The sequence below is a fragment of the Nocardia sp. NPDC004568 genome (genome assembly GCF_040609955.1).
Taxonomy (GTDB): Bacteria; Actinomycetota; Actinomycetes; order Mycobacteriales; family Mycobacteriaceae; genus Nocardia.
The window spans coordinates 1-57671 of the sequence record NZ_JBEXLL010000011.1; the positions used below are offsets into that span (position 1 = coordinate 1).

The following is a 57671-nucleotide window of genomic DNA, read 5'->3' on the forward strand; positions in this document are numbered from 1 at the left end:
CCCCACCGGGTGGGGTCGGCACTACGTGCGCAGCGGCTATCGAACCAGCAACGTGGCGCTGGCGGCCACGATCCAGCCGATCCAGCCCAGCCATCCCACCAGACCGACCAGCGCGAGGCGGCTCGTCCCCTCGGCATTGTGGGAGCTCGCCGAGGAGGCGAAGAACAGCAGCGCGGCGGCGGCGAAGCCGAGCCACTGCTGCCACGGTGGCAGGAAGCCGGTCTCGGCGGCGGCGATACCGAAACCCAGGAGGGCGATCGCCAGGAACACCTGGTTGAAGCCGAACAGCACATTGTGCAGCGCCCACAGGCCCGATGCCGGACCGTGGTCACGGGCCGCCGCGGCCAACCCGAATCGCAATGCCTCCACACAGCCGAAGGCGACGTTCTGCATCAGGACGCCACCGAAGCCCAGCAACAACCACATGGTGGGCGCCGACGGCGCTTCCCACATCGCCGCCGCCGGCCCCGCGGCGAACACCGTGGTGCACAGCCACGTCAGCGGCGCGAGCACCGAGGGACGTTTCAACGCCTCCCCGACCCCGGCCAGGGAGTCCACCACCTCGTCCATGCCCTGTCCGGACATCGGCAGCGGCAGCCGCGCGCGCAGATAGAGGAGGTTGACCACCACGGCGGTGAGCACGAATCCGATTCCACTCAGACCCGCTGCACCCGACTCGACCCCCCGCCGTGGTTACGACTCCCTGCGCCGGCAAGCGCAAGCCCATCGCACGCGGGCAGAGATCGCGGAGGCGGCCCGTCGCCTGTTCGTCGCCCGGGGCTGGGGGCCGACGACCGTGCGGGAAGTAGCCCAGGAGGCAGGGGTGTCGGTGCCGACCGTCTACGCCGCGTACGGGAACAAGACCGGCCTGGTGTGGGCGCTGGTGGAGGCGGCCGACCTACCGGCCGACCCGGGCCGGCTGCTCGGCGAGCTGGAGTCGGCGGGACCCGCACAGCAACTCGCCGCGATGGCCGGCTACGACCGCAGGCTCTTCGAAAGCTCCGGCGACCTCATCGGACTGATCCGGGAGGCCGGGCGGACCGAGGCCGACCTGGCCACCCTCTACACCCGGGTCCGCCGGGCCGCCGACCGCATCCGTGAGGAGGTGTTCGCGGCCTGGCCCGCGGGCACCCTCCGCGCCGAGGTGGACCTGGCCACCGCTGTCGACACCTACGCCGGCCTCTGCAATATCGACGTCTACACCGTGCTCACCCGCGAACGCGGCTGGCTCCCGGAACGGGTCGAGCAGTGGTGGAGTCACGCGCTCGCCCGCCAACTCCTCGACCGGTGACCGCGGCGCCTCGTTGTCCCGCCCGCCCACCCAAGGCTCACAGCATGTCCGATGACGGTATCCGAGACCCGGTTCCAGCTCGTCGACGTCGCGCACCGGGACAGTGCCGAGGCCTGTACCGCGGCCGGCCTGGCGTCCGCGATCACCACCTCGGTCGACACCGCGCGGATGAATGCGGACGCGAACCCCGGCCTGTATCGGGTTGTCGCCGAGTACATCCGGTAGCGATGGCCGCTACGCCGTGAAGAAGTCGCCCAGGACGCGGGCGATCCGGCCCGGGCACTTTCGGTGGGAATGTGGCCGGCCCCGGGAATGCGGACGAGCTCGGTACACGGCATCTCCGCGGCGAACTTCTCGGCATAGCCGATATTTTCGAACCGGTCGTCCACACCCCAGACCAGCAGCTTGGGCGTCCGGCAGCGCCGTAACAGGGGAACGAGATCGAGGGTGTAGCGGTGGTCCGCCGCGCCCGCCAGCGCCCGCCAGGAGCGGCGGACCCGTGGGTCGGTCCACGGATCCACGTACGCGGTGACCAGCTCGTCGGTGGCGGCCTCGGTGAGCGCCGCCGCCACCGCCTGCCGTCGGGCGTCCAGCAACTCGGCGGCGGTGGCGGCCACCGCCGGGTCCCCGAACCGCGCGACATGCGGTGCGGGCCAGGAGTCGTAGAGCACCGAGTTGACCAGCGCGAGCCCGGACACGTCCAGGCCGTCGTGCACGAGGAGGTGCTGGGCGACCGCGCCACCGATATCGTGGCCGCCCAGGGCGAGCGGCCCGGTGAGCCCCATCGCGGAGACGAATCGCCGGACCCATGCCGCCAGAGCGGGAACGGTGGCGGTGTCCGTGGTCAGCTCACCTCCCGATCGCCCCAGCCCGGGGAGGTCGACCGCGATGGGTCGCAGGCCCGCTTCCGCGAGGCCACCCAGCACCGGCAGCCATACCCGGCTCCAGTACGTGCCGTGCAGCAGCAGCACGGTGGGCCCGTCCCGGTCCACGGTCAGGTAGCCGGCCGCGTCACCGTCGACCGGTATCGCGGCCCGCCGTACACACGGTGGCATGGTTGCGCTCATGGCTCCAGCGTGGCCCGGCCGGCGCCCGCCGACCAGAGGCCGGAAAGACATCATGAGGTACTTTCCTGCCGGCCTTCGGACGCCCGGAAAGATCACCGATTGAACCGGCGACCTCCGGGTACGTCGCGTATATCCACCGGAACCGAGCATTCGGAGGGAGATATCGTGGCCGAGAAGCAGACCGGACCCCGCGAAGGACTGGAAGGCGTCGTCGAGGGCGTGAAGGGCAAAGCCAAGGAAGTGGGCGGCACCCTCCTCGACAACAAGGACCTGCGCGACGAGGGCATCGCCCAGCAGGACAAGGCCGAAGCCCAGCGTGAGGTCGCGGAGAAGGAAGCCGAAGCCGAGAAGGCGCGCTCCGACGCCGATGTGCAGGAAGCACGGCAGCGGTCACATCAGGGGCGGTAGCGGCGATTTCGCTACCGGCAACGGGTGTTTCGCCCCGCACACCGACCATCGAGCACTCGGCGGCGGCCGCCCGCACTTCCGGGCGGCCGCCGCCGAGTTTCGTCGGCGCGCCGTTCCGCGGTCACCGGAATCGACCGGTGACGGCCGCCCGGCCCGAGGCACCACGGCCGGCGCTGCGAGGTATCACGGCTCTGGATATGGGTGATGCAGTAGGCGCCCGCCGGCATCCCACCCCCACCCCGGGCTCTCCCGGTTTGCTGCCGCGCGAATAGACCACGACGGCGGCCTTCTGCTGATCGGCGATCGCGTTCCATCCCGACGCCGAGGCGATGTTCGCCGGAGTGCTGTATCCACCGTGGACGACGACCACGAGCGGTGCGCCACCGGCGGATATGCCGGCGGAGCCGTGCACGAGGTAGTACCGGCCGGCGCAGCCGTCGACCTTCAGATCGCCGGCGGTCGGCGCGGTCGAACACAAGACGGCCGCGCCGCCCGGGTCTTCGGGGGACTGTTCGTCGGCAGCGGCGGGACCTGTTGCGGATACTACGAGCGACAGTGCCGCGCAGGACGCGGCGAAGAGCGCGCCCAGGCGTCCCGAAAGGGAGGACGCCACGGAAACTCCTTGTGTGCGAACACACTTCCGGTCGCACACTGCGCAGGAAATCGTGGAGTCCGGGACGGAATCGCGGGCCCGGCCGGCTCAGCGGCGCACGCGCCGCCAGTTCCAGGAGCGACCTCCGGCTCCGGCGCGCGCACCGGTACCGAATCCCGCGAGATGCAGGGCGACCAACAACAGTCCGACGGTGACGAGAGTGCCGCCGGTGATGGAGTCGCCGAGGCGGGCATCGGTCAGATCGAAGAGAAGCGCGAGACCGAACGCGACGGCGGCGGCAGTGGCGAGCATGAGAACCTCCTGATATTCCCTCGGAACCGGCGACACCCGAGCGGCTCCGCCGAGTTGCTATGTGGCGCATACCCGCAAAACACCCGGGCTCACCGTCGCGGCGCGATTCGCGTACCGCTACGCGGTGGGCCCGGCCACTCCGAAGCGGATGGCCAGTTCGTCCCGCTGCGCGCGGAGGAATCCCGCGTCCACCACCGCGCCGTGCCCGGGTACGTACACCGCGTCCTCGCCACCCAGCTCGAGCAACCGGTCGAGTGCGGCGGGCCACCGCGCGCCGACGGCGTCGGGCCCGGCCTGCGGCTCACCCGACTCCTCGACGAGGTCACCACAGAACACCACCGTGGGGTCGCCGGGCACCACGACCGCCAGATCGTGCCCGGTATGTCCGGGGCCGATGCGGACCAGCAGTACATCGCGACCGGCACCCCGCGCCAGCGCGGTCACGTCCCGGACGTACTCACCGGGCCGGACCAGGGCGTCGGTGGCCGCCCGGGCCGCGGGCGCGTCGAGCCCGTTGTGCACGGCGTCGGCATACAACTCCTCGCCTCCTTCCCGGTACAGCGCCTGCGCGCCGTCCGCGGCGAAGACCGGTGCGGTCCCGAACGCCGCGGCACCGAAGACGTGGTCGAAGTGATGATGGGTCAGCGCCACGCCGGTGACAGGCCGGCCCGCCAGGCGCTGCGCCAGATCACGCACCCGGGCCCCCTCGGCGAGGCTCGACCCGGTATCGACCACGAGTGCGCAGTCCTCCCCCACGATCAACCCCGCCGTGCAATCCCATACCGGCAACCGGCACCGCCCCACCCCGTTCGCGAGCCGCTCCCACCCCAACTCTTCCCACACCACCGTCATACCGAAACGCTAGCGGCCGGTCGGCGCCGTGGAGAGCACACCGAGCGGATACCCGCGGCGGAACCGCCGGGGGGTGTGACCGAACGCGCACCGAGCATTCCGTTCAGTCTCTACAACATTCCATTTGGACTGTTAATGTGGGAGGAATGAGCGAAGCCGTGGAAGCCGCGACCACCCGGGCGGGCCGCCGTGAATGGGCGGCCCTCGCCGCGCTGGTCAGTGTGGTGCTGTTGCTCGCCATCGACGGAACCGTGCTGTACCTCGCGGTACCGGCACTGACCGCCGATATCCGGCCCACTGCGACCCAACTCCTGTGGATCGGCGATATCTACGGGTTCGTCCTGGCCGGGCTGCTCATCACCATGGGTAATCTCGCCGACCGGATCGGGCGCAAACGCCTCCTGCTGATCGGCGCCGCCGCGTTCGGCGCCGCCTCCGTTCTCGCCGCGCTGGCGCCGAACGCCGAAATCCTCATCGCCGCGCGAGCGCTGCTGGGGGTGGCCGGGGCGACGCTGATGCCGTCGACCCTGTCCATCGTGCGGGCCGTATTCACCGATCCGCGCCAGCGGACGACGGCCATCGCCGTATGGTCGGCCGGCGCCACCGCGGGCGCGGCCGCCGGGCCGCTGATCGGCGGCGCGCTCCTCGAGCATTTCTGGTGGGGTTCGGTGTTCCTCATCAATGTGCCGGTCATGGCCGTCGTCCTGGTGGCGGGCGCGCTCCTGTTGCCCGAATCCCGCGGTACCGGCGCACACGCGGTGGACTGGCTGTCCTCGGCGCTGTCCATCGTCGCCATCGTGCCGATGGTCTACGCGGTGAAGCACTGGGCCGGAACAGGACTCGACGCGACGGTGGTGGTGACGGCGCTGATCGGCGCGGCCGGCGGTCTGCTCTTCCTGCGCAGGCAGGCCCGGCTGGCCCTTCCGCTGGTGGATATCTCACTGTTCCGGATGCCCGCGTTCACCGGTGCCGTGCTCTCCACCGCCCTGTCGATCTTCGCGTTTCTCGGGCTGCTGTTCTTCTTCTCCCAATACCTGCAACTCGTCCGCGGGTACGGCCCACTGCAGGCCGGGCTGGCCGAACTACCGACGACGCTGGCCTCCATGGCCGTCATCGCCGTGGTCGGCGTACTGGTGGCCCGGTTCGGGGCCGGGCGCACGATCGGCGGTGCGCTACTGGTGGCCGCCGCCGGGATCGCCGGGATCGGCTGGGCCGCCACTTCGTCCGGCTTCTTGGGTCTGGGTATCGCGCTGGCGGTCCTGGGCCTCGGCGTCGGCGTGGCCATGACACTGTCGACGGACGCGGTGGTCACCGCGGTCCCCCCGGAGCGGGCCGGCGCCGCCTCCTCCATTGCCGAGACCGCGTACGAGATGGGTGGCGCGCTGGGGATCGCGGTGCTGGGTTCGATCCAGCTGGCGCGGTACCGCGCGCATCTGGAGCTCGGGCCCGGCACCGATCCGGCCGCGGCCGCCGCGGCCCGGGACTCGCTCGCGGGCGCGGCGGGCGTCGCGGGTGAGTCCGATATCTTCACCCGTGCGGCGTACGCCTTCACCACCGCTCTGCAGTCCACGTCGTATCTCGCGGCGGTACTGCTCGTGATCGCGGGCGTGCTGGCCTGGCGCGTCATCCCGTCGCGGCGGCCGACCGCGGACAAGGAGCAGGGGCAGCATGAGCCGGTCTGATCAGGGCCTCACCCGAGACAAGGAACGCACCCGGCTGGCCGTACTCGAGGCCGCGGAACGGATGTTCGCCGAACGTGGCACCCGAGTGAGCCTGAGCGATATCGCCACGGCCGCCGGCGTGACGAAAGGTGGTCTCATGCACCACTTCCCGAACCGGGGCGCGCTGCTGGCCGGGGTCACCGAACACCTGATCGGGAAAGTGTGGGCCGAGGTACACGAGCGGATCGACCTGTCCGAGAACCGGCCCGGGAAATTCACCCGCGGGTACGTCCGCGCCCTGACCAGCGGAAGCGAGTCGGTCTCCCGGGCATTCAGCCCGACCGGCCTGGTCGTCGCCCTGGGTTCGGCCCGCGGTCTCGACGAGCTCTTCGCCGCGGACGCGCGGCGGCTGGACGAGGCGTTCGACGCCGACGGTCTCGCGCCCGCGATCACCTCGGTGATCCGCTTCGCGGCCGAGGGGCTGGCCACCGCGGCCGACAGCCCCTACCTCACCGCCGGCCGGCTCGAGGCCGCACGCGCGGAACTGCTCGCCATGACCGAATCCGCAGCCGACGACGACTGAACCCGCTTGCAGCAGCTTCCCACGCGGCCGTCCGGGGCCGGGGCCGGGGCCGGGGCCGGGGCCGGGGATCGTAACGTACCCGGTATGACTGATCTGCGGGCCGCTCGGCGCGGTGTTGCTGACGCGGCGGCCGCAGTTGAGCCTGCGTTCGACCTTCCTGGCGTGGTCGGTGGTGCTGGTCGCGAGTGAGGCAGGCATGGCCCTCGCGTTCACCGTGGCGGCGGTGGTTATCGCGATCTCGGCGGGTCTGGCGTTCGCCGCGTCGCGGGCCGGACGGCATCCGCTCGCACCCCGGTAGCAGAACGCCGATCGGCCGGAAGCACCGCGGGCCGGACCCGTCGGCCGGCGCTCAGATCCCGCGGCCGGTGCGCTGCTGGAGTTCGTCGATCAGCTGTGACGCCTGCGCTTTGGTCAGCCCCTCCGGTACCTGCTGCCCGGCCTCCTGGGCCAAGGTGTGCAGATAGGACTCCTGCGGCCCGGTCATGGGCTCGTCACCGGTGGTCCACTGGTCCCGGTCCTTCTCCGGTTGCTGCTGCACCATCATCGCTCCTCTCCACGGCAGAACGAGTGTTCGAATGCCGCGTACCCGGATCACACAGCTTCAACCACCCGCCCCACGTCCGCGCGGTCGGCGCGGTTCCGGCCGGAGCCGTCGGTGGCCCGCACGGCCCGCCCGCGGACACCGGCGGTCCACCGCGTCGTCACGGACCGCGACCCGGGTCACCGGCAGGCCGCCGGACAGGCTCCGCGGCGCTCCCCAGGCCCGTCCGGAGCTGGACCGCGCCGCGCCGGCGCGGTGTCGGCCGACGGCCACCCGGCACCGGACGTACACAGCCGGGTACCGGCACTGGAATATCGCCGACGGGTGTTCCGGTAGTGTCCGCGCTTCCTGCCGATGCCCGACCGCGAACTGTGAGGTTGCTCTTTCCGATGACGAATATCGACGACGATCGGGCCCGGCGGGAGTTCGCCTTGCAGGTATTCGGGCATATGCGGTCGGCGGGCGTCGGCGATGTCTCCTACGACGCCGAGGAATTCGCGGTCCGATACGACGGCGGCGATGGCGTTCTCTATCTCGCGAACCTCTTCACCGAGACGCGCGACCGATCGCCGGAAGAAGCCCGGGAGTGGCTGACACGGATCGTGCCCGCGCCGGTGACGCCCGCGACGCCACCCGAGAGCTGGGAAGAGGTACGCCCGCTCCTGCGGCCGGTCCTGCGGCCGTCGACCTACGCGCTGGACGACGGCGGTTCACGGATACGGCGCCCGCTCTTCCCCTTCGTGGACGAATTGCTGGCCATCGACTACCCGGACGTGATCGGTTTCCCCGAAGAATCCAAGCTCGCCGAATGGGGCGTGACGACCGACGAGGCGTTGACCGTGGCCCGGGAGGAGAACCTGGCCGCGACGGTGCCGGTGGCGGAACTGCCCGGCGACGGCATCGTCGAGATAGCGGTCGACGAGGCCGACTACCTGTCGTCGTGGATCCTGGTCCCGGACTGGCTGCTCGTCTCGACGACGAACTTCGAACATCCGCCGGTCGCGTTCGTTCCGGACCAGCAGAGCCTGCTGATCGTTCCCGGCGATCCCGAGCTGTTGTCCGAGGCCTTCGAAGCGGTGGAACAGGCGTACCGGGAGGCGACTCGACCGCTCTCGCCCCAGGGCTACACGCTCGACGAATCCGGTCTCGTGATCCCCCTGGACCGGGTGACCACCCCGAACGACGCCGAGGTCGCCCGCGCCCGAGCGGTTCTCGCCGGCGCGGAATACCACACCCAGCAGCAATGGCTCGAGGAGCGCTACCGGGACGAGCTCGAGGCGATCTACGTGAGCAGCCTGATGGTGGCCGAACGCGAGGACGGTATCCATACCGTCACCGTCTGGGGCGAGGGTGTCGACGCCGCCCTGCCGGTGGCCGATTTCCTCGCGTTCGCCACCGACGACGAGCAGACCGTCATGGTGCCGTTCGAGATCGCCGTCGATCTCACCGGGATCGTCCCGATGCCCGGCATCCACCCGCCGCGCTATCGCACCGCCGGATGGCCCGATCCCGTGGTGTTCGAACGTCTCACGCAGGCCGCGGTACCGTTCTGACGGCAAGGGATCGGCGGGCGGTCACCGGGAGGTCCGCCGGGCACCGGCGCGCTCATTCCCCGAGTTCGGACCGGATCACGTTCTTCAGGACCTTGCCGACCTTCGAGCGTGGCAGATCCGGCCAGATCTCCACCTGTTTGGGCGCTTTGACGCTGCCGATGCGCTGTTTGACGAACGAGATCAGCTCGTCGGCGGTCACCGCGTGGCCCGGCCGCAGACGCACCACCGCGGTGACCCGTTCACCCCATTTCTCGTCGGGCAGTCCCACCACCGCGCTCTCGGCCACCGCGGCGTGCGCGAGGACGGCCTGCTCGACTTCGGCGGAGTAGACGTTGAATCCACCGGTGATGATCATGTCCTTGGCGCGGTCGACGACGTAGAGGAAACCGTCGGCGTCCAGATAGCCGATATCACCGGTATGGTGCCAGCCGTAGGCGCTCACTTCCGCTGTCGCGGCGGGGTTCTCGTGGTAGCCGTCCATCACCAGCGGACCCCGCACCACGATCTCCCCGCGCTCGCCCGGCGGCAGCAGCGTCCCCTGCCCGTCCATGACGGCGACCGTCGTGAGCGGAGTGGGCCGCCCGGCCGAGGCGAGGCGCTCGGTGGCGACCGAGCCGTCGGGCCGGAAATGATCGGCCGGCGCGAGGGTGGCGATCATATTCGGCGCCTCGGTCTGGCCGAACAACTGTCCCAGCACCGGGCCGATCCGGGTGAGCGCCTCTTCGAGCCGGGTCGGCGACATCGGTGCGGCGCCGTACCAGAGACAGCGCAGCGCGGACAGGTCGGTGCGGTCGAGGTCGGGGTGATCGAGCAGGCCGTATATCACGGTCGGCGGGAGGAACGCGTGCGTGATCCGGTACCGCGCGGCGAGTGCGAGGAATTGCCCGATATCGGGCGCGGGCATGATGACGATCTCACCGCCGAGGGACAGGATCGGGAAGGTGAGCACCCCCGCCGAATGGGTGAGCGGAGCGAGCGCGAGGTAGCGCGGGCGGTCACCGAACGGATAGCTCATCAGGGCCAGCGCGGTCGAGGTCATCATATTGAGCTCGGTCAGCCGCACCCCCTTGGGCCGCCCGGTGGTGCCGCCGGTACCGGCGAGCATGCACAGCCCGTCCGGCGGGCGCCGGCGCATATCGGGTTCGGCTTGATGCGCGGCCAGCCAGGTATCGAACGAGATCGCGCCCTCGCTGTCGCCGTCCAGGCAGACCAGCCACTCCAGCCGTGGGAGTCGGTCACGGATACGGGCGATCAGGCCGGCGAAACGCTGCTGGAAGAACAGCAACCGGCAGCCGAACAGGTCGAAGAGCCGGCGGTTCTCCTCGGCCTCGTTGCGCGGGTTGACCGGGCACCACACCGCGCCGGCACGCGAGATTCCGAAGACGCAGGTCAGGGCGAGCGGGTCGTTGGCTGACAGGACCGCGACCCGGTCGCCGGACTCGATCCCGGTGTGCTGCAATGCGCCGGCGACGGCCACCGAATCGTCGTACACCTCGCCGTAGGTGCGTGTCGATCCGGCACAGGTGAGGCAGGGGGCGTCGCGGCCGAGCGAGGCCCCCTTGTCGAGATAGTCCGCGAGTCGCATCGACGGCCTCAGCGGTGCACCGTGACGATGGGGTCGAGGACGAGCCCGAACGCGCGCAACGTACCGAGCAGTTCCCGATGCCCGAATGCCTGGCAGCTCGAGGCGAAGCCGGTCACCCGCGGGGCCTGCTGGAGCAAGGCCGCCGCCGCATGGGCGTTGAGCAGCGCGGTCTGCTTGTAGTTGCAGTTGCCGTGGATCAGGCAGTGCGCCCGGCCCAGCGGACCGGAAGCGTACACCGAGTCGAGTGAGGTGTTGATCCGCGGATTCTCCCGCGGCGGCATCTCGCTGCGGATGGCGGCGGACTGCTCGTCGATGATGCGGTACTTCTCCGCCTCCGACTTACCGTCCATCTGCGCCAGGGCCGCCGCCACCAGCTGGGGCACCCCGAGCATCAGCGGGCGGTTCATCACGCCGCCGAGCGCCCGCACATTCGCGACCCGTGGATCGTTCTTGAACCACACCGGATGCGAGGTACCGCCCCACGGCAGTGCCAGCCCCAGCTCGTGCTGTCCGGGCACCACCACCTGGTAGAGCCCTTCGTCGACCGGCCATTCCACGTACTCGTTCTGCTCGAGGTAGTACGCCTCGGCGAACGCGGCATTGGTGAGAATCGTGTTGGTCGAGGCGACGGTCGGGTGCCCCTTCCAGAACACCTCGATATCGAGGGTGTCCAGGCCTGGGTTCTCCAGGCAGATATTGGCGGCGATCTCGCCGATGCTGTACATCTGCGCCAGGCCGGGCGTGAGCAGCAGGTCCCGCGCGGCGAATTCGGCGCCGTAGCGCTCCTGGGCGTCGATCATCCAGTTCTGCTCACCGTTGGTGTCGGTGTAGTGGGCGCCGATCTCGAGACACGCCTCGACCACCGGATGCCCGTACCGGGCGAACGGGCCGACGGTGTTGAGCACGACTCGCGCGCCCCGGAACGCGTCGGTCAGCGCCGCGGTCGTGTGTTCGACCTCGACGATCTCGTGGTCCACGGTGCCGATACCCGGTACCGCGTCCACTGCCGCTTTCAGCCGGGCGTGGTCGCGGCCCGCTGCCAGGAAGGGGATGCCGTACTCGCGCAGATATTCACAGATCAGCCGGCCGGTGTAGCCGGAGGCGCCGTAGACGACGACCCGTTTGTCGGTGGCCATGGTGGTGTTCTCTCCTCGTGGGGTGGAATTCGAGCGGTGGTCGGGATCGGGTTGCCGTTACATGCCCATCCCCCCGTCGACCGGTAGCCCGGCGCCGGTGATGAACTTCGCCGCGTCGGAGACGAGGAATACGACCGCGTCGGCCATATCGTCGACCTGGCCGAGCCTCCCCAGCGGCGTGAGTTCGGCGACCGCCTGCGCCGCGGCCTCCGGCGACGGGAACAATCCCAGCTCGGCGCAGTCGACAGCGAGCTTGTTCCCCATCGCGGTGGGGGTCAGGGCGGGATAGATCGAATTGACACGCACGCCGTAGCCGAGTTTGCCCGATTCCGCGGCGGCCACCCTGGTCAGCCGGTCGATCCCCGATTTTGTGGCCGAGTAGACGCTGATGCCGGGGAACGCGATCGTCGCGGCGACCGAGGCGATGTTCACCACGGCGCCGCCCTGCCCGGCGACCCCGCCCGGCCGCATGGCCCGGAACGCGTGTTTGATGCCGAGCGCGGTGCCGAGCAGATTGACATCGAGCATGGTGCGGGCCTGCTCGGGGTCGAGATCGGCCAGCAGGCTGGTGACTTCCACGCCCGCGTTGTTGACCACGATGTCGAGCCCGCCCAGCGCGCCGACAGTCGTGGTGACCGCGCGTTCCCAGGCACTGTCGTCGGTGACGTCCAGCGAGACGAATTCGGCCCGGCTGCCCTGGGCGCGCAATTTCTCGACCATCGCGGCGCCACCGTCGGCGTCGATATCGGCGATCGCCACCGCCGCGCCGGCCTCGGTCAGCGCTTGGGCCATCCCCGCACCCAGGCCGCGCGCACCCCCGGTGACCAGCGCAGCCCGTCCGCCCAGGTCGTAACTCGTCATTACCGTTCCTCTCTCGAAAGCAGCCCGGCACCGTGATCCATGCCACAACGGCGCCGTGGTGTGTCGCATGCCACAGTAGGTGGAAATCTTGACAGTCGTCAAGAAAAATCTTGACAGTTGTCCAAAGATTCGCGGTAGTCGTGCGCTTACACTCAGGAGAAGCCGGGCAGGTGAGATCCGAACCGAGAAGAATGCAGACAAGTGACACAGGCCGCTGACCCCAGATCCCGCATAGACGAGCGCGCGCGCGACAAGTTCGCGGCGAAGCGCACCGAACTGGCGCTGGCCACCCTGCACACGCTCGCCGAGCGTGGCTACGCGCATACCAGCCTGCGGGAGATCGCGCAGAACTCCGAGTACTCCCACGGCGTCCTGCATTACTACTTTCGCGACAAGATCGACCTGCTGGTGCACGCCGTCCGGCAGTACGAGATGGTCTGCGTGACCCGCTACGACGAGGTGATCGCGTCCGCGCGGGACGCCGACGAGTTGCGCACCGAGTTCATCGCCACCTTCTCGACCACGCTGGTGGCCGACGCCGCCATCCACCGGCTCTGGTACGACCTGCGCAATCAGAGCCTGTTCGACGATTCTTTCCGCGACGACGTCCTCGAGATCGAGGCCCGCCGCGAGGACATGATCTGGCGGGTCGTCTCCCGCTACTGCGCACACCGCGACAGCACCCCCGCCCTCACCCCCGCCGTCGCGTACACGACCATCGACGGGATCTTCCAGCGCGCGCTGCTGCACCAGCTCGCCGGACGCACCGACGGCGCGGAAACCGTTCGAGGGCAATTGGATTCGGTATTCTCCCTACTCGGCGCACCGTCGTAGCGAGCCCGGACCGGCGCCGATCTCGCGGCGGCATCAGCGCGAGCATGTCCTCGAATCGATCGAGCCCGCCGACGGCCCGGTCCACTATCCGGACGGCCGCCCGTCCGCTCGCCGCCGGCGGAAATGCGCGCGGGCGGACCCGGTAGCCACCGCAGCGTGAACACCACCGCGGAGACCTTCCACCCGAAGAGCAATGCCGCGTGGACACCGGCGGCCGGGAAAGCACCCACACCCACCAACCATCCGGCGACCCGACAGGCCGCCAGCACTGTCACAGTGACACGCGCCCAGTGACGGCCACAGGAGCGCGGCACAGAGCGGGGCGCCGATCAGGTGGTGACCATTCCATCCCACCGACGTCGTTGCGCCACGCAATCGGAGCGGCGATGCACCGGCGAAGCGCTGGGAGTCACGGATCAGGTGAGGCTGATCGAAAGATGCGGTCCCCCCGACGATCCGGCACAGATCCGAGCACCCGGCGCGCGATCCGGGTACGACGTGGCGGCCATCCACCCGGTACACACCGCGCAGGTCCAGTAGGCGTCGCACGTTGCCGATCCGGCTGTGGAGCCGTGCCGCCGGCTCGGGCCCTTACACTCGCACACATGAGTAGCTGGGTACTCCCCGCCTTCTTGGGGCTGGGACTGGCGGCCGCATGCGGATTCCGGGCCTTCCTGCCGTTGCTGGTGCTCAGCGCCGCCGCGCATTTCGGTGTGCTCGGCCTGCACCTCAACGAGTCCTTCGCCTGGATCGGCTCGACCGGGGCCCTGCTCGCGCTGACGGTCGCCACCGCGGCCGAGATACTCGGCGACCTCGTCCCCTTCATCGACAACGTCTTGTCCCTCATCGGCAATGTCAGTGGCCCGATCGCGGGAGCGATCGCCGCCGGGTCGGTGTTCGAGTCGGCCGATCCGGCCACCGCGGCGATCGCGGGAATCATCGTCGGTGCCCCCACCGCGCTCGCCTTCAGCGCCAACCGGACCGGTGTCCGCGCGGCCAGTACTGCCACGACGGGCGGTATCGCGAATCCCGTGGTCTCGGTCGTCGAGGATGTGCTGGCCTTCGTCCTGGTCGCCCTCGCGATAGTGCTGCCGCTGCTGGTGCCGATCGTGCTGGGCGCGTTGCTGTTCATCGCGTGGCGCGCGGTGCGGAGGTTCCGCCGCCGCAGACCCGCGGCCGCGCGGACGGTCATGACGCCCTGCTAGCAACCGTCCCTGGTCCAGGTTCAACCGGTCGCCCCGCCAGAGCCCTGGACTCGGTCGGGCGGCGGCTGCTGTACTGGGTGCCGGTATTGCGGGTACGGCCCCGGCGGGTGGTGCGGACGGCGGCGGCCAGGCACGCGGAGGAACTTTCGAGCTCGCGCGGCGGCGGGTCGATGCCGGTATGCCCGGGCGCACCGCCGTCGATGCCCCCGGCCACGGCGACCGGCACGAACGACGAGTTGGTCGCCCGCCGGAGATCAGGATTCCGGCGAGTCCTCGGTGGGGATGTAGCGGTTCAATCGATCGGGATCGAGGTCCGGCTCGGCCTCCGTGACCACGCCATCGGCGAGCATGTGTAGTACCCACTGCGCCTTGCCGTTGTTCTTGGCGCGATACAGGCCGATATCTGCGGCGTCGATAAGGGTTTCGGCCTGACCGCTCTGCACAGTGGTCAGCACTGCGCCGATGCTGGCCGAAACCTGCACCCTGTGGCTGTTGGTGGTCACCGGGTCGGTCAGCGCGCCCAACAGGCTGTCCGCCACCCGTCCCATCTTCCAGGCGTCGACCGGTGGCGGCACCAACGCGACGAACTCGTCGCCGCCGATCCGGGCCACGAGACAGTCCAGGTCCTGCACACTCGCGTGCAGACGGTCGGCGACCGCGGTGAGCACCCGGTCGCCGGTGCCGTGGCCGTACCGATCGTTGATGTGCTTGAAGCGGTCGAGGTCCACGAAGCACAAACCGATCTGTTCGTGACCGCCCGCCTCGTTCATCACGGTGTCGAGCCGCTCCAGCAATTGACGCCGGTTGGGTAGGCCGGTGAGCGGGTCGTGCCGAGCCTGACGGTGCAGTTCCTGGCGCATGCGGTGCTGTTCGGTGACATCCTCGCCCACCGCCAGCAGATAGTTGGGATGGCCCCCCGCACCCTCTACGAACGTGATGGAGAAGGAGGCCCACCCGTAGCTGCCGTCGACGCGGCCGATCTGCTGTTCCAGCTTCACCGTGCCCCCACGCTTCGGCACCAGCTTTTCATAGACGAGTCTACGAATTCTCTCCCGATCCTCGGGGTGGGCGAATTCGTAGACCGAGATACCGCGCAGCTCGTCGACCGGGACGCCGATTATATCGGCGAGTTTCTGGTTGGCGTCGAGCAGGACACCGTTGGTGTCGCCCACGGCGATGGCCACCGCTGCGTTCTCGAACACCACCCGGTAGCGCGCGTCCGACTGCCGGGTCGGCTCGACCTGGTCCGCATGGTGGGCGGCGAACCGCTGCTGCCTATGGGTTCCGTACCCCTCGCCCAGTTTGGTGAGGAGTATCGACATACGCGTCACGAGGGCCGGACCGGCATCCGGTTCCACGAGGCCCCACAGGATAGGCGCCGAGATGGCCGGCACATCGTCGACGCCCACCTCCACGGTGGCCAGCGCCGCGCCGACTCTGGCCCCCGCGGTGGGGTCGAACTGGGTCGAGGTGAGGGCTTCGGCCAGGTCGTCGACCAGCCAGTGCAGGAACTTGTCGGTATCGGGGGCGGATGGGGTGGTTTCGCCGGGCGCCCTCAGTGCCCGAGACCACGAGCGGACCAGTTCATCGTGCCCCGACCCGTCCATCACACCCCTTCGTCCATCCACTGCCCGACCTTGATGCGGCTTATCACGTCACCCCTGCCGGGCATCACCCCGACTGAGGCCATCCTTCCCTATCAAGCCGCGCCGCTGCTACTCGGCCGGGTGTTGTTCTCGGCGAAGATGCCTACACCCTTGTACCGGGTGGTCATGACCTGCCACACCCAGGTGGCCTGGACGCAGCCCTCCAGGTCGGCGAGATGGGTCCGGATCGGCCCCGCCAGGCCGCTGTCGGCTATAGCGGGTTCGGCACAGCGCGCCGTGAGCGCGGCGTGCAATCCGCGGAACTCGGTGAGCCGGTCGCGGACCACGCCGGCGGCGGCGTACACAGCGTCGGCAAGCGTGGCCTGCGGGTCGTTCAGGAAGCACACCGGTATCAGATTGAAGTCGGAGCGGTCGACGATGCACTCCTTCTCGAAGGAGAACATATCGTTCATCAGGGCACCGATCTCGGCCGTCACCACCTGTAATCGGCGCACATCGTCCGCGAGGCCCGCAGCGGACAATCGCGTCCGGTCGAGATAACTGTCCCGCCCGAATTCGCACAGGGCGATAGCCGGGAACATACCCGACACCTGGGCCCGGAGGTCGATGTATTCGTCCGTGGTAAGCAGGTCCCGCCGGGACCGGGCGTTCTGGTCCCGGATCGCGGTGCGCAGATGCTCGACGGTGGACTCCAGGAACCGCTCGAGCCACTGCTCATCCGCCTCCTGGGCATGCAACCGGGAGAGGAACTCGACTGTCGCCGTTTCGATCGGCGAAGCGTCCTCCGGCACGGTCCGCGATTCGAGCAAGCGGCACAGCCGGGCGAGTTCGGTTCGCGCCCGACGCTGTTCGTTTCCGGACAGATGGCCGAACTTCTCACGGCCCACAGTGTCGTTGAGCCAGAAGAGGATCGCGTTGAACAGGCCGATGGTGGTCAACCTGTCCGCGCTGATGGGACCCGGATGCAGATACGGCGTCATACTGTTGTAATGTGCGCCGCCCGCCTCCAGCCAGATGCCCTGGGCGCGACAGAATTCCTCCACCTCCGCGCAGGACCGCGCACCGAATCGACTCGGCCTGAACTCCTTGCTGTATTCTGCGATATCGCAGTCCGGCGTGCTGAACAAATCCTGTAGCGACCAGGGCTTATTCAAGCGAACCCGAGCGTCCCTTTGCTCACGCATATCCGCGATTCTCCGCTCCAGCGCCGATGTGTATCGAGAAGCCACGACGACTCTCCTCCCGCATGATCCAAACCCCTCCAGCTTGATACACAGATACGGTTGTGTCACCCCATCGGCCTTCCCGCACAGAGGATTCGATATTGCGCGGGTCCCGCCGGGCCGCGGGATGGGCACCTCAGCCGGCCGCGAGTGATCTCGGCACAGCCGTTGGTCACCACCACGACAACCGGGGCCCATCTCCGACGGCCCGTGGTGACACGCGGACTCGTTGGCGTGAAGGAGTGATCGCCGCGTAAAGGCCGACGGCGTACCGCGGGAAAACGCCACTGGCACAGAGGGCGGCGCAACGACATGCGGTACGTGATCACTGCCTCCTTCATGGCCGCAGGTCATCGACGCGCCGAACAGATCTCGCTGGACGAAGCAATCCTGCGCCGCCGCCGTGCCGGAACCAACGACCGCGACGAAGGCCGGGCCCGGAACACCCGCAACCGATACGGGTGCGGCGTGTGGATCATCTCGCTCACGGGGCCTTCGCCCGGAAGAGCCTCGCCGTTTTACGTTACCGCAGCGGGGATCCGGCCCACTGTCTCGCGAGGACGGACGGCCTGTCGGGCTGCGACTCTCAACTCGGAGCGGTGGGTGTGGCCGACTGTTGACTTCCCCGCGCGCCCCCAGCCCGGGCACTGTCCGAATGACACCACCGGCCCCGGACGGCTGTCGTCGTCGGTGGGGAGCCCCAGGTTTCCCGTCATTGTTCGGCGACCGTGCGCGTTCGGTTCGGGAGAGGCGGCGTGACGGTCGAGAGATCGGGCGCGGCAGGCCCCGATTACGGGAACACGGCGGTCGACCAGAGCGACCCGCTCGCCGGCGTGGAGGTCAGCCCGCGGACTGTACGCCGGATATCGACCGTCTGCGCGAGCGGGGCGCCACCCTATCGTCACCACCGAGAGACCGGATGGCGGGTACCGGCTCGGCACCGGCAGCCGGCCCTGCCGCGGCTGTGCGATGTCGGACAGGCCGTCGCCCGCACCACCACCCTTCGGCATGCACGCGCTCCCGGAAAGGAATCCCCGGGTAACCCGGTCAGCTCCTCGGAGATCCCCCACAACCGTCGCACCGTCGCGGCGTCTCGCGCCGATGCCGAGCAGCCGACGAGTTCCGGCGCGCCGCAGCGTTCCAGGAATTCCCGCGCTCTGCGCCAAGAGTCGGGCCGCGGCACTCTTCACACGGTGGCACAGTACGCGGCGGGACGCTGGCCCCCAGCAGATTCATGGCCGCCGTCTCGGGATGTGCGGCGATCGCGATCACCGCCGAACCGCCCTCGGTGAGCCGCCGCTCGAGTTCGCCGTCGAACAGCAGGCCCGCCGACTCGGACCGCCGAACAGTTGCCGCGTGGCCCCGGCCCGACCGGCCGTTCCGGCGGACCCGCTGCCGCAGTCCCTCAGAAGTCGAAACCACCGCCGTCGAAACCGCCCCGGTCGCCCCCGTCGCCGCCCCAGTAGTCGTGGCCGCCGTCATCGGCGCCCGCTCCGCCGTAATCCTGATCTCCGGCGACGAGTCCGTCCGCATAGCCTTCACCGAAGCCCTGCTCGAAACCTTGCGCGCCGTAGCCCACTCCGGACATACCGGAGAACAGCGAGGTGAACAGCAGAGCCGAGCCGACTCCCCAGGCACCGGCGATCATGGCCGGTTTCCACCAGGGCTCGGAATACCAGCCGGCCGGAACGGGCCGGCCCGCGACACGCCCGCCGGGATAGTAGTTCGGCGTCCCGGCCGAAGGACGCGGTGACGCGGCGATCCGGCGGTTGCCGAAGTCGATCACCCGGTCTTCGCTGACCTCACCCGCGATGGCCTGCCCCGCCAACTCGGGTACGGCGGGGCCGGGATCCATCTCCATGGCGACCCGGGCGGCCCGGATGTAGTAGAGCCCCTCGACCGCGGTCTGTTTCGCCAGCCGGGCCTGAACCGGGGTCCTGGCCTGGTCGACCTGGGAACCCGCCGCCGTGTGACGTTCCGCGGCATCGGCCAGCGCTTGCTGCGCGGCCGGGTTGGTGCCGGACAGGTGGTAGATCTGGCCGCCGAGACGCTCGTTCACCTGGCGGGCCTCGGCGAGCGCGTCGGCCAATTCGGTCGCCGCGCGCAGACTGTTCTGCCGGGACCGCCACACCAGGATCGACGCCACCAGCACGACCGCGACCGCGATCAGTAGCCACTCCATGGGCACGCACTCCTTCGGTCGGCGGAGTACCGCGCCCCAGCGTACCCGCCGGAGGGCGGCCCCCGGCCCCGCCGGACGGGGGCACCGCGACGTCCACCAGGCCGGGATCGGGCCGTCACCGGGCCGCCGGGCGGCGCCGCCGTCGAGCGCGATCCGGTGAGTCCGGCGCATGCGGCCGGACTCGCCGGGCCTACCCCGTGACGCGGGCCGGCCACAGTACAGGAATCACCGCGCGCGGTCGGACAGTTGCCCGGGCCGGGCCGGGCCGATGCCCCGGTGAACCGGCGGACAGAAGCTATGCAGTAAGGGTAGGCTAACCTTTACCGGGACGATCTTGGTCTGCCGGCCACCGCGACAGGCCAACCACTGGAAACGAGGAGATTCCCGATGACTGCCGGCCGGATACTCGACCGCACCGCCGCCGGTCGGCGATCACCTGGGTGCGGTTCTCGCCCTCGGTGTACGGCGCCCGGACGGCGACCGGGCAGAATATGCCCGGTGAGCGCAACCTTGCAGGCCGGCGGCCTGTCGGCCGGACACGCCGAACGCACCCTGTTCGCCGATCTCGATTTCACTCTCGCGCCCGGCGACGTGGTCGGCCTGGTAGGTGTCAACGGCGCCGGTAAATCGACGCTGTTGCGCATGCTCGCCGACGGCGACCCGGACGAGGGCACCATCACCCTGAGCCCGCCGGATGCCACCGTCGGCTATCTGGCCCAGGAACCCGACCGTGTCGACGGCGAGACGGTGCTCGGATTCCTCGCCCGGCGCACCGGCGTCGCACAGGCCCAGAAGGTCATGGACGCGGCCGCCGAACGCCTCGGTGCGGGAGGCACCGACGACTACTCCCCCGCGCTCGAACGCTGGCTCGCGCTCGGCGGGGCCGACCTCGAGCAGCGCGCCGCGGAGGTCGCCGCCGACCTCGGCCTCACCGGCAACCTCGCGGGCGGGCTGGCTACGCCGATGACCGGTCTGTCCGGAGGACAGGCCGCCCGGGCGGGTCTCGCCGCGGTGCTGCTGTCGCGCTTCGACATCCTGCTGCTCGACGAACCCACCAACGACCTCGACCTCGACGGTCTCGAACGCCTCGAGCGGTTCGTCACCGGTGTCCGGACCCCGCTCATGATCATCAGCCACGACCGGGAGTTCCTGACCCGCACCGTGAACAGCGTTCTCGAACTCGATCTCGCCCAGCAGCAGGTCGGCTACTACGACGGTGGCTACGACGCGTACCTGGCCGAGCGCGAGATCGCGCGCCGGCACGCCCGCGAGGCCTACGACGAGTACGCCGCCACCCGGGCCGGTCTGGAGGCCCGGGCGCTCATGCAACGCAACTGGCTGGAACACGGCGTGCGCAACGCACGGCGCAAGAGCAAGAACGACTCCGACAAGGCCGGCCGCAAGATGCGCGCCGAATCCACCGAGAAACAAGCCGCCAAGGCCCGCCAGACGCAACGCCGTATCGAGCGGCTCGATGTGGTGGACGAACCCCGCAAGGAGTGGGAGCTGCGGATGACGATCGCGACCGCGCCCCGCAGCGGTACGGTCGTCGCGACAGCCGGCGCGGCCACCGTCACCCGCGGTGCGTTCACGCTCGGTCCGGTGACCACCCGGATCGATTGGGCCGACCGCATCGTCGTCTCCGGCGCGAACGGCTCCGGCAAATCCACCCTGCTCGCCTTGCTGCTCGGCAAGCTGGCTCCTGATACGGGCACGACAGCGCTGGGCTCCGGCGTGCGGGTCGGCGAGGTGGACCAGGCACGTGGCCTGTTCCGCGGGGACACCGATCTCGCGGCCGCCTTCGGCGCGGCCCTGCCCGATCGGCCGGATGCCGAGGTGCGCACCCTGCTCGCCAAATTCGGTCTCCGCGGGCCGCACGTCAACCGCGCCTGCGTCACCCTGTCCCCGGGCGAACGCACCCGGGCCGCGCTGGCCTTGCTCCAGGCCCGCGGCGTCAACCTGCTCGTGCTGGACGAGCCGACCAACCACCTCGATCTGCCCGCCATCGAACAGCTCGAGCAGGCTGTCGACTCGTTCACCGGCACACTCCTGCTGGTGACGCACGACCGGCGGATGCTGGATTCGGTGCGCGCGACCCGGCGCTGGCATCTGGCGGGCGGGCGACTCCACGAGGAATAGCCGGAGGCCGCGCCCGGCCGCGGCGCCGCCCTCAGCGTCGGACGGGTTCGTCGATCAGTTCGGACGGGGCCTCGCCGGACGCGAACGCGGCCACCGCGGCCAATTCGTCGCCGACCGACTCGTGTGCCTTCTCCTCGGCCGCCCCCGTGCGGCGACGGTCGGTGAAGAACGAGAAGATCGCGCCGAGGACGCAGCAGACGAGCGCGAAGGTGAAGGCGGCGCTCAGACCGTCGGCGAACGGGTCGCTGATCAGGTGCGGGAAGAACTCCAGTCCGGTCAGCTGATCGACGGCGGCCTGCGGCAGCCCGTGCAGCGCCTCGCCGCCCACCTGCTGGATGGGGTTGTAGCCGAGGAAGGCCGCGAACAGGATGCCGACCGTCGGCAGCGCGGCGATTCCCTGAGCAGGGGCGTCCGCCATTCCGCCCGCGGTCAGCCCGTCGAACATCGCGGCCGGCAGATGCGCGCTCAGCCCGGCGATCATCAGCGAGAAGAACAGCCCGATCGACAGCACCATCGCCGCGTTCTGGAAGGTCGTCATCATGCCGGCGCCCGAGCCGCGGGATGTATCCGGTAGCGAGTTCATCACCAGGGCGCGATTCGGCGAGGAGAACAGACCCATGCCGATGCCGTTGATCAGCAGGATCAGCGCGAACACCCAGTAGGAGAAGTCCACCGGCAGGGCGATCAGGCCGGCGAAGGTCCCCGCGGTGACGATCATGCCGGTGGTGGTGAACGCCCTGGTGCCGAAGCGGTCCGACAGGGCGCCGGAGAGCGGGGCGCTGAGCAGGAAGCCGATCGTCATCGGCACCATGTAGATACCCGCCCACAGCGGGGTACGGGAATAGTCGTAGCCGTGCTGCGGCAACCAGATGCCCTGCAACCAGATGATCAGGATGAACTGCAGACCGCCGCGGCCGATCGAGGCCATGAGATTGGCGGCGTTACCGAAGGCGAACGAGCGGTTCCGGAACAACGACAGTTCGAACAGCGGGCTGTCGACCTTCGTTTCGATGTACACGAAGACACCCAGTACGACGAAACCACCGATGATCGCCGCCAGCACCCAGGGATTCGCCCAGCCCATGTCCGAGTCACCATAGGGCTGGATGCCGTAGGTGATGCCGACCAGGATCGCGACGAGACCGACCGCGAATGTCGCATTGCCCCACCAGTCCATCTTCGCCCGCTTCCGCACCCCGGTGTCGCGGAGCTTCAGATAGGCCCACACGGTACCGACGACCCCGAACGGCACGGAGACGAGGAAGATGTAATGCCACTGGATGGGCGCCAGCACACCGCCCACGAGCAGGCCCAGGAACGAGCCGGCGATGGCGGCGACACCGTTGATACCCATGGCGAGTCCGCGCTGGTCGGCGGGGAACGCGTCGGTGAGGATGGCGGAGCTGTTGGCCATGAGGAAGGCGCCGCCGATGCCCTGCACGACCCGCCAGGCGATCAACCAGATCGCCGCGGCGGGGCCGTCGAACCAGGTGATCGCCAGGAAGATCGACGACACGGTGAAGATGGCGAAACCCATGTTGTACATGCGGGCGCGGCCGAACATGTCACCCAGACGGCCGAAGCTGACCACGAGTACGGCGGTGACGACGAGAAACCCCATCATCATCCACAGCAGGTAGCTGGTGTTGCCGGACTCCAATGGGTTGAGATCGATGCCCTTGAAGATATCGGGCAGCGCGATCAGCACGATGGACGAGTTGATCGTGGCGATCAGCATGCCGAGGGTGGTGTTGGAGAGCGCGATCCACTTGTAGTGCGGTCCGAGATCCGCCGGATCCGCGGCGGCCGCTCGGGTGACGGGCGTGGTCATGGAGGGGTTCCTTCGAGCGATGGTGCAAGGAATGGCTGCGCCGCGCTGCGCATCGTCGGTGAGGTCGTGGCGGGTCAGGTCATTCCGAGCGCGCCGGCCAGCATCGCGACTCCCCGGCCGACCGTCAGGCGGTCGTCCGGGTCGAGGCTGTCGATGGCCTCGGCGAGTACCTGCGCTCGCCGGGTCCGGGCATCGGCGATCAGTGCGATCCCGGCCGGTGTCGGATTCAGCAGGCGGGCGCGCCCGTCGTCGGGGTCGGGAGTGCGCTCGACGTATCCGTGCCCCTCGAGAACTGACACGATCCGGGAGATGGTCGGCGCCGAGACCGACTCCCGTTCGGCCAGGGTCGACAGCCGGATCGGGGCGTGGTTGATGATCGTCCACAGCGCCGAGGCGACACCCGCGCTGAGATTCCGGCTCTGCCCACGGGTCCGCAGCGTCCGATTGATGCGGGTGAGCAGGTGGTACAGGGTCGCGACTTCGGCGGGCGTGCCGAGCGCGCCGGTCGCGGACATGCCCTCCATCGCGCCCATCTTTCGTTCGTCCGTTCGCACGAAGTACTCGTTCGTCACAATTAGTTGCTTCTGCTAAGTAAGAACACTGTACCCTCCGGACGCCCTCAGGCGCGGAGGGTGTCGTCGGACGCGACGGGACGCACCGGCGTAACCGGTGGCACGAGGCCCCGGGAACAGCGGTTTCGCCCCGGCGGACGGCGGTGGATACCGCGGATCCGGGCCGATGCCGCAGACTGTCCGGTGATGGAACCGCCCGCACTTCCCGACCTACCGATCCGAGGCGTTCTCGATCATCTCGTCGAGACGCTGACCGAACACGGGACCGCCGTGCTGGTGGCGCCACCCGGGACCGGAAAGACGACCCTGGTGCCCTTGGCGCTGGCGCAGCACGCTACCGGGCGGGTGGTCGTCGCCGAGCCGCGACGGCTGGCGGCCCGGGCCGCGGCCGGGCGGATGGCCGCGCTGCTGGGCGAACAGGTGGGCGAGACCGTCGGCTACTCGGTCCGGGGGGACCGGTGCGTGGGGCGGCGGACCCGGATCGAGGTCGTGACGTCCGGACTCCTGGTCCGCCGGTTACAGGACGATCCCGAGTCGACCGGAGTCGAGGTGATCGTGCTCGACGAATGCCACGAACGGCATCTCGACGCCGATCTGCTGCTGGCGTTGCTGCTGGACGCCCGCGCCGGGCTCCGACCGGATCTGCGCGTGCTCGCGACCTCGGCGACTGTCGCCGCCGAACGCTTGTCGACGCTGCTGGACGGGCAGCATGCGGCGCCGGTCGTGCAGGTCCGGGGACGCACTCATCCGGTGGACACGACATATCTGCCGTCGCTGCCACGGGAGCGGATCGAAGCACACGTCACGCGCGCCATACGTACCGCCCTCGGCGCGACCGAGGGCGACGTCCTGGTCTTCCTGCCCGGCGCGGCCGAAATCCGCCGGGTGACAGCCCTTCTGGGCGGCCTGGACGACGTGGATGTGGTCCCGTTGCACGGCAGACTCCCGGCAGGGGCGCAGGACACGGCTTTACGTCCCGGACCGCGGCGGCGAGTGGTGTTGTCGACGGCGGTGGCGGAGTCGAGCCTGACGGTACCGGGGGTACGGGCGGTGGTGGATTCGGGACTCGCCCGGGTTCCCCGCATCGATCGGGCCCGGGGCCTGTCCGGTCTCGCCACCGTGCGGGTTTCGGCGGCGGTTGCCGAGCAACGAGCCGGGCGGGCCGGGCGTGAGGCTCCGGGACGCGTCTGGCGCTGCTGGCCCGAATACGAACACGGCACGCTGCCCGCCTACCCGGAGCCGGAGATCCGGACCGCGGATCTGACGCGCCTGGCGCTGGAGCTGGCGTGCTGGGGCACCTCCGACGGCCAGGGCCTGACCTGGTGGGATGCCCCGCCACCCGGTGGATTGGCAGCCGGCCGGGAGGTACTACGCGCCCTGGGGGCCGTGCGCGGAGACGGTGCGGTGACCGACCGCGGGCGGCGGATGGCCCGGATCGGACTGCATCCACGACTGGCGCGGGCACTGCTCGACGGCGCGGCCGTGGTCGGTCCGCGGGCCGCCGCCGAGGTCGTCACCGTCCTCGACGATGACAGTTATCTGTCCGGCGTCGACCTCACGGCCGGTCTGCGGCTACTGCGGCGCGAGCGGCCGGCGCGCTGGCGGCGGGAGGTCGAGCGGCTGGCACGATCGGTCGACGGACCGGAGGGGGACGAGGACCCGGCCCTCATCGTCGCGCTGGCCCATCCGGAACGGCTGGCGCGACGGCGCGGAGCGGGTTCGACCAGCTACCTCATGGTCGGCGGCACCGCGGTGACGCTGCCGCCCGGCGCCGGAACAGGCGCTGCCGAGTGGCTGGCGATCGGCGTCGCGACGCGCGATCCCGGCCGCGCCGAGGGGCTCGTGCGCTTGGCCGCGGTCGCCGATGAACAGCTGGCCCGCCGGGCCGCGTCGAACCTGCTGACCACCGTCGACGAAATCGACTGGATCGACGGCGAGGTGGTCGCGCGGCGCACCGAACGGCTGGGTGCGATCACCTTGTCCACCACACCGCTCCCAGATCCCGATCCCCGGTTGCTCGGCGTGGCGATCCGGCGCGGGCTGCAGTCGACCGGGCTCGGTCTCCTGTCCTGGACCGCCGAGGCGATCGGTCTCCGTCGGCGCCTCGACTTCCTGCACCGCACGCTCGGCGCCCCCTGGCCGCCGGTCGACGACGAATCACTGCTCGCCGCCGCCGAGACCTGGCTCGGCCCCGAACTCGCCGCCGCCCGCCGCCGCGCCGACCTCGAACGCATCGACGCCGGCCAAGCACTGCGCCGATTACTGCCCTGGCCGGAAGGGGCCCGTTTGGACGAACTGGCTCCCGAGCGGGCCGAGGTCCCGTCCGGAAGCCGCCCCCGACTCGACTATTCGGCCGACCGGCCGGTCCTCGCGGTCAAGGTGCAGGAGATCTTCGGTTGGACCGACACGCCACGCCTGGCCGGCGGCCGCGTGCCGGTGGTGCTGCATCTGCTCTCCCCCGCGCAGCGCCCGATCGCGGTGACCGCGGATCTCACCTCGTTCTGGCGGACCGGCTGGCCGCGGGTCCGCGCCGATCTCCGCGGCCGCTACCCCAAACATGCCTGGCCGGAAGACCCGGCCACCGTGCCCGCCCATCGGGGCACCGCCCGCAACGCGGGCCGTGACCGGCCGACGCCACCACGCTGAGCCACGCTCCGACGGGCCGCAGCGGTCGGCCGGGCCCGGCTTCCGGCCGCGCCGCACCGGCGACCGGCCGAAGACGCCGGGGTGATTGCGCTGTGATTGCCGGTTCACGCAGACTTGGGGCCGGGCAACGGTCCCGCCCAGCGCGCACCGGGAGGTCAGGGTGACGATATATCGCACGCTCGCGCTCGTCGCGGCCGTGTTGCTCGCCGTGGTGGGCTGCGGTGACGATACGAGTACCCGGACCGGCGACCCGGGCGCTCCGGCGGCTCCCGCCCGGCCGCCGGAGTTCTGGTCGCAATCCGCCGCGACTCCGGAAAAGCAGTCGGCCGTCGCCGCGGCGACCCGGCAGATCGACGTCTGCGCGCTGCTCCCCCGCGACACTCTCGACGATCTGGACCTCGGCGATATCCGGAGCGTCACCGTCGGCCTGTACTCGTGCCGGGCCACCCTCGGCGCCGCGGACGACGCCGCCACGCTCACCTGGCATTCGACCCTGCTGCCCACACTCACCCCGCACCGCGGCCGCAGCGAACAACTCGGCGATGTGAGCGCCCTGGTGGTCCCCGGCCGGGACGGCGATCCGCGCGCCTGCGGCGCCACCGCCCGCTTCCCGGCGGGCGCCGCCTTCTACCTCGATGTCTCGGTCCCGGACCGCGATTCGTGCGCCGTCGCCGACGGTCTGTTACCCGGCATGATCGAGCGCTGGCGGCAGTCGCCGACGCAGGGCAGCTCCCCCGACACCCCACCCACGGTGCTGCTCGGCGCCGACCCGTGCGCGGTGCGCGCGAAACTGACCGGCACCGCCGATACCGACGAGCGCCGGCTGACCCAATGCCTGTTCCGGTACCGGGACGAGACCGTCACGGTGGTGTACGACTACCGCGTTCCCGACCAGATGCGGGCCCGCAGCACCGAGGAGAAGACCGACGATCGCACCGTGCTGCGCTCGACCTCGCTCTACGACAGCAGCATCCCGATCTATTCCACCGCGGTCGGCCCCGAATTACCCTCCGGCAGCACCGCTTTCGTCTCGCGTGTGCCGGCCGTCGAGGTCACCTCGGCCACCGACGACGTCGCCCGCGATGTGATGTCACAGGTCCTGACACTGTTCCCGCGGTGAGCCCCGGCCGCTCGCCCGCCCCGCGCCGTGCGCGCGGACCGCGCGAGGTCTACCGCGCCCGCGGTAGGAACTGATCGTCCAGCAGACCGGCGTAATCGGGGAGCCGGGTTCCGGCCGCGATCGAGCCCTGGCTCTGGGCCCAGGTGCCGAGTTCGGTGAGCTTCGGAGCGAGACCGGGATCCAGTCGCAGCGTGAAGTCGAACTGCGACAGGACTTCACGCAGCAGGGCGGGGTCGAGCTGGGTCGCGCCGGCCACGGCGCCGACGGCGGTATCGGAGATCTTCTCGAGTTCGGCGCCGGCGTCGTCGAGCGCGGCGAAGAAGGAGGCGATGGCGGGGCTTTTCGCCGCGATCGCGGCCTGGGTGGCCAGGTAGAGACTGTGCTGGCTGTAGCTGCCACCGGCGAGTTCGACGGCGTCGGCGCCCAGGGCCTGGACGACCTGCGCCTGATAGGGCTGGAAGATCGATACGGCGTCGACGTCGCGCTGGGTGGCGGCGGTGACCGTCGCCGACGGGGAGACCTGCACCAGGTTCGCGGCCACGGCGTGCTGCGCCAGCGTATCGGCCGCGAAATAGGCGGCGCTCGTGCCGAGCGGGGTACCGATCGACTTGCCCGCCAGATCCTCGACGCCGTCGATTCCCGCGCTCCGGCGGGCGACTATCCGCGACCCCTCCCAGCGCGCGCCGTCACCGACCACGCGCAACGACGGCGAACGCGTCAGCACGGCCGAGGTCGGGACATCGGCGGCGGTGGCGATGTCGACCTGGCCGGCGGAAACGGCCTGTAGCGCCTCGATACCGGAGGGGAAATTCACGACCTGGACTTTCACGCCGTGCTCGGCGAAGTACCCGCCGTCCACTGCGACGGGAATCTGCGCCCACGACGGGTCGACGACGAAGCCGACGGTGAGGGTATCGGCATCGCCGCCGGAGTCGCCACAGGCGACGACGGACAACGACAGTGCGACGGCCGTGAGTGTGGCGGCCAGCAGGCGCCCGGGGCGGATCTTCACGATGATGCGGCTTTCTCTTTCAGTGACGGACCGACGGGGCATCGTGGTCGATGCCCAGTTCGTGGTGCAGTGCGCGGCGGATCCCGCTGTATCCGCGTTGTTCGGCGAGCGTGTCGGCGGGTCGCGGCCGGGTGAGCGGGTTGGTGAGCTGTTCGACGATGCGGCCGTCGCGCAACACGCTGACCGTGTCGGCCAGCCGGATCGCCTCATCGATGTCGTGGGTGACGAAGACGACGGTGCGGTGCAGGCGGGTCCACAGATCGGTGACGAGATCCTGAATTTTCAGGCGAGTGAGCGCGTCCAGCGCGGCGAACGGCTCGTCCATCAGCATCACGGCCGGCTCCCCCGCGAGCATCCGCGCGATGCTCACCCGCTGCCGCATCCCGCCGGAGAGTTCGTGGGGCCGGCGCCGGCCCACCTCGGGGGCGAGTTCGACGAGATCGAGAAGTTCGGGGATACGGGCGCGGCGGCGGCGGGCTTCCACCGCACCGGCCCGCAGCGCGAAGTCGATATTGTCGGCCACACTCATCCACGGGAAGAGGACATCGCGCTGGAACGCCATACCGCGGCGCGGCGCCGGCGAGACAACGGTCTCGCCGTTGTCGGTGACCGTGCCCGCCGTCGGGGTGATCAGCCCGGCGAGGCAGTGCAGCAGGGTGGATTTCCCGCTGCCCGAGGCGCCGACGAGGACGGTGAAGGAGCCGTCCGGGATCGTCAGGCCGACCCGGTCGAGCGTGGGTGCCGGTTGCCCGGGAAAGTGCACGACCAGGTCGTGGGTCTCGATGGTCATCTCAGTGCTCCTCGGCGGCCCAGCGCGTCACCGGTGCCGTGACCGCGGCGATTGCCAGATCGCAGAGGGCCCCGATGATTCCCAGGACGATCAGGCAGGCGATGAGCCGGTCCGCCTGGGAGAACAGCTGGGCCTGGTAGATGCGGTAGCCGATCCCCTCGGTGGTACCGGTCATTTCGGCCACGACGATGAGAACGAACGCCATGGCCGCGCCCACCCGTAGCCCGGAGGTGATATCGGGAGCGGCTTCGGGCAGCACGATCCTGGTCAGGATCTGTCCCCGGCCGGCCCCCAGGCAGCGCGCGGCCCGCAGATAGTCCACCGGTGTACTCGCCAGTCCCGCATGACTGTTGATCCAGACCGGCACGAACACGCCGAGCGCGATGACCAGCGTCTTACTGCTCTCGCCCAGGCCGAACCAGAGAATCGCCAGCGGGACGAGACCGATGGTCGGAATCGGGGACAGCAATCGCAGCACCGGTTGCAGCAGATTACGGCCCACTGCCGTGGTGGCGGTGAGCACCGCGGCCGCGATCCCGGCCGCCGCGCCGAGGACGAATCCGGCGCACGCCCGCCGCAGACTGGCGGCGATATCCGCGGCCAGCAGCCCGTCGGTCCAGAGCGTCCGGGCGGCGGCCAGGATCTCGGGAACGCTGGGAAAGAGTTCGCGCGGGAACTCGCCACCGGCCACGACCAGGCTCCAGACGATCGCGGCCACCCCGAGCCCGGCGATTGCCCAACCCAGGGAGCCGAACCGTTTGCGCCACTGAGGGATTCCGCGTAATCCTCCCCCCGTCCGGCCCGTCGAAGCTCGCGGTGCCACGTCTTCGGCGGGGGCCGACCGGGTGGTCATGGCGTCGCGCTTTCCCGGCCGGGCGCGGCGACGGCGCGGGCCGGAGTACGCGGCGTACCGGCCGGAACCCACTCGAAGGGCACCCATTGCGCCCGGTAGACCAGCGGTGTCCGGGTGAGCCGATCGACCCCGGGCACCCGTGGCGTCTTCACCTCGGGTTCGCCCGCGACCCCGTAACCCTCGTACGGACTGTGGTACTCCCACACCACATCGCCGGCCGGGGTCACCTGGAACAGCCGGCCCTGCATGCCCTCGGTGACGAGCGTATTGCCGCCCGGCAGCCGCTGCGCGTTGCTGACGAAGGAACTGAAGAATGTCCACGACGGCAGGCCGGAATCCTCGGCGGTGTACTGCCAGACGATCTGCTCGGTCCGCGGATCGACCTCCAGCACCCGAGAACCCGCGTAGATGCCGAGCGCGGCCGGCGGGTATCCCGCCCCGCCCTGGTTGTCGAAGATCAGGATATTGCCGGCCCCCGGCAGGCCTTCGGCGATCATGTGCGGATTGTGCTGGCCGGAGATCTGATCCAGCGGTCGCGGCACCTTGTGCGCGTTGATCCGCTGGTGCTGGGCGCCGGCGGTTTCGCCGAAATACGGTCCGAGCTTCCAGACCACGGCGCCGGAGGTCTTGTCGATCAGCGCGACGATATTGGCCTTGCGAAAGCTGACCAGGATGTTGTCCGGGTGGAAGACCGTCTCCGGGTCCTCGTCGTACCACCGGTTGGGGCCCAGTGATTTCGCGCTGTTCATCTCCAGGTAGCCCCACGGGTCCTCGGGGTCCCGGGCCGCCGTCTCGCGCAGCGCGGCCCACCCGCGCTCGGAGAATCCGAACTCGCGCAGGTGATCACCGGCCAGCCACTGCCAGACGATGTCGCCGTGTTCGTCCACCTCGAACAGGCCCTGGTCACCGACGGTCGAGTCACCGAGATCGGGCACCACCCGGGGCACCGTGACGAGCAGCAGCCGGTTTCCGTTCGGCAGCAGCTCCCAGTCGTGGTTCTGGCGCGCCGCGCCCCCGGGAGCCTGCGTTCCCCATTCCCAGCGACGATCGCCGGACCAATCGAGCTGGCCGACGGCGCCGTTGGCGTAGATACCGCCACGCGGGTCACCACTGTCGGCGAGCTGGACTCCGATATCGCCGAGCCGACCGGTGAGCGCGGGATCGAGCAGGCGCGGCGGCACACCGGCGAACGGCCAGTCGTGCACGACGGTGCCGTTGAGATCGATGAGCCGGGTGACCGAATCGGCGCCGGTGAAGAGAACGTAACCGTCTCGGGCGTTCTCGGGGTCGCAGTAGGTCACGCCCGCCGGTCGTGTGTATGCCATGTCGTCCAGTTCACCTATCGCTCATTACGCCCGGAGGTCGTGCCCGTTACCGTTCTAATCGTTTAGCGTAGGAGGTCGGTGGGGGCGGGCACAGTGTAAGAATCCGGGTGAACGAAACCCTCCGGCACAGGTGTGCGCGGCAATCAGACTGGACCGATCGTGAGCGAAAAACGCCCTACTCTCACCGATGTCGCCAAGCGCGCCGGTACCTCCACCGCGGTGGTCAGCTATGTCATGAACAACGGGCCCCGCCCCGTCTCGGACCGGCTCCGCGCCCGGGTTCTCGCCGCCGCGGACGAACTCGACTACCGGCCCGACCACTTCGCCCGGGCACTGCGTCGCCCACGGCGGTGGCGGCAGATCGGATTACTGGTCCCGGATATGACGATGCCGCTCTACGGCGCGTTCGCCGGCCGGATCGAAATCGAGGCGCGGGCGCGCGACCACCTCACGATGATGGGCAACACCGGCTTCGACCCGGAGCGCGAACTCGAGTTCGCCGCGGCGTTCACCGAGGTCGGAATCGACGGCCTGGTCGTCGTCGGCGCGGTCGACGCCGCGGGCACCGGCGCGATCTGCGCCCGGGCGCGCGTTCCCGTGGTCTGGGTGCACAACAGCCGCGGCGGGATCGAGGTACCGGTCGTCGGCGGCGACCACGTGGGCGCCGGGCAGCTCGCCGCCGGGCATCTCATCGATGTACACCGATGCGAGAACCTGGTTTTCGTCGGTGGTTTCACCGCCCGGGACGTGCGCCACGGCGACCGGGAAACCGTCGCGCAGCGGTTCCAGGGCTTCACCGCCGCGCTCGGCGGCCACGGCAACGCCATCCGTACCGACCTCACCGCCCGCGGTGCGTACGCCGCGGTCGGCGCCCATCTGCGCGCCTGCCCGGAACCCCCGCAGGGCATGGTGGTCGGGACCAGCGCCCAATCCGCCGCCACGATGCGCGCGGTCACCGACGCCGGACTGCGCATACCCGAGGATGTACGGATCGTCGGGTTCGACGGCGCGACCGCCGAGCACTTCGGGCAGATCACCCTCACCTCGGTACGCCAGCCGGTCGACGCCATCACCCGTCGTGCGCTCGCCCGCCTGCTCGACCCACCGAACGGTGATCATGGAGTCGACCGGTCCGGCCCGATGGATGTCGCCCTCGGTCTCGGTGAATCCTGTGGCTGCGCACTGTCGCCGGGCCGTCTCGCTGCCGACTGAGAGCTGTCCGCGCCACCGGTTCAGTACCCTGCGGCGGTGAGCCGGTACTCGGCCTCGAGCAGCATCCACCCGCTCGGCTGTACCGAGAGGTCGCGGCTCGGATTCGCCGCTCCGTACATATCAAGATGCGCATATCTACGTTTCGACACATAGCGAGTCGGCCGCTCCGACTCGGCCGGTGACCGGCAGATCCGGCCGCTCCGCGCATCGAGATCAGATCCCGGAGGCGCGGTCCCGAACCTCCGCAGTGTCGACGTGGCGGCCGGCCGGGGCCGCCAGCAGGACGGCGAATCCGTCCAGGTGCCGCGCGAGCCCGTATTCGAACAGTCCGTCGAGGTCCGCGGTCGTAGCCTCCGGGGTCGCCGCGAGCCGGGGGAACCGGCCGGTGCCGAGCAACTCGTGGGCCCGCGCACGCGCCGCCGACCGCCATCCGTCCAGCGTGACACCGGTACACTGTTCGGCCTCGGCCTCCTCCGCCACCGACATCGCCGCGGTGAGCACGAGCGAGTGCAGCGTGAGGGCTTCGCGCATCCGGACCTCCGCGGACAGTCCGGACCCGTCCAGTGCCCGCAGGATCCATTCGGTCTGCGCCATCGTGTTGAGCGCGAGCAGGGGGCGGGTGAACGAGACGACCCGCGGCAGCTAGAGATGCCGGCGGCACAACTGCCATTGCAGGCGGGCGATCCGCTCGAGGTCGGCACGCCAGCCGAGCACCCCGGGCTCCGGAAGGTCGAGTTCCCCGAATACCGCGTCGGCCATCTGGGTGAGCAGTTCGTCCTTGTTCGCCACGTACCGGTACAGCGACATCGGGCCCACGCCGAGTTCGGCGGCCAGCCGCCGCATCGAGACGGCCTCGAGGCCCTCCGTATCGGCGATCGCGATGGCCGTGCGCAGCAAGCGGTCCCGCTGCGGCTCGCCGCCGACGGGCACCGGCCGCCGCGCCGCCCGGGTGCTCACCGAACCGGCCGCGGACGAGCCGGACGCGCTGACCACGGTGCCCGCACCGACCCGCGCTTCGACCAGACCCTCCGCACGCAACAACGCGGTGACCTTGGTCGCGGTCGCGACCGCGACCCCCCACCGCCGGGCGATCTGCCGCACGGAGGGCACCCGGTCCCCGGGCCGCAGTCGCCGAGATGTCGCTGCTGCGGACCGATCTCGCCCGGATCCTCTACGACGCCACCCACGCCGACGTCGAATACGTCTTCGACGAGGGGATCAGCGCCGTCGCACAGGACAGCGCGGGTGTCCACGTCCGATTCGAGCACGGCGCGCCCCGGCGGTTCGACCTGCTGGTCGGCGCGGACGGGGTGCACTCGAACGTCCGGCGGCTGGTGTTCGGGCCGACGGAACGCTATCTGCGCGACCTCGGGTCCTACATATCGCTGTACACCACCACCACCGAGCGGGAGCACGACGGCTGGCGGTTGATGTACACCGTGCCCGCGGGCAACGGCCGGCCCGGCCGGACCGCCGCCCTCTACCCCAAGCCCGAGCCCGGTACCGCACTGGCCGGATTCTTCCTGCGTTCGGAGCCGCTGTCCTACGACCGGAGCGATATCGACGAACAGAAGCGGATCGTGGCCCGCGCCTTCGAAGGAGACGCGTGGGAGGTCCCCCGCATGCTCGCCGCCATCCGGGACACCCCCGACTTCTACTTCGACAGGGTGGTACAGATCGAGGTGGACACCTGGTCCCGGCAGCGGACGGTACTCCTCGGGGGCGCGGGTTACTGCGCGTCGCCGATGTCCGGTATCGGCACCAGTCTGGCACTCGTCGGCGCCTACATCCTGGCGGGCGAACTCGCCGCGGCCGACGGCGACCACACGGTCGCCTACCCCACCTACCAGGCCAGGATGCGCCGGTTCGTGGACCGCGCCCAGGAATTCGCGCGCAACTCCGGCGACGGCGGCCTCATGCCGGACTCGCGTCGCCGGCTCTGGCTGCGAAACCAGACGATCCGCACCCTCCGGTACCTGCCGAGGCAACTGATCGGCCGTGGCATGGAGAAGGTGGCCCACACGGTCGAACTCGACGACCACCGCATCCCGGCCCCTCACTGAGAAACCCGGCACGAAGGAGAAAGATCAAAAGCGAGCACATTCCTGTGGTTCGACGGCCACGCCGAGGAGGCCGCCGAACTCTACACCCGCGTGGTCGCCGGTTCGGCGATCCTGGACCGGCGACAGGACGCGGACGGCCGCGTCGTCACCGCGCTACACGCCATGACCCGGATCGACATCCAGGGTCTGCGCGAGGCACGCGACCGATGAGCCATCGGTCCGCGTCCATCGCACCGCCGCCCGCGCGGTGCGCGCTGGAGGTGGTGCCGCTCGGGATGCTGGTACGACGACTGCCGAGCCGGTACGGGTCGCGGCGGGCGGAGGCGCGCCCACCGCCCGCCGCCGACATCCGACCGGGCAGGCCGGACCGCTGTTCACGGCCGGGGTTCGCGCGGGCGGGAATCGGCCGCGGGTGGCTCGGCACGCAGTGCGGCCAACGCGAGCCGGGCATAGCGACGCCAGATCTCGGGATCCCGGATACCGAGATCGATCAGGGCACGCGCCGCACCGGAGACCAAGACCTGGACATCCATTCCGGCGGCGTCCGCGCGCAGGCTCCCCTGCGCACGTCCCAGCGCGAGGATCTGCTCCAGCCGGCGTTCCAGACGTTCGTCGCCGAAGCCTTCGACCCCGCTGAGGACCTCGATCATCAGCCGGTCCTCGGCCAGCCGGGTGTTGACCTTTTCCAGCAGTGCCTCGAGCGCGCGGTAGGCATCGGTGCGCGCCGCCTCGGCCGCGTCGGTGGCGAGCTGGTGGAACCAGTCGAGGTGCATTCGCGCCAGGGCGCGCACCAGGTCGGATTTGGTCGGGTAGCTGCGGTAGACGGTCGCCTTACCCACGCCGGCGCGGGCAGCGACCTGCGGGATGGTGGCCCCGATGCCGTGCTCGGTGAACACTTCTATCGCGGCGTTCAGCACGCGTTCGTGGTTCTGCCGGGCATCGGCCCGGCGCCCCGCCCAGGTCTCGGCATCGGAGTTCGTCGTATCCCGCCCGGAAGTCGGCATGGTGGTCATCGTGCCGCCTGCGCGCCGGCCGGATGCGCACATTCGAAGGGAGACCCACGTCTCGTCACGGGGGTCGAGGTGAGTTGCTCCACATCAGCCTCCCTGAAGTGGACCCTCGGGTCCGGTTGCTCCTACCCTAGAGCATAACCGGACCACATGGTCCACATAATCATTTGGAGGAGCACGCATGGCGTGGCAGTTGTTCCGGCTCGGCCGGTGGTCGTTCATCCACCGCAGGGTGGTCGCGGCCGTCTGGGTGGCGCTGCTGGCCGTCCTCGCGGTCGGGGCGGCGACCTTGTCGGGGAAGACGAGCGAGAAGTTCGAGCTGCCCGGGATCGAGTCCACGCAGGCGTTCGAGCTCATCGAGGAACGCAGCCCGCAGGCGAAACCCGACGGCGCGACCGCGCGAGTGGTGTTCGAGGCGCCCGCCGGCCGGTCGCTGACCGAACCCTCCTACCGCGCGGCGATCACCGCGGCTCTGCGCGGCCTGACCACCGAGAACGTGCAATCGGCGACGGATCCGGTCACCGGGGACACCCTCTCCGAGGACGGCCGGGTCGGGTATGCCGCGGTCGCCTACAGCAAGACATCCAACGAACTCCTCGAATCCGACCGGACCGCGCTCGAGGACGCCGCGCAGCACGCGCAGAACGCGGGCCTGCACGTCGCCGTCGGCGGTGACGCGCTCACCGAGTTCGAGATGCCCCTGGCCGAGGTGATCGGTGTCGCGGTCGCGCTGGTGGTGCTCGCGATCACCTTCGGATCGCTGGTGGCCGCGGGTATGCCACTGCTGACCGCGCTCGTCGGGGTCGGCATCGGAATGCTCGCCATCACCACACTGACCGGGTTCGTCGAGCTCAGCTCGGTGACCCCGGCACTGGGCACCATGCTCGGACTGGCGGTCGGCATCGACTACGCACTGTTCATCATGTCCAGGTACCAGAGCGAGGTCCGCGCGGGCCGCTCGCTGGAGGAGGCCGCCGGCCGCGCGGTCGGCACCGCCGGGTCCGCGGTGGTCTTCGCCGGCCTGACCGTCGTCATCGCTCTGGCCGGCTTGGCCGTGTGCAATATCGGATTCCTCACCCAGATGGGTCTGGGCGGCGCGTTCACCGTCGCGATCGCCGTGCTCATCTCACTCACCCTGCTACCGGCCATCCTCGGGTTCGCCGGCGACAAGGTCATGCGCGGCCGTCCCCGGTACCTGGCGAAGGAAACCGGCGACGGGGAATTCCGCACCCACGGCCGCCGCTGGGTGGAGGGGATCTCCCGGCGTAAATGGCCCGCGCTGGCCGGCGGTATCGCCCTCGCGGCCGTGGCCGCCCTCCCCATGGCGTCCATGCAGCTGGCGCTGCCCGACGACTCCAGCAAGCCCGCCGGCAGCGACGCCCGAGTGGCCTACGACCTGATCGCCGACAATTTCGGCGCCGGCGCCAACGGTCCGCTGGTCGTGGTCGTCGATACGGCGAACTCCCCCGACCCGGTCGCGGCCGTGCGGACGGCCACCGATCGTCTCCAGGCGCTGGCCGCGCGGGCGGGCTCGGATATCGCCGCCGTGGTCCCGGCGGTCACCAGTGCCGACCCGCAAGCCCACCAGGTCTTCACCCAGCAACTCGCGACGGTCCGGTTCGCCACCCTCACGGTGGTGCCCGCCTCCGGCCCCTCGGATCAGGCCACCAAGGATCTGGTCGCCGAGATCCGCGCCGGCGTCGCCGACCTGCCCGCCGAGACCGGCGCCCGCGCGCTGGTCACCGGTCAGACCGCGGTCGGGGTCGATATCGCCGACAAACTGACCCGGGTGTTCCCGATCTATCTCGCCGTGGTGGTGGGGCTGGCGATCTTCCTGTTGATCGCGGTGTTCCGCTCGATCTGGGTGCCGATCAAGGCGGCGCTGGGCTTCCTGCTCTCGGTCGGCGTCTCGCTCGGCGCCACCGTCGCGGTCTTCCAGTGGGGCTGGCTGAACCGGCTCATCGGCCTCGACAGCACCGGCCCGGTGCTGTTCATCCTGCCGATCCTGTTGACCGGCATCCTGTTCGGTCTCGCCATGGACTACGAGGTATTCCTCGTGAGCCGGATGCGCGAGGCCTACGTGCACGGAGCACCGGCCCGCCGCGCCGTGCTCGAGGGGTTCACCCACAGTGCCCGCGTGGTGGTCGCCGCCGCGATCATCATGGTCGGCGTCTTCGCCGGGTTCGCGCTCACCGACGATGTCATCCTGAAGACCATCGGTTTCGCGCTCGCGGTCGGTGTGCTGGCCGATGCCTTCCTGGTGCGCATGCTCATCGTGCCGGCGGTCATGTCGATCGTGGGCGAGCGAATCTGGTGGATGCCGAAGTGGCTGGCACCGCTGGTACCCGCCTTCGATATCGAGGGTGAGAAGCTCACCGAACGCCTCGACGGCGCCGCCACTGATTCCGCCGAGGAACGGGTCCTGGCCGCCCATTGATTCCGGCCCGGCAGCGCGCCGACCCTACCCGGCCGGACGGGTCGGCCCGACCGCCACAGTATTCCGGTGCCGCCGCGGTCGCCTCGACGAGGCGACCGCGGTCCGGTCACGTTGGAACCCCGGTGATCTGCGACCCCGTGTTCCCGCGCCGTCCGGCCCCGATCGACCGCGACCGAGCACTTCCCCACCTGCCGGAATCGGTGTCGGCGCCCGTACTGTCGGCGCAGCTCGCCTGCCGGGGCGGTGACGCTGTGCTCGGCCGCGGGGCCACGCCCCGTCCCGCCGGGCAACGGCCGCGCGTGTGGCGCGAGGACTACGGACCCGCCTACACGGGGTTTCTCCTCGCGCACGCCCAGGGGCGCGCCGTAGTCCTGATCTCGCCGTCGTTTCACCCGGCGCATCGCCGCGATTCGGCTTGACCTGGAGTGCGCTCCAACTTCTAGCCTGTGCTCATGCGATTCGCGTTCAAGACCTCACCGCAGGACACGACCTGGGCCGATATGCTGGCCGTCTGGCGGGCCGCCGACGATATCGAGATCTACGAATCCGGATGGACCTTCGACCACTTCTATCCGATCTTCTCCGATTCCACCGGGCCGTGCCTCGAGGGCTGGACCACCCTGACAGCACTGGCGCAGGCCACCGAACGGTTGCGGCTCGGCACCATGGTGACCGGCGTGCACTACCGGCATCCGGCCGTACTCGCCAATATGGCCGCCTCGCTCGACATCATCTCCGGCGGCCAGCTCGAGCTCGGGATCGGCGCCGGCTGGAACGAGGAGGAGTCCGGCGCCTACGGCATCCCGCTCGGCACGATCACCGAGCGCATGGACCGGTTCGAGGAGGCCTGCCAGGTACTCATCGGGCTGTTGAGCCGGGAGACCACCGATTTCGACGGCAAGTTCTATCGGCTGACGGGCGCCCGCAACGAACCCAAGGGTCCGCAGCGGCCGCATCCGCCGATCTGCATCGGCGGCAACGGAGAAAAACGCACGCTCCGGATCACCGCCCGCTACGCCCAGCACTGGAATTTCGTCAACGGCACCACCGCGGAATTCGCGCGCAAACGCGATGTCCTGGCGGCGCACTGTGCCGATATCGGCCGCGACCCGAAGGAGATCCTGCTCTCGGCCCAGCGACGGCTCGACCCCGAGCTCGGGTACGGAGAGTTGATCGACTGGGCGGCCGCGCTCGGCGAAGAAGGACTGGATCTCGCGATCGTCTACCTGCCGCCGCCGCACGATCCGGCGGTCCTGGAACCGCTGGCCGAGGCCATCCGGGATTCCGGTCTCGCGTCGTGAACCGGACCCCGGGCGGCTCGTCCCCGTAGCCGTCGAACAGTCGTGCGCCGAGGAGTGCGAGTCGAGGATCGAAGGGTGCGGTGCCAGGCCGGGGCCGGGCACTCCTTCGCGCTCTCGGACCGGGCCGGGGCCGCCGGGCGGTCGAGCACCGGGCGACCGATCGACGATCCACCGACAGCAGACACCGGCCCGGTCGTGGTCGGCGATCGGCTCGCTCGGCATGGCCCGGATGCGCTCAGGCGGTACGGGCGACGACCTGCTCGGCGAACCGGGACAGATTCGCGATCTTGGTGTCCAGGCTCTCGGTGTCCTGCTCGCGGGTGTAGGGATTGCGGAAGCCGACGATCACATCGGTGACACCCTTGTCCTCCAGGCGTTTCACGCCGTCCACGGTGAAACCGTCCAGCGAGATGACGTGCACCTCGAAATCGTCGCGTGTCCCGTATTCCGCGCGCAAGGCGTCGAGTTCGGCGAGCAGCCGGTCCAGTTCCGCCGGATCGCCGCCGGCGTGCATCCAGCCGTCCCCGTGCCGGGCGGCCCGGCGCAGCGCGGGACGGCTGTGCCCGCCGATGAGCAACGGAATCGGTTCGGTGGGCACCGGCGCGATCTTGATCGGCGGCAGATCGTAGAACTCACCGTGGAATTCGAAATACCCGCCGCCGGTGAGGCCGCGGACGATCTCGAGACATTCGTCCATCCGCTTGCCGCGCTTGTCGAAGGGCACATCGAAGATCTCGAAATCGTCGGGCCATGGACTGATCCCGACACCCAGTCCGAGCCGGTTGCCGCTCAAGGCCGCCACCGAGGCCGCCTGTTTGGCCACCAGTACCGGCGGGCGGATCGGCAGCTTCAGGACGAACGGGGTGAACCGCAGGGTGGTGGTGGCCGCGGCCAGGGCGGCGGCGAGCACGAAGGTCTCGACGAACGGCTTGTCCTCCAGGAATTCCCGGCTGCCGTCCGGGGTGTAGGGGTAGGTGGCGTCGGAGTCGCGCGGATAGGCGATGCTGTCGGCCAGCACCATCGAGGTGTACCCGGCCGCCTCGGCGGCCTGCGCCAGAGGGATGTAGTAGGACGGGTCGGTCATGGTCTCGGCGTAGGTGAACCGCATAATCGGCCTTTCTGCTGATCGGTCGGGTGAAGTAGAACACGTGCTAGTTTTTCGCGATGGCAAAACTGATCATCGCGCTGCACGGCACCGGCCTCGATACCCGGCTCGCCGCGCCGGAAGTCCGGAATGCCCTGGCCACCGCCGGGGCGACCGCCGTCGCGCTGAACCTCGACGACACCGATGTGGCACCCGCGCCGATGCGCTTCGGTCCCGCCGCACCGATCACCGCGCTGGTCTCGGTGTGGACCGACGGCGACCCCGCCGCCGTTCTCGATGTGGTGTCCGAGGCCGCGGAGGAATCCGCCCCGGACGCCTATCGGGTCCGCGAGTACGTGCGCCTGGACCCACTGCCGGTGCCCGACGGCACCCGCAGCGACGCCCTGGCCAATATGGCGCTGCTCCGCCGGCCCGAGTCGATGCCACGGGCGGAATACCTGCGGTACTGGCTGGTCCACCACACCCCGATCGCGATCCGCACCCAGAACACCGTGGCCTATATCCAGAACGCCGTCGAAGAAAAGCTCACCCCGTCGGCACCGGAGATCGCGGCCGTCGTCGAGGAACATTTCCCCATGGCGGCGATGACCGACCCGCACGCGTTCTACGGCAGCGGTGGGGACAAGGCCGAACTCGACCGCCGGATCACCGAACTGATGGCCAGCGTAGCCCGCTTCGGCGCACACACCGGGCTGGACCTGGTACCCACCAGCCGCTACCACTGGAACCTCTGAGCTCACGGCTCCGCGGCGGCGGCCGGCGCTGTCCGGGTTCACTCACCGGACCCGCGACCGTGCCCGGGAAAACGCTGTTCGTCGATACTCGAACCCTCCCGCGGTTCGACGAACCAGCCAGACCCTCGCATGACCGATTCGGTCGTGCGTGCGGCCGAGGTCTCGCCGATGCAGTCGAACCCGAGCGGCCGCGCGGTGGTCAGCGTGTAGAAGTCCGAGGGACGCTCCAGAAGGCCCGCCTCGGCCAGGCACACGCCATCGTCGTTGGGGAACCGGTCAACAACCACCTGCCGCCGGGCGGAAGAGAAGGGCCTGGGTGCTGGTGATCAGGTCTTCGGTGGTGGTGAGGCGTTGTCGCCGCAGGACGCTCTCGCGGGGTGATGGCTTTGATCTCGAGGGGACAACACGGAGTTTCGCTTGCATCACCCGATGATCTCGGCATTCGGGTGGGCCAGGCTCCACTCGCCCCATTTGGAGAGGTAACCATCCGGTACAAGCGTCAATTGACGGCCCACGTGTAGGCCACTGCGACACGTTCCGAGGCGATCCCAAATTCCGCCGTCTCGGTCGACGAGCGCATCGGAGCGGGATCGGAACTCCAGCCTGGTCCCGTCGAGATCTCGATCGAGAATCACCCCGCGGTAGTCGCCGCTCAGGCTGAACAAGATTGGGCGGCCGCCGAGTTCGGTCTGCACTGCGCCGCCATGGCGGCGCAGTGCCGCCAGCGTCACCGCCACCGCGGCCCCGGTGTCTACATCCCCCGCACCGAGCACCAGCTCCGCAGCCGGAAGCCGGTGATCGACGAGTTCGGGCCGGTGCAGGCGTACTTCACGCAGGCTGCTGTGTGCGGCTGCGGGTTCCAGAACACCCGGCAATGCGATGACGTGTGGGCGGGTGCGCATTTCATCGCCGGCCAGTACCACCGTCGTCGACGGATGGTCCCGTGCCCAGGCGCCCCAGTGGTCGACGAACGCCGGGAGCCGCTGCAGGTGTGCGCCGGTGAACGGACCACTGTGTGCGTAGCCGGTGAGTGGGTGCCAGCGACTCTGAGTTTCGAGATCGGCGATGGTGAATGTACCCAGTGCCCGGTAGGAGCTGCTGGTCGTCTTCTCGACCAGTGTGAAGGTGAGCGGCTTCGCTTCGTCTGTGGGTATCGGTACGAATGCCGCTGCCCCGCTGCATGCTTCGCACAGGCTGACCACCACGGGAATCATGGGAAACCACGGGTAACCGGGTTCGCCGGTCCCGGTCATCGACTCCGGCCAGAGGTAACCTCCCGGGTCCTCCGAGGTCAGAAAGGTGTCGTTGACCAGGTGATAATTGGCGAGGATCCACCACGGATATGCACGCGCGTGATCACCGACGAGCACTCCGACGACGGGATCGTCGTCGCGCATGTGGCTCGCTCGAGCTGCCGGGACGACCGGTGGGTTGTTGAGCGGAAGAAACCAAGGCCGTTTCTCGGCCGGAGAAAAGCCACTCATCGCCCGGATCCGCCGTCATCCGAGCTGCGTCCGGCGAGGAACGCGAAAAGCTCTTCCCGGTCGATAATTGCCTTGTTGCGCTGGTAGGCAACCGATTTGACCCAGCGCAATGCCGCATCCAGTTCTTCGTCACTGAGCACGATATCGTATTGGGCGGCCACCGCCTGCAGCACCCGTTTGCTGGCGAGCTGGGTAACCTCGATCCGCGGCTCGACGCCGAGCACCGTCTTCGGATCGAAAGGCTGGAATACGGTCCGGTCCAGGAATGGCGTGCCGGTGGAGATCGAATTCACGCCGGTTCCCGCTATAGCGTCGGTGACTTTCAGGGGAACTCCGGTGATGCGGCTGACGCTATGGGCAGTCGGCACCACACGTTGCAGGTCGGGTGGCTTCTCCCACAGATCGACCGGTTCCCCCAATGCGTTCTTCGGCGAGCAGACGACGCCGGAGAGCACGACGATCAACTGCTCGGTCGCGGCGAGCCCATTGCGCTCGCCGAGTCCCATCCACGAGGACGCGACGACCCGCACGCCTTTCGCTACCGCCTCCACGGTGTTGGCCAGCGCGAAGCCCAGATCGTTGTGAAGGTGCACGCCGACAACGGCGTCCCCGATACTCGGATCGTTCAGGACTCGCTCGACGAAATTCCTGGTCTGTCGCGGATAGAAGCGGCCGACGCTATCGCAGAGCTTTACGATCGATGCGCCCGCGGCGGTGAGCGTGGCGACCACGTCTGCGCTGTACTGTGGATCGTCGGGTTCGGCACCCGCCAATGCCACGTCGACGGGGATGCCGCCGCCCGCGGACAGGGCATAGTCGAGGCAGTCCAGTCCACGCTGTAGCGCTACCGTGCGCGACGACATCCCCAGTGCGGCCGACAGCGCGTCCGACACCGGTATCCAAAATGTGATCCGGGGGTGCGTTGCACCACGCAGTGCCCTCAGCGCGAGATCGATATCATGACGGGTGGCTCTGCCATGGGAGGCAAGCGAGCAGGTGTCCACGGTATCGGCCAGCACCTGCATGGCATGTACTTCTTCAGGTCCGATCGCTGGGAACCCGGCTGCGAAGATCAGTTGACTCGGCCCCGCAGAGCCCAGGATCCGGCCGGTCTCCTGTGCGATCAGCGCCCTTTCCCGGCCGGTCATGATGATCTTGGCCTGCGCTCCGTCCCGGGCGCATTCCTCCCAGATGACGAGCCTGCCGCGGGATGCCGCTTGTTTCGGTCGGTCGGGTGTGCCCACGGAAACGTCCTCTCGTGCAAGGTCAAACGTTGGAATAGAGCCAGGGCCGGCGTCGCCGGTCATGGGCCTGGAAGTCGGCTATGGCGGCGCGGTGATTTCGGATCAAGTCGATTCCGCTGCGACCTGTGGTGAGTAGAACTCGGTGTACGCCGGTCAGCCGGAAGTCGAACGCACGCCCGTCCGGCAGTCGCACCGTCGACGGCACCACTTCGACAGTGAGAGTGAGTGTCGGTCGGGTAGCCGAAAGCAGCGCAGCGATCTTCTTGATCAATTCCTGTGGCAACACCACCGGCACGATGTGATGCTGCACGCAGTTGTTCGCGAAGATTGCGCCGAAACTCGGCGCAAGGATCGCCTGGATGCCGGCGTCCCGCAACGCCCAGACTGCGGCCTCCCGGGAGCTGCCGCAACCGAAGTTCGCGCCCGTGAGCAGTATCCGCGCCGACTGGTACTCCGGGCGGTCCAGCACGAATGGTATCTCGGAGTTGTTCCGCCAACAGGCGAACAGGTGCCGGCCGAAGTCGTCGCTCGCGTTGGGCGGAATATCGCAGGAACGGATGATGAGATCGGTGTTGATATTGTCGATCAGCAGCGGGGCGACTACTCCGGTGTAGGTTGCGCCGGTCATCGTAGTGCTCGAGGATCGGCGATGGCGCCGGCCACCGCCGAGGCGGCGACAGTGGCGGGAGCAGCGAGGTGAGAGCGTGCGCCGGCCCCCTGCCGATGTTCGAAATTTCGGTTCGTGCTGGTCACCACTCGAAATCCGCCGAATCCCTCGCCGCCGGCATAAAAGCACATCGAGCATCCCGGCTCGCGCCAGGAAAAACCTGCGGCACGGAACACATCGGCAAGACCTTCACGTTCGGCTTGCTGCTGAACCTCTTTCGATCCGGGTACGCAGATCGCCCGTACGCCCTTTGCTACGGTCCGCCCACGCAGCACCGCAGCAGCAGCGCGCAGATCGGATAATCTGCCGTTCGTGCACGATCCGATGAATGCCACGTCGATCGGAATCCCGGCGATCGGCTGCCCCGGAGCGAGGCCCATGTAGCGCAGCGCTCGTTCGGCCGCACCACCGCGGGGGCCGGTCGGCGCGGGAATCGAATCCATGATCGACACGACTTGCGCTGGGCTGGTTCCCCAAGTCACTTGTGGTTCCACCGAATTGCAAGAAATCGACTGCGTCGCGTCGTACGACGCTCCTGGATCCGATTCGAGTGCCCGCCACTGCTGCACCGCGACGTCCCAGTCGGCGCCGGAGGGGGCGAACGGCGTGCCCGCCAGGAACTCGAACGTACTGTCGTCGGGTGCGACGACGGCGGTGCGCGCGCCGAGTTCTACGGCCATATTGCTGACTGTCAAACGTTCTTCGATGGACATCCGTGCCACCACGCTCCCGGCGAATTCCACCGCGCAACCCCGCGCGCTGTCGGCACCGAGGACCCCGATCAGGTACAGCAGCATATCTTTGGCGCCGGTTCCCACGGGCAGGGATCCCGTCAGCTCGATCAGCATTGTGCGGGGCCGATCCAGCAGCAGGCACCCGGTAACCAGCGACTGCTCCAACTCTGTGGTGCCGACGCCGAAGCCGAGGGCGCCGACTCCGCCGACCGTGCAAGTGTGACTGTCGTTGCAGCACAAAGTAGTTCCGGGCAGAGCGATGCCCGTCTCGGGTGATATCACGTGCACGATGCCCTGGCCGGGATCGTCGACGTCGAACAGACGCACTCCGTGCCGCCGTGTGCCCGCTCGCAGTTCCCCGATGAATGTTGCACCGCCCGGTACCGATGTCCGATCCGTGCGACCGGGGATCGTCTCTACGACGTGATCGACGGTGGCAAAAACTGATTCAGGTCGGGCTACTCGATTGCCGCTGTCGGTCATTGCGCGCAGCACCAGCCCACCGCCGCGGTCGTGCACCATGGTGCGGTCGATGTATATGAGGCAGGTGCCGTCGCCGAGGTCGGCCACAACGTGCCGGGCCCAGATCTTGTCGATGATGGTGGCGGGCTGTTGTCCCATCACCGGGGCCCCTCTATCTCGGCGGCTAGCATGGTCGCGATACGTGCCACAGCCGGTTTGCCGTTCGGTGTGGTCGGGAGCTGCGCCCAGAGTGCGAGGTGGTGGAGTACCGTGGGCGCCGGTAGCGCTGAAATCAGGCTTGTGCGCAGGTCCGCCGCAGTAACACCACCGCTCGCCACTACAGCGACCGCTACCACGGGCCGATCGGCAATGCGGAGACCGACTGCGACGGCGTCGACGACCTCCGGGTGGGCGTCGGCGAGTGCACTTTCCACATCGTCCGGCCACAACCATGTACCGTCGTCGAGCGTGATCACCCGGGAAGCACGGCCGGTGAGAAAAATGTAACCGTCGTCGTCCTGATAGCCGAGATCGCCGGTGTAGACCACTGTCCGGCCCGGAAAGGCACGGTGAGTGCGTAACTGTGCCGTAGTGAGCGCTGGTTCTCCGAGGTAACCGCGCATGATTCCCGGCCCGATGTGCGCGATCTCGCCGACCGTGCCCGAGGGTGCGACCGTGTTCTCGTCGATTGCCACGAACAGCACCGAACCCTCCACCGTGCGTCCGACGCTGTCGATTCGGTGCTGGTGCTCGGGTGCATTGATCGGGAAATGGGTCATCTGCCGTACTTCTGCCTGCCCATAGATCTCGTATACGGTGACATCGGGACCGAGCCGGGTGAACAATCGCCGAAGACGCGATCGGGGCATGTGCAGTCCGCCGGTGAAGATATAGCGCAGCGTCGGCACATCGCCGAACAGCGGTGCATCCGGCGAGCCCTCGGCCAATGCGGCCGTCCACATCGGTGTCGATCCGCCGACACCGGTGATACCGGATCGGCGGATCACGTCTCCGAGCTCTTTACCCCTGGCCCGGCTCAGATGCAGTGCGGCGCCGCTGAACAGCGCAGTAAAGATCTGCACCAGCCCGAGGTTGCTGGAAAAACCGACGATGCACAGCAACCGGTCGACTGCAGTGACGCCGCTGCCGGCGATCTGCACATCGGCGAAGTGTTCGAGGCCGTCCCGGGTGCCGAGCACAGCCTTCGGTGCTCCGGTCGACCCGGAGGAGAAATGTGCCTCGGCGATATCATCGAACGCTGCGGACCCGGTGCCGGGCGCATTCACAGGCGCATCGAGGCCACCGGGGTGCAGTCGGATCAGCGGGAACATATCCCGATCCGAGTCGTCCAGCAACGTGGCACCATAGTCGTCGGTGATCAGGCCAACCGGGTTCATCCGTTCGATCAGCACGCGGCGATCAGCGGGTTCGAACCGCTCGCTGAGAAAGCAGAATGCGGCGCCCTCGAGCAGGAGGGCACAGATCACCGCGACGGATTCCGGAGTCTGTCGGGCGAGCAGCGGCACCAGATGTCCCCGGCCGACTCCGAGGTCGGTGAGTCCGTCGCGGTACCGGTCGATCATTGCCCGGTGCTCACCGAATGTCACCACTCTCGGTGGTGTCTGTTCCTCGTCGACAACGGCGGGGCGATCGGCGGGCCATGCGGCGAGCGCAATGGCGAGTCGTTCGTCAAGCATTCGACGCGGTCTCCGCGGATCGAGCAGGCCGGGCATGTTCGGGAATGGTGTCCCAGGTGGCGAGGGTTTCCTCGATCAGGGCAGTGTCCGAGCTCCAGCCGTAATCGCCGGCGATTCCGCTGATCTCACCCGGACCCGGTTTGTAGATGGGGCGGGTCAGCATGCCGTGTTTGATGCGTTCACGCGGGAAATCGATGCAGACATTGACCGCCGGGTCCCGGAAGACGTTCATCGGCGCCAACCCGTGTTCGACCTGTCGCAGTTGTCGCAGTAGCAATTTGCGGTACCTGATGATCCCGACATCGGAGTGTCCGAGCTTCTCTAGTTCTCGTGCCGCTATGGCTCCCTGTTCCACCCACGCCATATAGTCCTGGTTGAAGCTGAAATCTACTATCCAGTTGCCGAACTCATCCTTCAACGGCACATAGCGATAGGGAACGGCCGGTTGTGGTGGCGCCACAGTGCCCGGTGCCGCCGGAAAAACATAGAGCGAGATGTGGTTGGTGTGCGTATCGTCTATCGGCACGCGGTACTGCATCGTGTAGGCGAATTGACATCCGGTGACGAGAATGTGCGGAAAAAGCACCGGATGACCAACGGTCCAGTCCTCCTCGTCTCCGGTATCGCCCTCGACCATCCTTGCCTTTGCCATACCATACTCGAAATCGTAGAAGCGGATTCGCAGATGTTTTCTGCCGGCCGTGGGACCGAGACCTTCGAACCGTGTCTGCTCGCCCATCCCGATCACCTGGCGCATGTAGTTGGGATAGTTGGTGTGCAGCCACTCGGTGTGCACGGGATCCAGCGAATTCTCCTGGCATTGCAGCCAATTGCAGGGCAGCTCGGCAATGGCGATATCGCGTACCGTCTCGTCCCACACCAGCGGTGCCCATCGCGGCAGCAACGGCGCGGGTGCGGGGCCGAGATATGCCCATACCAAGCCCGCCAGTTCGCGCACCGGATACCCAGATATTCCGCAGCGACGAGCGAAGTGGTCGTCACCTTGAACGGTTGTCTCGAAGGGTTGATCGATACACGCTCCGTCCGCCGCGAACTTCCATCCGTGATACGGACAGCGAATGCCGTCCTCTTCGACCATGCCCGCAGCAAGGTTCACCCGTCGATGTGAGCAGAACCGGTCGACGAGTCCCAGCCTCCCGACACGGTCGCGGAACAGCACCAGATCTTCGCCCAGCAGCCGGACCTCTTTGGTGCGCAATGGATTACCGTCTAGCTCTGCGATCGGCGCGATCGGGTGCCAGTACCGGCGCATCAGTTCTCCCATGGGAGTTCCCTTGGCTACCTTGGTAAGACGCTCGTTGTCGGATAGCTTCAGCATGGGCCCATCCTCTATTCAGCAGCGAAGATCGCACCCTGAATGTACCGTTGTGCAACGGCTCGATCAATAGCGATGTGTATATTACCGATGAATGTGTAGACCGTTGTTCCGGCCTGGTGCCAGTGGTTGAGGTGGCCGAAAGATGCTGTGGCGGATATCAGCTGAGCGCAGGGACTGTCCGGTCAAGGGCTGCTCTTGATCATCGATTACTGTCAGCTGGCGGGGGTCATGGCATGCCTTCGAGGGCACCCGGAAGGCGTTCAGCGGTGCCTTCCAGCGCATTGTCCACCGTTTTCCCCCTTGCCCGTGGGTCGAGACTCATCAACGCCATGTAGACGCACTTCAGCGCGGCGGTCTCGTTCGGGAAGCAGCCGCGGGCACAGACGGCTCTGCGGATGCGGGCGTTGACCGACTCGATCGCATTCATCCAGCACGTGACCTGGCCGATCTCGACGTATTCGATTACCGATAGCTGACCCATCACGGGCGCCAACCTCATAAGCCCACTTGACGATCGGAAATCCCTCTCTCCTCCGAGGAGTTCACAGCCGACCCTCACCGAATCTACCGCGACTTGCGGGCCCGTTTCGGCCCCAAATGCGATGCGGGAGCGAATCACGAGGGTGGCTGGGACCCCGGCCGGGCCTCGCACCATGTGCAGGAGCAACGCCCGTACGACTACTACAGCGCGGTCACCGGGTTCCTGAACCAGCAGCACCCGTGACCGCGGGGCGTCGTCGCCGGTGACGACGACTCCGGACCGTGGCCGCCTGCGGCGGGGCCGATGCGAAGCAGGAGAACCGTAGCGCGGCCGCGCCGGAGTCAGGATCCGCGCTCGGCGCCGCGGCGGCCGGCTCGGTAGCGGCCGGGGGTGGTGCCGATTATGTCGGTGAAGGCGGCGATGAAGATGAAGAGGCTCGAATTGGACCATCCACAGGCGTAGGCGGTTCGGGTGGTGTCGTACCCCGCCGGTGAAGGCGCGAACGTGTGAAAGATGCGCAGCCGGGTGCGCCACTCGGAGAAGGTCATCCCGAGTTCGTTGCGCAGCAGGCGGCTGGGGGTGCGGGAGCCGGCTCCCACCGCCTTCCCGAGTTCGGTCAGCGAGGTGTTGTCCGCCGGATTCTCGGCGAGGGTCCGCGCGAGGGATTGCAACCGGTCGTCCTGTGGCGCCGGCAGGTGCAGCGGCTGCTCCGGCTTTTCCCGGAGTTCGTCCACCAGGACGCGCAGCGACGGTGGCGACCGCCAACCTCGACACCCACGCCGACGACGTGGTGCGCCCTCTCGATCGCGCCCATATCACCGGCGCGACACTGGTCGGGCACAGCTACGGCGGGATGGTGGTCTCCGCCGCCGCCGACCGTCCCCGGGGGCGGGTCGCCCGACTCGTGTACCTCGACGCGTATGTGCCCCGTGACGGCGAGTCGTGCTGTTCGTCGACCACCGAGCGCTACCGGCAGGCGTTCCTCGCCGGCGCGGCGAGCACCGGCTACGCCGTACTTCCGCCGGTCGGCGGTGATCCCCGCCGCCGACCCCACCCTCTCGCCTCGTTCGTGCAGAAGGTCCGGCTCACCGGTGCCGTCGACCAGGTGCCGCGCCGCGAGTTCGTGTACTGCGCCGGGTGGGAAGACCGCACGCCCTTCACCGAACTCCGCGCCCGGCTCCGCGCCGCTCCGGGCTGGCGGGTGCACGACCTCCCGACCGGCCACGATGCGATGCGCGAAGCCCCGGAGGCCGTCGCCGGACTACTCACCCGGCCGGCCGGAGGGAGCCGGCGACCTCGTACCGCGGCCACGCGGTCCGGCCGCAACGCGCGGCACGAACCTCCGTGTGCGTCCGGGCACTGTCGGCCGAACCCGTCCCGACCGATTCAGCGGATCGTGCCCGCGCCCGCGATCAGCGGTAGATCGAGGGGCGTGACCCAGCCGGGCGGCAGGTCGTTGACGGCCGGGACGGCGTTGAGGGCGCGCATACCGGTGGCCAGGCAGCCCGCGATCGCCGGGGTGCGGCCCGAGCCGTCGGTGAAACGGAACGACGTTTCCTGCGAAATCGACGGGCTGCCGACGATATCCACGCGGTAGACGTCGTCGCGGGTGCCCGACGGCCAGTCCGGCGCGGCATCGTGACCGATCCGGTTGACGTGTTCGAGGGTGATCACCTCGCGGCCGCGGTGGATCCCGTTGACACTGAACCGGATCGCCGCGACCGTGCCCGCCCGGACGGTGCCCTTCGCCGACGGACGATCCACCGGGGTGACCCACTTGTCCCATGTCGTGGTGATGCTGTCCAGCTGTATCCCCGCGGCCTCGGCGATCATCGGCACGGTCGGACCCCACGCCATGATCAGCAGATCGGGATGTTCGAGCAGGGCGGTGAATTCCGGTGGTTTCCCGATACCCATCTCGACTTCGTAGTCGCCCTCGTAATCGGTGTAGTCCAGCAGCTCCGAGGCCCGCACCGACCGCACCTCACCGCACAGACCCATGAGGGTCATCGGGAACAGATCGTTGGCGAACCCCGGATCGATTCCCGTGGTGAAACAGGAGGCCCCGCCCGCCAGGCAGGCCTCGGTGATCGGATCCCGCCAGGCGCGGGGGGTCTTGTCCAGCGCCGGCCACACCCACGGTGTCATGGCGGTGGAACACACATCGATACCGGCGCGCAGGAACGCCTCGATCACCCGGATGTTCTCATCGGCGAACTGGGCGGTCGGCCCGTAGTGCACCACCGCGTCGGGGCGCAGCGCGATGAGCTCGAAGATCGAATCCGTGGCCGGCACTCCGGTTTTCGGCGCGCCACACAGGTCGCCGGCGTCGAGGCCGACCTTCGCCGGATTGCTCACCCCGACCCCGGCCAGTTCGAAGCGCGGGTGGCGCAGGATCTCGGCCAGCACCATCGATCCGACGGTGCCGGTCCCCCACAGCACGATCCGCTTCCTGTCCTCTGTCACAGTTGCTCCTCAGCCGCTCACCGATGGAATTCGCCGCAGTCGACGGTCAGCATCTGCCCGGTGACCGCGCTGGCCAGATCGCTGGCGAGGAAAAGCGTCGCGCGCGCGACTTCTTCCGGCCCGGCGAGACGCAACAGGTCCGTGGGCGCGGCCTTCTCCCGGTAGATATCGTCGTGGGTCACTCCGGCCTGTGCGGCCAGCCAGTCGAAATACGCCTTGTTGATGTCCTCGTACACATACGACGGTGCGACGCTGTTGACCCTGATGCCGCGCGGCCCCAGTTCCGTGGCCAGCGACGACGCCAGATGCGCCAGTGCGCCTTTCGACAGTTTGTACCCGGAGTACTCGGGCTGCGAACTGTAGGACACGCACGAATTGAGCATGATGATCGAACCTCGGGTCGCCGCGAGCGCGTCCGCGAACAGCGCCGAGAGACGCAGCGGCGCGAAGACGTTCGTCTCGTTGGCGGTACGCAGCGCGGCGAGATCGATGCCGGTGATCGGGTCCATGGGCGGTATGGCGAAGGCATTGTTGATCAGGCAGTCGACCCGCCCGAATTCGGCCTGGACCCGCGCGACCAGACCGGCCCGCTGTTCCTCGTCGGTGATATCGGCCGGGACCGGCAGCACCGTCGTCCCGGCCGCCCGGATCTTGTCGGCCAGCCGCTCGAGTTTGCGTTCGGTGCGGCTCACCAGCACGAGATGGGCGCCCATGGCGGCGGCTTCCACGGCGAGCGCGGTCCCCAGACCGGGTCCGACGCCGGAGATCACGACGACTCGGTCCTGTAGCAGGGGTACCGGCCGATAGATCCGATCGGCGATGGCGGGGTCAGCGGACACGCCTGCTCCTCCCAGTACACAGCGGTTACACCGTGTAACGACTTTGTTGTGACAGACTGTAACGACTCCTGCTCCCGTGAACAAGGACCGATTCCGTGACCGCACGTCATCGTCTGGGCCCGCACCGCGACCCCGCCGTGGACCGGGCGGTCCTGGAGGCCGCCCGCGAATTGCTGGTCGAGCGGGGTTACCCCGCGACATCCATCGACGCGATCGCCACCCGGGCGGGTGTCAGCCGGCCGGCGATCTACCGGCGCTGGCCGTCCAAGGCGCACCTGATCGCCAAGGCCGTGTTCCCGGATGTCGGCACGGCGGACGTCGCCCCCGATCTCATCGCCGAGGTGCGCAAGGTGATCCGCGGGACGATCCAGTTGTTCGGTTCGGCCGAAGCCCGGGCGGCCATGCCCGGCCTCATGTCCGATATGCGCGCGGACCCGAACCTGTACGAGAAACTCTCGGCCCGACTGGATACGCCCACCCGGCAGGAACTGTCGGACTATCTGGCGGCGGGCCGCACCGCCGCCGGCCCCGTACCGGATGCGAACACCCTGCTGGACACGATCGCGGGCGCGGCCCTGTTCGCCATGTGTATCCGCGATATCGACGATCTGGACGGTTTCGCCGCATCACTGGAAGACCTACTGCTGTACGGGATCGCCGGACGACGCGACGAAGCCGCCCGATCCGACGGACACGGTGGCGCGGACAGCTGACAGGACGGCAGGCCACCGGCCCCGGACAGCGACTCGCGAACCGGCGCGCCCGGCCGTCATGGGACACCGTCCGGCGCGGAATTCGCCGGTGTGACAGGATCGTTCGGTTCGTGACGCCGTACCGGGAAGGGCCCTGGATTGGATTCGCCTTTCGGAGCCGGCACAGTGCGCCGGGTCCGGCGCGCCGTGCTGGCACTCGTGGTCGGCGCCGGCCTCCTCGGCGCGCCGGCGCCGGCCGGGGCCGATGAGGGTATCGACCCCTACATCGACCGCCTCGCCGAATCGGCGGAAACTCCGTCGCTGCAATGGTCCGACTGCCAGGACGGATTCCGGTGCGCGACGGCCCAGGTACCGCTGGACTACAACCGGCCGCGGGACGAGCGGATCGAGCTGGCGGTCATCCAACTGCCCGCCACCGATCCGGACCACCGCATCGGCACCCTGTTCGTACACTTCGGTGGGCCCGGGGCCTCCGGGGTCGACCGGCTGCGCGAACGAGCTCGGTGGCCGTGGCTGTTCTCCGAGGAACTACGGGCCCGGTTCGACCTGGTCTCGTGGGACACCCGCGCGGTATCGCGCAGCGCCCCGGTGCAGTGTTTTCCGACGGAGGACGAGCAAACGGCCTTCCTCGCCGCGATGCCCGCGATGCCGGCGACGCCCGCCGAGGAGCCGCCCTTCTACGACTGGTCCGCCCGGTTCGCCGACCGCTGCGCCCAGCGGGCGGGGCCGATCCTCGACCACGCCTCGACCGCCGACACCGCGCGTGATCTCGAACTATTGCGCCGCGCGGTCGGCGACCCCTTGCTCACCTACCACGGCATCTCCTACGGCACCCAGGTCGGCGCCGTGTACGCGAATATGTTCCCCGGCCGGGTCCGGGCCATGGTGTTCGACGGATCGCTGGACTTCGAGGGCAATGTCAACGGTCACGACGGGCAGGGCACCCAGGTGCCGCTGGACACCCGGCAGAACGTGGCCGACGCCATCTCCGCCACCTTCGACGCTTTCCTGCGCCAGTGTTCGGACGCCGGCCCGCGCTGCGCGTTCGCCGCGGGCGACCCGAAACCGAAGTGGATCGCACTCATCGAACGGGCCCGGCTCGCCCCCATCGAGCTGGACGGCCGCGCGTGGACGTATTCGACGATCGTCAACGCGGCCGCCGGCCTGTCGCAGCCGTCCACCTTCCCCGACCTCGCCGCACTGCTGCAGCGGTTGTTCGACGCCGGCACCGCCCTCCCCGGCCTGTTGCCGGCCGGCGCCTCGTCCATCAGCAACCGCACCGAGGCCTACAGCGCGATCCAGTGCACCGACAGCACCGTACCGACCGATCCCGGCATCTACAGTCTTGCCGCGATATCGGAGGACCAGCGGGTGCCGTACTTCGGGCGGGTCGCGGTGTTCAGCAGTATCACCTGCGCGTTCTGGCGCGGCCACGCCGCCGACCGGTACACCGGGCCCTGGAACCGGCCGACCGCCGCGCCGATCCTGGTGCTCAACAACAGGTTCGATCCGGCCACGCCGCTGGCGGGCGCCTACGACGGCGCCGCGCAACTGGCCCGCGCCCGGGTCGTGGTCACCGAGGGAGTGGGCCACAGCAGTATGTACGTGCCCAGCACCTGCACCGAAAAGGTCAAACGGGAGTATCTGTTCACCGGCGACCTCCCGCCGGAGGACGCCCACTGCGCGGCCGACGGGTCGCCGTTCGACTAGGGCCACTCCCGGTGCCTGCTCCTGGCAGGTCTCCGTGCCAGTGGATTACATCGACTCCCACTGCGCGAGAGCCGTACGCACCGTCGCGACGAGGGCAAGCGGTTGATCCATCATCGGATGATGGCCGGCGTCGGCCAATTCGACGACCGTCGCCCGACGCTTGAAGGACCCTGCTATCGCCGATGCGGTATCACGCTCGACCAACCCGAGCTCGCACCGGATATACAGCGCGGGAGAATCCACCGTCCGGAGTAGGCCGGGCATGTCGATGCTCTCCTGTTCGAGCCGCTTCCGGAACATATCGGGATCGAACTTCCAGACCCATCCGTCGTCGGTGCGGCGTACCGATTCCTCCGCCACATGCCGGGCCACGTAGGGCAGCACCGTAGCCTGCGCCGGCTCGGTACGAAACCGGCCACAGATCTCTTCCTGGGTGCGGTAGGCCTTCGGCTTACGTCGGAGATGCCGGATGATGGTCTCTTCCGGCGGCTCACGGAACATCGGCGAGTCGATGATCACCAGACCCGCGACGGAATCACGATGTCGAGCACCGACCGCGGCGGTCACCCCTCCGCCCATACTGTGGCCGACGATGTACGGCCGGCCCGATACACCCCCCGCCTCGGCGGCGGCCATCACCTCGTCGGCCCAGCCGTCGAGTGGGTACCGGGAGCGCACGGTGCTGTCTCCGTGACCGGACAGATCGAGCGCCACCACGCGATATTCCGTCGCGAGCAATGGCGCGATATGGTCCCACCAGCCCGAATGCGCCGATCCGCCGTGCACCAGAACCACACCGGGCGTGCCGGCCCGGCCCCAGCAACGCAGGTGGACACGACCACCGGCCACCTCCACCTCACGATGTTCGGGCGCCTCCGCGATCGCTTCCGTGAACCATCGCGGTGCCGCCACCGCCGATGTCACCGTCACCTCCTTCGCCGCAGTCCCATTCCATGGACCATATCCACCCGGGCCACCGCCCGTTCGTGCGGATTGCGCCGGACATACGGGCAGCGCCCCGGTAGACGTCGGTGCGGCAGGTGGCGGAACCTGGGGCGCGGTCTGCCCCTGGGCAATACTCTCCGACCCGGCGAGCACCGGCCCCGGCCTCGCGATGTTTCTCACAATCGTCACCCGGCACTCGACCCGGGGTGGTGAACACTGGTTCACTCGTCGAGGTGAACAGATGTTCACCCCGAACGAAAGGTTTCCTGTGAGCGCGCCGGACCGCGTCGCAAAACCCGAAGGCGCACGGAGCCGGGCTGTCATGGCGACCCTGGCGCTCACCGGCACCGTCGTCTCTCTCCAGCAAACACTTGTCCTCCCCCTCCTGCCCGACCTTCCCGGCCTGCTGAACACGACAGCCGACAACGCGTCGTGGCTGGTGACCGCGACGCTGCTCTTCGGCGCGGTCTCGATTCCGACCGTCACCAGGCTCGCCGACATGTTCGGGAAGAAGCGGATGATGATGGTCGCCCTGGCCATCATGGTGCTCGGCTCGGTCCTCGGCGCTGTCAGCACCGAACTCGTTCCGATAATCATCGCTCGCGCGCTGCAGGGTGTCGGACTTTCCCTCATACCCGTAGGTATCGCGATTCTCCGGGACGAGTTGCCCCGCGACCGCATGCCGCTCGGTGTCGCACTGATGAGTGCCAGCCTGGCGATCGGTTCCGGTGCGGGGCTCCCCCTGTCCGGGCTGATCGCAGCGCATCTGGACTGGCATGCCATCTTCTGGGTCACCGGAGTGGTGGGAATGGTCGTCCTCACCGCTGTCTGGCGGGTGATCCGCGAGTCTCCGGTCAAAACCGGCGGGACATTCGACTACCGGGGCGCGATCATCGGATCGGTCGCTCTGACAGCAGTGATGCTCGCGTTGTCCAAGGGGGCGCATTGGGGCTGGACCTCGGGCATCACCCTCGCCTTCGTCGGCGCGGGCGTAGCGCTGTTGATGGCTTGGGTGCCGCTCGAACTCCGAGTCCGGAATCCGCTTGTCAATGTGCGAATCGCCGCCCGCCCGGCGGTCCTGCTGGCGAATGTGGCCTCGCTGCTGCTGGGCTTCGCCATGTTCGCGAACATGCTCGTCACCACCCAATTGCTGCAACTGCCGGTGAGTTCGGGTTACGGACTCGGATACGACATCTTGAACACCGGGCTGTGGATGGCGCCGATCGCGCTGGTCTTCGGCGCGATGG

Annotated in this window: 54 protein-coding genes and 3 pseudogenes (1 of these 57 running past the window's edge); 23 read left to right on the forward strand and 34 right to left on the reverse strand. The window is 68.8% G+C overall.

Annotated features, from left to right (window positions below; all coding sequences use genetic code 11):
- Positions 1-36: 36 nt before the first annotated feature.
- Complete coding sequence (locus ABZV91_RS08170) at positions 37-642, reverse strand: hypothetical protein (RefSeq protein ID WP_355237292.1); 606 nt, start codon at positions 640-642, stop codon at positions 37-39.
- Here ABZV91_RS08170 and ABZV91_RS08175 point away from each other — a divergent pair.
- A complete protein-coding gene (locus tag ABZV91_RS08175; RefSeq protein ID WP_355237295.1) occupies positions 635-1291 on the forward strand; it encodes a helix-turn-helix domain-containing protein in 657 nt (218 codons plus the stop codon). The two genes, ABZV91_RS08170 and ABZV91_RS08175, sit on opposite strands and share 8 nt — an antisense overlap.
- Here the strand turns inward: ABZV91_RS08175 and ABZV91_RS08180 are convergent.
- Positions 1258-2358, reverse strand: a complete 1101-nt coding sequence (locus ABZV91_RS08180) for an alpha/beta fold hydrolase (protein ID WP_355237298.1) — start codon at positions 2356-2358, stop codon at positions 1258-1260. The genes ABZV91_RS08175 and ABZV91_RS08180 overlap by 34 nt on opposite strands.
- 165 nt (positions 2359-2523) lie before the next feature.
- Between ABZV91_RS08180 and ABZV91_RS08185 the strand changes: the two genes are divergently transcribed.
- On the forward strand, positions 2524-2766 hold the full coding sequence (locus ABZV91_RS08185; protein ID WP_355237301.1) for a CsbD family protein: 243 nt from the start codon (positions 2524-2526) through the stop codon (positions 2764-2766).
- A 121-nt stretch (positions 2767-2887) separates the two neighbouring features.
- Here ABZV91_RS08185 and ABZV91_RS08190 read toward each other — a convergent pair whose 3' ends face one another.
- From ABZV91_RS08190 to ABZV91_RS08200, 3 genes are all read right to left on the reverse strand, one after another.
- Entirely contained in the window at positions 2888-3379 is a 492-nt protein-coding gene (locus tag ABZV91_RS08190) for a hypothetical protein (protein WP_355237304.1), read from the reverse strand.
- Between the two features lie 87 nt (positions 3380-3466).
- Positions 3467-3670: a hypothetical protein gene (locus ABZV91_RS08195; protein ID WP_355237307.1), complete on the reverse strand. Its 204-nt coding sequence runs from the start codon at positions 3668-3670 to the stop codon at positions 3467-3469.
- Between the two features lie 117 nt (positions 3671-3787).
- Positions 3788-4522, reverse strand: a complete 735-nt coding sequence (locus ABZV91_RS08200; protein ID WP_355237310.1) for an MBL fold metallo-hydrolase — start codon at positions 4520-4522, stop codon at positions 3788-3790.
- A gap of 146 nt (positions 4523-4668) precedes the next feature.
- On the opposite strand from ABZV91_RS08200, the gene ABZV91_RS08205 reads away from it, so the two are divergent.
- From ABZV91_RS08205 to ABZV91_RS08215, 3 genes are all read left to right on the forward strand, one after another.
- The gene (locus ABZV91_RS08205) at positions 4669-6204 is read left to right on the forward strand and encodes an MFS transporter (RefSeq protein ID WP_355237313.1); all 1536 of its coding nucleotides are present in this window, start codon (positions 4669-4671) and stop codon (positions 6202-6204) included.
- On the forward strand, positions 6191-6766 hold the full coding sequence (locus ABZV91_RS08210) for a TetR family transcriptional regulator (protein WP_355237316.1): 576 nt from the start codon (positions 6191-6193) through the stop codon (positions 6764-6766). The genes ABZV91_RS08205 and ABZV91_RS08210 overlap by 14 nt, the downstream gene beginning before the upstream one ends.
- 136 nt (positions 6767-6902) lie before the next feature.
- Positions 6903-7064: a hypothetical protein gene (locus ABZV91_RS08215; protein ID WP_355237319.1), complete on the forward strand. Its 162-nt coding sequence runs from the start codon at positions 6903-6905 to the stop codon at positions 7062-7064.
- A 51-nt stretch (positions 7065-7115) separates the two neighbouring features.
- Here ABZV91_RS08215 and ABZV91_RS08220 read toward each other — a convergent pair whose 3' ends face one another.
- On the reverse strand, positions 7116-7307 hold the full coding sequence (locus tag ABZV91_RS08220; RefSeq protein ID WP_355237571.1) for a DUF3072 domain-containing protein: 192 nt from the start codon (positions 7305-7307) through the stop codon (positions 7116-7118).
- A 389-nt stretch (positions 7308-7696) separates the two neighbouring features.
- On the opposite strand from ABZV91_RS08220, the gene ABZV91_RS08225 reads away from it, so the two are divergent.
- The gene (locus ABZV91_RS08225) at positions 7697-8860 is read left to right on the forward strand and encodes a hypothetical protein (RefSeq protein ID WP_355237322.1); all 1164 of its coding nucleotides are present in this window, start codon (positions 7697-7699) and stop codon (positions 8858-8860) included.
- A 52-nt stretch (positions 8861-8912) separates the two neighbouring features.
- Here the strand turns inward: ABZV91_RS08225 and ABZV91_RS08230 are convergent, their stop codons facing one another.
- Genes ABZV91_RS08230 through ABZV91_RS08240 form a run of 3 tightly spaced genes read right to left on the reverse strand, consistent with a single transcriptional unit; the run spans position 8913 to position 12442 of the window.
- Positions 8913-10445, reverse strand: coding sequence for a long-chain fatty acid--CoA ligase (locus ABZV91_RS08230; protein WP_355237325.1), 1533 nt, complete (start codon positions 10443-10445; stop codon positions 8913-8915).
- An 8-nt stretch (positions 10446-10453) separates the two neighbouring features.
- The gene (locus ABZV91_RS08235; RefSeq protein ID WP_355237328.1) at positions 10454-11581 is read right to left on the reverse strand and encodes a DUF5938 domain-containing protein; all 1128 of its coding nucleotides are present in this window, start codon (positions 11579-11581) and stop codon (positions 10454-10456) included.
- A gap of 57 nt (positions 11582-11638) precedes the next feature.
- On the reverse strand, positions 11639-12442 hold the full coding sequence (locus ABZV91_RS08240; protein ID WP_355237331.1) for an SDR family NAD(P)-dependent oxidoreductase: 804 nt from the start codon (positions 12440-12442) through the stop codon (positions 11639-11641).
- 201 nt (positions 12443-12643) lie between these two features.
- On the opposite strand from ABZV91_RS08240, the gene ABZV91_RS08245 reads away from it, so the two are divergent.
- From ABZV91_RS08245 to ABZV91_RS08255, 3 genes are all read left to right on the forward strand, one after another.
- Positions 12644-13276, forward strand: coding sequence for a TetR/AcrR family transcriptional regulator (locus ABZV91_RS08245; RefSeq protein WP_355237334.1), 633 nt, complete (start codon positions 12644-12646; stop codon positions 13274-13276).
- 156 nt (positions 13277-13432) lie between these two features.
- Positions 13433-13570, forward strand: coding sequence for a hypothetical protein (locus ABZV91_RS08250; RefSeq protein WP_355237337.1), 138 nt, complete (start codon positions 13433-13435; stop codon positions 13568-13570).
- A 311-nt stretch (positions 13571-13881) separates the two neighbouring features.
- Positions 13882-14481, forward strand: a complete 600-nt coding sequence (locus ABZV91_RS08255) for a DUF4126 domain-containing protein (RefSeq protein ID WP_355237340.1) — start codon at positions 13882-13884, stop codon at positions 14479-14481.
- Between the two features lie 254 nt (positions 14482-14735).
- Here ABZV91_RS08255 and ABZV91_RS08260 read toward each other — a convergent pair whose 3' ends face one another.
- The 3 genes from ABZV91_RS08260 to ABZV91_RS08270 all read right to left on the reverse strand — a co-directional run bounded on the left by ABZV91_RS08260 (position 14736) and on the right by ABZV91_RS08270 (position 19493).
- Positions 14736-16109 (reverse strand): diguanylate cyclase, encoded by a 1374-nt coding sequence (locus tag ABZV91_RS08260; RefSeq protein WP_355237343.1) that lies wholly within the window; start codon positions 16107-16109, stop codon positions 14736-14738.
- 71 nt (positions 16110-16180) lie between these two features.
- Positions 16181-17131 (reverse strand): terpene synthase family protein, encoded by a 951-nt coding sequence (locus ABZV91_RS08265; RefSeq protein ID WP_355237346.1) that lies wholly within the window; start codon positions 17129-17131, stop codon positions 16181-16183.
- A gap of 1585 nt (positions 17132-18716) precedes the next feature.
- Positions 18717-19493 (reverse strand): DUF1542 domain-containing protein, encoded by a 777-nt coding sequence (locus ABZV91_RS08270; RefSeq protein WP_355237349.1) that lies wholly within the window; start codon positions 19491-19493, stop codon positions 18717-18719.
- Positions 19494-19991: 498 nt separating this feature from the next.
- On the opposite strand from ABZV91_RS08270, the gene ABZV91_RS08275 reads away from it, so the two are divergent.
- Positions 19992-21632 carry an ABC-F family ATP-binding cassette domain-containing protein gene (locus ABZV91_RS08275; RefSeq protein WP_355237352.1) on the forward strand — a complete coding sequence of 547 codons (1641 nt, stop codon included), beginning with the start codon at positions 19992-19994 and terminating at the stop codon, positions 21630-21632.
- Positions 21633-21663: 31 nt separating this feature from the next.
- Here ABZV91_RS08275 and ABZV91_RS08280 read toward each other — a convergent pair whose 3' ends face one another.
- A complete protein-coding gene (locus ABZV91_RS08280; protein ID WP_355237354.1) occupies positions 21664-23463 on the reverse strand; it encodes an MFS transporter in 1800 nt (599 codons plus the stop codon).
- A gap of 74 nt (positions 23464-23537) precedes the next feature.
- Entirely contained in the window at positions 23538-24035 is a 498-nt protein-coding gene (locus tag ABZV91_RS08285) for a MarR family transcriptional regulator (protein ID WP_355237357.1), read from the reverse strand.
- Positions 24036-24221: 186 nt separating this feature from the next.
- Here ABZV91_RS08285 and hrpB point away from each other — a divergent pair, with 186 nt between their 5' ends.
- A complete protein-coding gene (gene hrpB, locus ABZV91_RS08290) occupies positions 24222-26681 on the forward strand; it encodes an ATP-dependent helicase HrpB (RefSeq protein ID WP_355237360.1) in 2460 nt (819 codons plus the stop codon).
- Between the two features lie 160 nt (positions 26682-26841).
- Positions 26842-27801 (forward strand): peptidase, encoded by a 960-nt coding sequence (locus tag ABZV91_RS08295; protein WP_355237362.1) that lies wholly within the window; start codon positions 26842-26844, stop codon positions 27799-27801.
- Positions 27802-27850: 49 nt separating this feature from the next.
- Here ABZV91_RS08295 and ABZV91_RS08300 read toward each other — a convergent pair whose 3' ends face one another.
- From ABZV91_RS08300 to ABZV91_RS08315, 4 genes are read right to left on the reverse strand one after another with little or no spacing between them, the layout of a single operon-like run.
- Positions 27851-28813 carry an ABC transporter substrate-binding protein gene (locus ABZV91_RS08300; protein WP_355237365.1) on the reverse strand — a complete coding sequence of 321 codons (963 nt, stop codon included), beginning with the start codon at positions 28811-28813 and terminating at the stop codon, positions 27851-27853.
- Between the two features lie 19 nt (positions 28814-28832).
- Entirely contained in the window at positions 28833-29603 is a 771-nt protein-coding gene (locus tag ABZV91_RS08305; RefSeq protein WP_355237368.1) for an ATP-binding cassette domain-containing protein, read from the reverse strand.
- Position 29604: 1 nt separating this feature from the next.
- Positions 29605-30456, reverse strand: a complete 852-nt coding sequence (locus ABZV91_RS08310; protein ID WP_355237371.1) for an ABC transporter permease — start codon at positions 30454-30456, stop codon at positions 29605-29607.
- Entirely contained in the window at positions 30453-31781 is a 1329-nt protein-coding gene (locus ABZV91_RS08315) for an aryl-sulfate sulfotransferase (protein WP_355237374.1), read from the reverse strand. Before ABZV91_RS08315 ends, ABZV91_RS08310 begins: the two co-directional genes overlap by 4 nt.
- A 159-nt stretch (positions 31782-31940) precedes the next feature.
- On the opposite strand from ABZV91_RS08315, the gene ABZV91_RS08320 reads away from it, so the two are divergent.
- Complete coding sequence (locus ABZV91_RS08320) at positions 31941-32993, forward strand: LacI family DNA-binding transcriptional regulator (RefSeq protein ID WP_355237377.1); 1053 nt, start codon at positions 31941-31943, stop codon at positions 32991-32993.
- Positions 32994-33206: 213 nt separating this feature from the next.
- On the opposite strand, the gene ABZV91_RS08325 is transcribed toward ABZV91_RS08320, so the two are convergent.
- Both ABZV91_RS08325 and ABZV91_RS08330 read right to left on the reverse strand, forming a co-directional pair.
- A complete protein-coding gene (locus ABZV91_RS08325; protein WP_355237574.1) occupies positions 33207-33635 on the reverse strand; it encodes a TetR/AcrR family transcriptional regulator C-terminal domain-containing protein in 429 nt (142 codons plus the stop codon).
- Entirely contained in the window at positions 33636-34094 is a 459-nt protein-coding gene (locus tag ABZV91_RS08330) for a TetR family transcriptional regulator (protein ID WP_355237380.1), read from the reverse strand.
- A gap of 35 nt (positions 34095-34129) precedes the next feature.
- Between ABZV91_RS08330 and ABZV91_RS08335 the strand changes: the two genes are divergently transcribed.
- Together ABZV91_RS08335 and ABZV91_RS08340 are read left to right on the forward strand one after the other, a co-directional pair.
- Positions 34130-35056: an FAD-dependent oxidoreductase gene (locus ABZV91_RS08335; protein ID WP_355237383.1), complete on the forward strand. Its 927-nt coding sequence runs from the start codon at positions 34130-34132 to the stop codon at positions 35054-35056.
- 39 nt (positions 35057-35095) lie between these two features.
- Positions 35096-35266: pseudogene (locus tag ABZV91_RS08340) on the forward strand (VOC family protein); the annotation flags it as partial.
- A gap of 164 nt (positions 35267-35430) precedes the next feature.
- Here ABZV91_RS08340 and ABZV91_RS08345 read toward each other — a convergent pair.
- Positions 35431-36060, reverse strand: coding sequence for a TetR/AcrR family transcriptional regulator (locus ABZV91_RS08345; RefSeq protein ID WP_355237386.1), 630 nt, complete (start codon positions 36058-36060; stop codon positions 35431-35433).
- Positions 36061-36247: 187 nt separating this feature from the next.
- Here ABZV91_RS08345 and ABZV91_RS08350 point away from each other — a divergent pair, with 187 nt between their 5' ends.
- Both ABZV91_RS08350 and ABZV91_RS08355 read left to right on the forward strand, forming a co-directional pair.
- On the forward strand, positions 36248-38503 hold the full coding sequence (locus tag ABZV91_RS08350; protein WP_355237389.1) for an MMPL family transporter: 2256 nt from the start codon (positions 36248-36250) through the stop codon (positions 38501-38503).
- Between the two features lie 452 nt (positions 38504-38955).
- Complete coding sequence (locus ABZV91_RS08355) at positions 38956-39804, forward strand: LLM class F420-dependent oxidoreductase (protein ID WP_355237391.1); 849 nt, start codon at positions 38956-38958, stop codon at positions 39802-39804.
- Positions 39805-40039: 235 nt separating this feature from the next.
- On the opposite strand, the gene ABZV91_RS08360 is transcribed toward ABZV91_RS08355, so the two are convergent.
- On the reverse strand, positions 40040-40912 hold the full coding sequence (locus ABZV91_RS08360) for a TIGR03619 family F420-dependent LLM class oxidoreductase (RefSeq protein ID WP_355237394.1): 873 nt from the start codon (positions 40910-40912) through the stop codon (positions 40040-40042).
- A gap of 56 nt (positions 40913-40968) precedes the next feature.
- Between ABZV91_RS08360 and ABZV91_RS08365 the strand changes: the two genes are divergently transcribed.
- The gene (locus ABZV91_RS08365; RefSeq protein ID WP_355237397.1) at positions 40969-41643 is read left to right on the forward strand and encodes a hypothetical protein; all 675 of its coding nucleotides are present in this window, start codon (positions 40969-40971) and stop codon (positions 41641-41643) included.
- Between the two features lie 38 nt (positions 41644-41681).
- On the opposite strand, the gene ABZV91_RS08370 is transcribed toward ABZV91_RS08365, so the two are convergent.
- The 8 genes and pseudogenes from ABZV91_RS08370 to ABZV91_RS08405 all read right to left on the reverse strand — a co-directional run.
- On the reverse strand, positions 41682-41930 hold the full coding sequence (locus ABZV91_RS08370; protein ID WP_355237399.1) for a hypothetical protein: 249 nt from the start codon (positions 41928-41930) through the stop codon (positions 41682-41684).
- Between the two features lie 135 nt (positions 41931-42065).
- A complete protein-coding gene (locus tag ABZV91_RS08375) occupies positions 42066-43127 on the reverse strand; it encodes a DUF3179 domain-containing (seleno)protein (RefSeq protein WP_355237402.1) in 1062 nt (353 codons plus the stop codon).
- Positions 43124-44371, reverse strand: a complete 1248-nt coding sequence (locus ABZV91_RS08380; protein ID WP_355237405.1) for a hypothetical protein — start codon at positions 44369-44371, stop codon at positions 43124-43126. Before ABZV91_RS08380 ends, ABZV91_RS08375 begins: the two co-directional genes overlap by 4 nt.
- A gap of 22 nt (positions 44372-44393) precedes the next feature.
- Complete coding sequence (gene leuD / locus ABZV91_RS08385; RefSeq protein WP_355237408.1) at positions 44394-44999, reverse strand: 3-isopropylmalate dehydratase small subunit; 606 nt, start codon at positions 44997-44999, stop codon at positions 44394-44396.
- Positions 44996-46393 carry a 3-isopropylmalate dehydratase large subunit gene (locus ABZV91_RS08390; protein WP_355237411.1) on the reverse strand — a complete coding sequence of 466 codons (1398 nt, stop codon included), beginning with the start codon at positions 46391-46393 and terminating at the stop codon, positions 44996-44998. Before ABZV91_RS08390 ends, leuD begins: the two co-directional genes overlap by 4 nt.
- The gene (locus ABZV91_RS08395; RefSeq protein WP_355237414.1) at positions 46393-47931 is read right to left on the reverse strand and encodes a class I adenylate-forming enzyme family protein; all 1539 of its coding nucleotides are present in this window, start codon (positions 47929-47931) and stop codon (positions 46393-46395) included. Before ABZV91_RS08395 ends, ABZV91_RS08390 begins: the two co-directional genes overlap by 1 nt.
- Complete coding sequence (locus ABZV91_RS08400) at positions 47924-49270, reverse strand: Rieske 2Fe-2S domain-containing protein (protein WP_355237416.1); 1347 nt, start codon at positions 49268-49270, stop codon at positions 47924-47926. The genes ABZV91_RS08395 and ABZV91_RS08400 overlap by 8 nt, the downstream gene beginning before the upstream one ends.
- Positions 49271-49522: 252 nt before the next feature.
- Positions 49523-49733, reverse strand: a pseudogene (locus ABZV91_RS08405) (transposase); the annotation flags it as partial.
- 111 nt (positions 49734-49844) lie between these two features.
- Here ABZV91_RS08405 and ABZV91_RS08410 point away from each other — a divergent pair.
- Positions 49845-49994 (forward strand): hypothetical protein, encoded by a 150-nt coding sequence (locus ABZV91_RS08410; protein ID WP_355237419.1) that lies wholly within the window; start codon positions 49845-49847, stop codon positions 49992-49994.
- A gap of 98 nt (positions 49995-50092) precedes the next feature.
- On the opposite strand, the gene ABZV91_RS08415 is transcribed toward ABZV91_RS08410, so the two are convergent.
- Entirely contained in the window at positions 50093-50485 is a 393-nt protein-coding gene (locus tag ABZV91_RS08415; protein WP_355237422.1) for an AraC family transcriptional regulator, read from the reverse strand.
- A 17-nt stretch (positions 50486-50502) separates the two neighbouring features.
- On the opposite strand from ABZV91_RS08415, the pseudogene ABZV91_RS08420 reads away from it, so the two are divergent.
- Positions 50503-50949 (forward strand): annotated as a pseudogene (locus ABZV91_RS08420) (alpha/beta fold hydrolase); the annotation flags it as partial.
- A gap of 188 nt (positions 50950-51137) precedes the next feature.
- On the opposite strand, the gene ABZV91_RS08425 reads toward ABZV91_RS08420, so the two are convergent.
- Together ABZV91_RS08425 and ABZV91_RS08430 are read right to left on the reverse strand one after the other, a co-directional pair.
- On the reverse strand, positions 51138-52217 hold the full coding sequence (locus ABZV91_RS08425) for a dihydrodipicolinate reductase (protein ID WP_355237424.1): 1080 nt from the start codon (positions 52215-52217) through the stop codon (positions 51138-51140).
- Positions 52218-52234: 17 nt separating this feature from the next.
- Positions 52235-53056 (reverse strand): SDR family oxidoreductase, encoded by an 822-nt coding sequence (locus ABZV91_RS08430; RefSeq protein WP_355237427.1) that lies wholly within the window; start codon positions 53054-53056, stop codon positions 52235-52237.
- 95 nt (positions 53057-53151) lie between these two features.
- Here ABZV91_RS08430 and ABZV91_RS08435 point away from each other — a divergent pair, with 95 nt between their 5' ends.
- Both ABZV91_RS08435 and ABZV91_RS08440 read left to right on the forward strand, forming a co-directional pair.
- Positions 53152-53769, forward strand: coding sequence for a helix-turn-helix domain-containing protein (locus ABZV91_RS08435; protein WP_355237430.1), 618 nt, complete (start codon positions 53152-53154; stop codon positions 53767-53769).
- A gap of 138 nt (positions 53770-53907) precedes the next feature.
- On the forward strand, positions 53908-55479 hold the full coding sequence (locus tag ABZV91_RS08440; protein ID WP_355237433.1) for an alpha/beta fold hydrolase: 1572 nt from the start codon (positions 53908-53910) through the stop codon (positions 55477-55479).
- Positions 55480-55524: 45 nt separating this feature from the next.
- On the opposite strand, the gene ABZV91_RS08445 is transcribed toward ABZV91_RS08440, so the two are convergent.
- The gene (locus ABZV91_RS08445) at positions 55525-56403 is read right to left on the reverse strand and encodes an alpha/beta hydrolase (protein WP_355237436.1); all 879 of its coding nucleotides are present in this window, start codon (positions 56401-56403) and stop codon (positions 55525-55527) included.
- 343 nt (positions 56404-56746) lie between these two features.
- On the opposite strand from ABZV91_RS08445, the gene ABZV91_RS08450 reads away from it, so the two are divergent.
- Positions 56747-57671 carry the 5' portion of an MFS transporter gene (locus ABZV91_RS08450; RefSeq protein ID WP_355237439.1) on the forward strand. 1007 nt of this gene lie beyond the right edge of the window, so 925 of the gene's 1932 nt are visible here — the first part of the coding sequence; the start codon lies at positions 56747-56749; the stop codon falls past the right edge of the window.

Bases quoted from the DNA above. Each gene is read 5' to 3' on its own strand.
- ABZV91_RS08200 (WP_355237310.1), bottom strand. From the start codon at position 4,522: ATGACGGTGGTGTGGGAAGAGTTGGGGTGGGAGCGGCTCGCGAACGGG.
- ABZV91_RS08220 (WP_355237571.1), bottom strand. From the start codon at position 7,307: ATGGTGCAGCAGCAACCGGAGAAGGACCGGGACCAGTGGACCACCGGT.
- ABZV91_RS08270 (WP_355237349.1), bottom strand. From the start codon at position 19,493: ATGGAGTGGCTACTGATCGCGGTCGCGGTCGTGCTGGTGGCGTCGATC.
- hrpB (WP_355237360.1), top strand. From the start codon at position 24,222: ATGGAACCGCCCGCACTTCCCGACCTACCGATCCGAGGCGTTCTCGAT.
- ABZV91_RS08375 (WP_355237402.1), bottom strand. From the start codon at position 43,127: ATGAGTGGCTTTTCTCCGGCCGAGAAACGGCCTTGGTTTCTTCCGCTC.
- ABZV91_RS08310 (WP_355237371.1), bottom strand. From the start codon at position 30,456: ATGACCACCCGGTCGGCCCCCGCCGAAGACGTGGCACCGCGAGCTTCG.
- ABZV91_RS08225 (WP_355237322.1), top strand. From the start codon at position 7,697: ATGACGAATATCGACGACGATCGGGCCCGGCGGGAGTTCGCCTTGCAG.
- ABZV91_RS08365 (WP_355237397.1), top strand. From the start codon at position 40,969: ATGGCAAAACTGATCATCGCGCTGCACGGCACCGGCCTCGATACCCGG.
- ABZV91_RS08205 (WP_355237313.1), top strand. From the start codon at position 4,669: ATGAGCGAAGCCGTGGAAGCCGCGACCACCCGGGCGGGCCGCCGTGAA.
- ABZV91_RS08180 (WP_355237298.1), bottom strand. From the start codon at position 2,358: ATGAGCGCAACCATGCCACCGTGTGTACGGCGGGCCGCGATACCGGTC.
- leuD (WP_355237408.1), bottom strand. From the start codon at position 44,999: ATGACCGGCGCAACCTACACCGGAGTAGTCGCCCCGCTGCTGATCGAC.
- ABZV91_RS08315 (WP_355237374.1), bottom strand. From the start codon at position 31,781: ATGGCATACACACGACCGGCGGGCGTGACCTACTGCGACCCCGAGAAC.
- ABZV91_RS08210 (WP_355237316.1), top strand. From the start codon at position 6,191: ATGAGCCGGTCTGATCAGGGCCTCACCCGAGACAAGGAACGCACCCGG.
- ABZV91_RS08235 (WP_355237328.1), bottom strand. From the start codon at position 11,581: ATGGCCACCGACAAACGGGTCGTCGTCTACGGCGCCTCCGGCTACACC.
- ABZV91_RS08240 (WP_355237331.1), bottom strand. From the start codon at position 12,442: ATGACGAGTTACGACCTGGGCGGACGGGCTGCGCTGGTCACCGGGGGT.
- ABZV91_RS08355 (WP_355237391.1), top strand. From the start codon at position 38,956: ATGCGATTCGCGTTCAAGACCTCACCGCAGGACACGACCTGGGCCGAT.
- ABZV91_RS08280 (WP_355237354.1), bottom strand. From the start codon at position 23,463: ATGACCACGCCCGTCACCCGAGCGGCCGCCGCGGATCCGGCGGATCTC.
- ABZV91_RS08345 (WP_355237386.1), bottom strand. From the start codon at position 36,060: ATGCCGACTTCCGGGCGGGATACGACGAACTCCGATGCCGAGACCTGG.
- ABZV91_RS08255 (WP_355237340.1), top strand. From the start codon at position 13,882: ATGAGTAGCTGGGTACTCCCCGCCTTCTTGGGGCTGGGACTGGCGGCC.
- ABZV91_RS08390 (WP_355237411.1), bottom strand. From the start codon at position 46,393: ATGGGACAACAGCCCGCCACCATCATCGACAAGATCTGGGCCCGGCAC.
- ABZV91_RS08335 (WP_355237383.1), top strand. From the start codon at position 34,130: ATGTCGCTGCTGCGGACCGATCTCGCCCGGATCCTCTACGACGCCACC.
- ABZV91_RS08395 (WP_355237414.1), bottom strand. From the start codon at position 47,931: ATGCTTGACGAACGACTCGCCATTGCGCTCGCCGCATGGCCCGCCGAT.
- ABZV91_RS08400 (WP_355237416.1), bottom strand. From the start codon at position 49,270: ATGCTGAAGCTATCCGACAACGAGCGTCTTACCAAGGTAGCCAAGGGA.
- ABZV91_RS08195 (WP_355237307.1), bottom strand. From the start codon at position 3,670: ATGCTCGCCACTGCCGCCGCCGTCGCGTTCGGTCTCGCGCTTCTCTTC.
- ABZV91_RS08350 (WP_355237389.1), top strand. From the start codon at position 36,248: ATGGCGTGGCAGTTGTTCCGGCTCGGCCGGTGGTCGTTCATCCACCGC.
- ABZV91_RS08360 (WP_355237394.1), bottom strand. From the start codon at position 40,912: ATGCGGTTCACCTACGCCGAGACCATGACCGACCCGTCCTACTACATC.
- ABZV91_RS08305 (WP_355237368.1), bottom strand. From the start codon at position 29,603: ATGACCATCGAGACCCACGACCTGGTCGTGCACTTTCCCGGGCAACCG.
- ABZV91_RS08230 (WP_355237325.1), bottom strand. From the start codon at position 10,445: ATGCGACTCGCGGACTATCTCGACAAGGGGGCCTCGCTCGGCCGCGAC.